Source organism: Pseudomonas sp. KH_040, from assembly GCF_057839305.1.
Genome location: NZ_CM174487.1, coordinates 5,943,707 through 5,998,391, shown reverse-complemented (window position 1 = coordinate 5,998,391; position 54,685 = coordinate 5,943,707). Strand labels below are relative to the sequence as shown.

Sequence of the window (54,685 nt, the reverse complement as noted above, 5' to 3'; positions counted from 1 at the left end):
CATCGAATCGAGACAATTTGTCGAGGTTCGAGGGGCGGGGAGGTCGGGGCCTTGCCTTGACTGGGGACAAGATCCTCTTTAGACTCTTGATCCCCTAAATTTGGCGGGAATTCGTTCCTGCCATTTTGCTTTTCTTGCAAGACAATAGCGTCGCAAGACAACAGTGGAGCTAGTAGATGGCAACTATCAACCAGCTGGTACGTCAGCCGCGTAAGCGTATCGTCGAGAAATCCGACGTACCTGCGCTGCAGAACTGCCCGCAACGTCGTGGCGTGTGCACCCGTGTGTACACCACTACGCCGAAAAAACCTAACTCGGCACTGCGTAAAGTATGCCGTGTGCGCCTGACCAACGGTTTCGAGGTTTCCTCGTACATCGGTGGTGAAGGTCACAACCTGCAAGAGCACAGCGTGGTACTGATCCGCGGCGGTCGTGTAAAAGACTTGCCAGGTGTTCGTTACCACACCGTTCGCGGCTCCTTGGATACTTCCGGCGTTAAAGGTCGTAACCAGGGTCGTTCGAAGTACGGTACCAAACGTCCGAAGTAATCGGCCGTTTTGCAGATTTTCATTTTATTGAGTCGATAAGAGTAAGGTCGGGCACGCATCCATTGGATCTGTCCCGAGCTAACCTGAAGACCGCTTGAGGGCTTATCATGCCAAGACGTCGCGTAGCAGCAAAGCGTGAGATTCTGGACGATCCGAAATACGGAAGCCAGATCCTCGCCAAATTCATGAACCACGTTATGGAAAGCGGCAAGAAAGCCGTTGCCGAGCGTATCGTTTATGGTGCCCTGGAAACCGTTGCGACCCGTAAGGCTGGCACCGATCCCCTGGAACTCTTCGAAAAAGCACTCGACGCCATCGCTCCGCTGGTCGAAGTGAAGTCGCGCCGCGTTGGTGGTGCTACTTACCAGGTTCCGGTCGAGGTTCGTCCTTCCCGTCGTAACGCTCTGGCAATGCGCTGGTTGGTAGACTTCGCCCGTAAGCGTGGCGAGAAGTCTATGGCTCTGCGTTTGGCTGGCGAACTGCTGGATGCTGCTGAAGGTAAAGGTGCTGCTGTTAAGAAGCGTGAAGACGTGCACCGTATGGCTGAAGCTAACAAAGCTTTCTCGCACTACCGCTTCTAATTTTAGCTTCACTAATTTTGCGAGGGCTTTATGGCTCGTACTACTCCGATTAGCCGCTACCGTAACATCGGTATCGTCGCTCACGTGGATGCTGGTAAAACCACCACCACTGAGCGCGTCCTTTTTTACACCGGCAAAAGTCACAAAATGGGCGAGGTGCATGACGGCGCCGCGACCACAGACTGGATGGTTCAGGAGCAGGAGCGTGGTATTACCATTACTTCTGCTGCTATTACCGCCTTCTGGAAAGGTTCCGAGAAGCAGTACAAAGACGAGCATCGCTTTAACGTAATCGATACCCCGGGCCACGTTGACTTCACTATTGAAGTTGAACGCTCCCTGCGTGTACTCGACGGCGCTGTCGTTGTGTTCTGCGGTACTTCGGGTGTTGAGCCTCAGTCGGAAACCGTATGGCGTCAAGCCAACAAGTACGGCGTTCCACGTCTTGTTTACGTAAACAAGATGGACCGTGCTGGCGCTAACTTCCTGCGCGTGATCGGTCAGATCAAGCAGCGTCTGGGTCACACTCCGGTGCCAATCCAGTTGGCTATCGGTTCCGAAGACAACTTCCAGGGTCAGATCGATCTGATCAACATGCAAGCTGTCTACTGGAACGACTCTGACAAAGGTATGGTCCCTGTTCGCAAGGACATTCCTGCTGAGCTGCAAGAGCTGGCTGAAGAGTGGCGCAACAACATGGTTGAGGCTGCTGCCGAAGCCAACGAAGAGCTGATGAACAAGTACCTGGAAGGCGAAGAGCTGTCGATCGTAGAGATCAAAGCTGCTTTGCGTCAGCGTACTATCGCCGGCGAAATCGTACTGGCTGTTTGCGGTTCTTCGTTCAAGAACAAGGGTGTTCCCCTGGTTCTCGACGCCGTTATCGACTTCCTGCCTGCGCCAACCGACATTCCTGCTATCAAGGGTACTGACCCGGATAACGAGGAAATCGAGCTGGAGCGTCATGCAGACGATGCGGAGCCGTTCTCGGCTCTGGCGTTCAAGATCGCTACCGACCCATTCGTGGGTACCTTGACCTTCGTCCGCGTTTACTCGGGCGTGTTGAACTCCGGCGACGGCGTGATCAACTCGGTTAAAGGCAAAAAAGAGCGCGTGGGTCGTATGGTGCAAATGCACGCAAACGCCCGTGAAGAGATCAAGGAAGTGCGCGCTGGTGACATCGCGGCCCTGATCGGCATGAAGGACGTCACCACTGGTGAAACCCTCTGCAACGCTGACAAGCCAATCATTCTGGTTCGCATGGACTTCCCGGAGCCGGTTATTTCGGTTGCCGTAGAGCCTAAGACCAAGGATGACCAGGAAAAAATGGGTATCGCTCTGGGCAAACTTGCTCAGGAAGACCCGTCTTTCCGCGTTAAAACTGATGAAGAGACTGGTCAAACGATCATCTCCGGCATGGGCGAGCTGCACCTGGACATCCTGGTTGACCGGATGCGCCGTGAGTTCAACGTCGAAGCCAACATCGGCAAGCCTCAGGTTTCGTATCGTGAGCGCATCACGAAGAACTGTGAAATCGAAGGCAAGTTCGTTCGTCAATCCGGTGGTCGCGGCCAGTTTGGTCACTGCTGGATTCGTTTTGCTCCTGCTGACGAAGGTCAGGAAGGTCTGCAATTCGTGAACGAAGTTGTAGGTGGTGTGGTTCCTAAGGAATACATCCCGGCTATCCAGAAAGGTATCGAAGAGCAGATGAAGAACGGCGTTGTTGCCGGCTATCCGCTGATCGGCCTGAAGGCTACCGTGTTCGATGGTTCTTACCACGACGTCGACTCCAACGAGATGGCGTTTAAAGTGGCTGCCTCCATGGCGACCAAGCAACTGGCCCAGAAGGGCGGTGGTGAGTTGCTTGAGCCGATCATGGCTGTAGAGGTTGTTACGCCTGAAGACTATATGGGTGATGTGATGGGCGACCTTAACCGTCGTCGCGGCATGATCCAGGGTATGGAAGACACAGTGTCCGGCAAGGTTATCCGTGCCGAGGTTCCACTGGGTGAGATGTTCGGTTATGCGACCGACGTTCGTTCCATGTCCCAGGGTCGCGCAAGCTACTCTATGGAATTCAAAAAATACGATACGGCTCCGTCGCACATCGTCGAATCCGTAACCAAAAAACAAGGCTGATTCAGCCCCTTTAGGCTAGGAGTTAATTGTCGTGGCTAAAGAAAAATTTGATCGTTCCCTACCGCACGTCAACGTTGGCACCATCGGTCACGTTGACCACGGTAAAACCACTCTGACTGCTGCTCTGACTCGCGTTTGCTCCGAAGTTTTCGGTTCCGCAATCGTTGACTTCGACAAGATCGACAGCGCACCGGAAGAGAAGGCTCGCGGTATCACCATCAACACCGCGCACGTTGAGTACAACTCGAAGATCCGTCACTACGCTCACGTTGACTGCCCAGGTCACGCTGACTATGTGAAGAACATGATCACCGGTGCTGCTCAAATGGACGGCGCTATTCTGGTTTGCTCGGCCGCTGATGGTCCGATGCCACAAACCCGTGAGCACATCCTGCTGTCCCGTCAGGTTGGCGTTCCGTACATCGTGGTTTTCCTGAACAAGGCTGACCTGGTAGACGACGCTGAGCTGCTGGAACTGGTTGAGATGGAAGTTCGCGACCTGCTGTCCACCTATGACTTCCCAGGCGACGATACTCCGATCATCATCGGTTCGGCTCGTATGGCTCTGGAAGGCAAAGACGACAACGAGATGGGCACCACTGCCGTCAAGAAACTGGTTGAAACTCTGGACAGCTACATCCCAGAACCAGTGCGTGTAACCGACAAGCCGTTCCTGATGCCAATCGAAGACGTATTCTCGATCTCGGGTCGCGGTACTGTTGTGACCGGTCGTATCGAGCGCGGTATCGTTCGCGTTCAAGATCCGCTGGAAATCGTTGGTCTGCGTGACACCACCGTTACTACTTGCACCGGTGTTGAAATGTTCCGCAAGCTGCTCGACGAAGGTCGTGCTGGCGAGAACTGCGGCGTTCTGCTGCGTGGCACCAAGCGTGACGACGTTGAGCGTGGTCAGGTTCTGGTTAAGCCAGGTTCGGTTAAGCCGCACACTACTTTCACCGCAGAAGTTTACGTTCTGAGCAAGGAAGAAGGCGGTCGTCATACTCCGTTCTTCAAAGGCTACCGTCCACAGTTCTACTTCCGTACTACTGACGTGACTGGTAACTGCGAGCTGCCAGAAGGCGTTGAAATGGTAATGCCAGGTGACAACATTCAGATGACTGTTACCCTGATCAAAACCATCGCAATGGAAGATGGTCTGCGTTTCGCTATCCGTGAAGGCGGTCGTACCGTCGGCGCTGGTGTCGTAGCCAAAATCATCGCGTAATTCTCTTTTATAGAGATTGCTTGATGATGTGAAAAAGCCCCCGCTCAGCGGGGGCTTTTTTATTGGGTTGACACCTATCTGGGGCGTCTATAGAATTGCGCCTCCTTTTAACGGGCGTATTGCGCTCGGTGGGAATAGCAGCCGGAGTCTGAAATCCAATGCAAAATCAGCAAATCCGTATCAGGTTGAAGGCTTTTGACCATCGCCTGATCGACCAATCAACCCAGGAAATCGTGGAAACCGCGAAACGTACTGGTGCTCAAGTGCGTGGTCCAATTCCACTGCCTACCCGTAAAGAGCGGTTTACCGTTCTGGTTTCTCCGCACGTCAACAAAGACGCGCGCGACCAGTACGAAATCCGCACTCATAAGCGCGTTCTGGACATCGTCCAGCCAACGGATAAAACCGTTGATGCACTTATGAAGCTTGATCTTGCGGCCGGTGTGGAAGTGCAGATCAGCCTCGGCTAAGACTCGGTCTTAGTCGTGTAACGCTCTGAAATGGGCGGCCATAGCGGGTGAAAGCCCCGTACACTCATGAGGTTTACAACATGACTATTGGTGTAGTCGGTCGTAAATGCGGTATGACCCGTATTTTCACCGAAGAAGGTGTCTCCATTCCGGTCACGGTCATTGAGATCGAACCGAATCGCGTCACCCAGTTCAAAACTGAAGAGACCGATGGCTATCGTGCAGTGCAAGTCACTGTCGGCGAGCGTCGTGCTTCGCGTGTAACAGCAGCTCAGGCTGGCCACTTCGCCAAGGCGAACGTTGCCGCTGGTCGCACCACCATGGAATTCCGTCTTGAAGAAGGCGAGTACCAGGCTGGCGATCTGATCAACGCTGAAATCTTCGCCGCTGGTCAACTGGTTGATGTAACCGGTCAGTCCAAGGGTAAAGGCTTCCAGGGTACGATCAAGCGTTGGAATTTCCGCGGGCAAGATAACACCCACGGTAACTCCGTATCCCACCGCGTCCCAGGCTCTATCGGCCAGTGCCAGACTCCTGGTCGTGTATTCAAGGGCAAAAAAATGTCCGGTCATATGGGCGCTGAGCGCGTGACCGTGCAGTCCCTGGAAGTAGTGCGCGTGGACGCTGAACGCAATCTGTTGTTGGTCAAGGGTGCTGTTCCTGGCGCTACTGGCGGCAACCTGGTTGTACGTCCAGCAGCCAAGGCTCGCGGTTAAGGGGAAGCTGACATGCAATTAAATGTAAATGACGCTCAAGCGATCGAAGTTTCCGAACTGACGTTTGGCGGCGAGTTCAATGAGACGCTGGTTCACCAAGCAGTCGTGGCCTACATGGCCGGCGGCCGTCAAGGTACCAAGCAGCAAAAGACCCGTTCCGACGTTCGTGGTGGCGGCAAGCGCCCATGGCGTCAGAAAGGTACTGGCCGTGCTCGTGCCGGTACTATCCGTAGCCCAATCTGGCGTGGCGGCGGTACCACTTTCGCAGCTCGTCCACAGGATCACTCCCAGAAGCTGAACAAGAAGATGTATCGCGCAGCAATGCGTTCCATCCTTGCTGAGCTGGTGCGTACTGATCGTCTGGTCGTGGTTCAGGATTTCGCTGTTGAAACTCCGAAAACCAAAGACCTGCTGGGCAAGCTGAACAACATGAGCCTGACCGACGTTTTGATCGTGTCGGACGCTGTTGATCAGAACCTGTACCTGGCTGCTCGTAACCTGCCGCACGTAGATGTACGTGACGTTCAAGGTTCCGATCCAGTTAGTCTGATCGCATACGACAAGGTGTTGATCACCGTGTCGGCCGTGAAGAAATTCGAGGAGCTGCTGGGATGAACCAGGAACGCGTATTTAAAGTTCTGCTTGGCCCGCACGTTTCCGAGAAGGCTACGGTTCTGGCAGACAAGAAAGGCCAGTTCGTTTTCAAGGTTGCTACTGATGCAACCAAGCTGGAAATCAAGAAGGCCGTCGAAAGCCTGTTCAGCGTGAAAGTAGAGCGCGTCACTACCCTGAACGTTCTGGGTAAGAGCAAGCGCACTGCTCGCGGTCTGGGCAAGCGTAATGACTGGAAGAAGGCAGTTATCTCCCTTCAGCCAGGCCAAGATCTCGATTTCAGCAGCAGTGCTGAGTAAGGAAGGGGTGCATCATGGCAATCGTTAAATGCAAACCGACTTCCCCTGGCCGCCGTTTTGTGGTCAAGGTGGTCAACCAGGAGCTGCATAAAGGCGCTCCTCACGCACCGCTGCTCGAGAAAAAATCGAAGACTGGTGGTCGTAACAACAATGGCCGTATTACCACGCGTCACATCGGTGGTGGTCATAAGCAGCATTATCGTATGGTCGATTTCCGTCGCAACGACAAAGATGGCATCGTCGCCACTGTCGAGCGTATCGAATACGATCCAAACCGTACTGCTCACATCGCACTGCTCTGCTACGCAGACGGCGAGCGCCGCTACATCATTGCCCCTAAAGGCGTGAGTGCTGGCGACCAGCTGATCGCAGGCGCTCTGGCTCCAATCAAGCCAGGCAACGCTCTGCAACTGCGCAACATTCCAGTGGGTTCTACTGTACACGGCATCGAACTGAAGCCAGGTAAAGGCGCACAGATCGCTCGTTCCGCTGGTGCTTCGGCTCAGCTGATCGCTCGTGAAGGTGTGTACGTTACCCTGCGTCTGCGTTCCGGTGAAATGCGTAAAGTCCTGGCTGAATGCCGTGCGACCCTGGGCGAAGTCTCGAACTCCGAGCATAGCCTGCGTTCGCTGGGTAAAGCTGGTGCCAAACGCTGGCGTGGCGTTCGCCCAACCGTTCGTGGTGTTGCCATGAACCCGGTTGACCACCCACATGGTGGTGGTGAAGGTCGTACCTCTGGTGGTCGTCATCCGGTATCGCCATGGGGCTTCCCGACTAAGGGCGCGAAGACTCGTGGTAATAAGCGTACCGACAAAATGATCGTCCGTCGTCGCAAGTAAATAGAGGGATACGACAGTGCCACGTTCTCTGAAAAAAGGTCCTTTTATTGATCTTCACCTACTGAAGAAGATCGAAGTGGCGGCGGAAAAGAACGATCGCAAACCAATTAAGACTTGGTCGCGTCGTTCGATGATCCTGCCACAGATGGTCGGTCTGACCATCGCCGTACATAACGGTCGTCAGCACGTCCCAGTTCTCGTGAACGAAGACATGGTCGGCCATAAACTGGGCGAGTTCGCCGGTACCCGCACTTATCGTGGGCACGTGGCTGACAAGAAAGCCAAGCGTTAAGGGGTTAGGAAATGGAAGTAGCCGCTAAGTTGTCGGGCGCTCGAATCTCCGCCCAGAAAGCCCGCTTGGTCGCCGACCAGATCCGCGGGAAGAAGGTGGGCGAAGCGCTCAACTTGTTGGCTTTCAGCAGTAAGAAAGCCGCCGAGATCATGAAGAAAGTGCTGGAGTCGGCCGTAGCCAACGCCGAGCATAACGAAGGCGCAGACGTTGATGACCTGAAGGTCAGCACCGTTTTCGTCAACGAAGGGCGTTCGCTGAAGCGCATCATGCCACGTGCCAAAGGCCGTGCTGATCGCATCGTCAAGCGGTCTTGCCATATCACTGTCAAGGTTGCTGACAAGTAACGGAGTCGAAGAGATGGGTCAGAAAGTACATCCCATTGGCATTCGCCTGGGAATCGTCAAGGAGCACACCTCCGTCTGGTACGCAGACGGTCGGACTTATGCGGACTATTTGTTCGCAGATCTGAAAGTGCGTGAGTATCTCCAAGACAAACTAAAAAGCGCGTCCGTAAGCCGTATCGATATCCATCGTCCGGCTCAAACTGCACGTATCACCATCCACACCGCTCGCCCAGGTATCGTTATCGGGAAGAAAGGTGAAGATGTTGAGAAACTGCGTCAGGACCTGACCAAGCAAATGGGTGTGCCTGTGCACATCAATATCGAAGAGATCCGCAAGCCGGAACTCGACGGTATGCTGGTTGCGCAGAGCGTAGCTCAGCAGCTGGAGCGTCGTGTAATGTTCCGTCGCGCTATGAAGCGCGCCGTTCAGAACGCCATGCGCATTGGTGCCAAAGGCATCAAAATCCAAGTGAGCGGTCGTCTCGGCGGTGCTGAAATCGCACGTACTGAATGGTATCGCGAAGGTCGTGTGCCATTGCACACCCTGCGTGCCGACATCGACTATGCCAACTACGAAGCTCACACCACTTATGGTGTGATCGGTGTAAAGGTTTGGATCTTCAAAGGCGAAGTAATTGGTGGTCGCCAAGAAGAGCTGAAACCACAAGCACCAGCGCCTCGTAAAAAAGCTGCTAAGTAAGGGGTACGCCAAATGTTGCAACCTAAGCGTACGAAGTTCCGCAAGCAGATGACAGGCCACAACCGTGGTCTGGCTCAGCGCGGTAGCAAAGTCAGCTTCGGCGAGTTCGCGCTGAAGTCTGTAGCTCGTGGTCGTCTCACCGCTCGTCAGATCGAGTCAGCGCGTCGTGCTCTGACCCGTCACGTTAAACGTGGCGGCAAGATCTGGATCCGTGTATTCCCGGACAAGCCTATTTCCAAGAAGCCACTCGAAGTTCGGATGGGTAAAGGTAAGGGTAGTGTGGAGTACTGGGTTGCCCAGATTCAGCCAGGCAAAGTCCTGTATGAAATCGAGGGTGTTTCTGAAGAGCTGGCGCGTGAGGCTTTTGCCCTGGCTGCTGCAAAGCTGCCGCTCGCCACCGCCTTTGTTAAACGGACGGTGATGTGATGAAAGCGAATGAACTTCGTGAAAAATCCGCACAGCAGCTGAACGAGCAACTGCTCGGCTTGCTGCGCGACCAGTTCAATCTGCGTATGCAGAAAGCAACTGGCCAGTTGGGGCAGTCTCATCTGCTCTCGCAAGTTAAGCGTGACATCGCTCGCGTGAAGACTGTGCTCAACCAGCAGGCAGGTAAGTAATCATGGCTGAAGCCGAAAAAACTGTCCGTACGCTGACTGGCCGTGTTGTCAGCGACAAGATGGACAAAACCATCACCGTACTGATCGAGCGTCGCGTTAAGCACCCGATCTACGGTAAATACGTTAAGCGTTCGACTAAGCTGCACGCGCACGACGAAACCAATCAGTGCCACATCGGCGACAAAGTCACTATTCGTGAAACTCGTCCTTTGGCCAAGACCAAGTCTTGGGCGCTGGTTGATGTTCTCGAACGCGCTGTGGAAGTCTAAGGACTAGGGGTCGGAGAAATTATATGATTCAGACTCAATCCATGCTCGATGTGGCCGATAACAGCGGCGCTCGCCGCGTTATGTGCATCAAGGTGCTGGGTGGCTCCCATCGTCGTTACGCTGGTATCGGTGACATCATCAAAGTTACCGTGAAGGAAGCAATTCCTCGCGGTAAAGTGAAAAAAGGCCAAGTGATGACTGCTGTTGTAGTCCGCACTCGTCACGGCGTACGTCGTGCTGATGGCTCCATTATCCGCTTTGATGGCAACGCTGCTGTTCTTCTGAACAACAAGCAAGAGCCGATCGGCACCCGTATCTTTGGGCCAGTGACCCGTGAACTTCGTACTGAGAAGTTCATGAAGATCGTCTCGCTCGCCCCAGAAGTGCTGTAAGGAGATCCGACATGCAAAAGATTCGTCGTGACGACGAGATCATCGTGATCGCCGGCAAAGACAAAGGTAAGCGCGGTAAGGTGCTTAAGGTTCTTGCTAATAACCGTCTGGTTATTGGTGGTCTGAACCTGGTTAAGCGTCATACCAAGCCTAACCCGATGTCGGGCGTGCAAGGCGGTATCGTCGAAAAAGAAGCTCCACTGGACGCTTCTAACGTCGCCATTTTCAACGGCGAAACCAACAAGGCTGACCGCGTTGGTTTCAAAGTAGAAGACGGCAAGAAAATTCGTGTCTTCAAGTCGACCCAAAAAGCGGTTGATGCTTGAACACTGCTAGGTAGAAGACCATGGCACGACTAAAAGAGATTTACTGGAAGGAAATCGCACCGAAGCTTAAGGAAGAACTTAAGCTTTCGAACGTGATGGAAGTTCCACGCGTTACAAAAATCACCCTGAACATGGGTCTGGGCGAAGCTGTTGGTGACAAGAAAGTCATCGAGCATGCTGTTGCTGACCTGGAAAAGATCACCGGCCAAAAAGTCGTTGTGACCTACGCTCGTAAATCCATCGCTGGCTTTAAAGTCCGTGAAGGATGGCCGATCGGCGTCAAGGTGACCCTGCGCCGTGAGCGTATGTATGAGTTCCTGGATCGTCTGCTGTCGATCTCCCTGCCTCGGGTTCGCGACTTCCGCGGCCTGAATGCCAAGTCCTTTGATGGTCGTGGTAACTACAGCATGGGCGTAAAAGAGCAGATCATTTTCCCGGAAATCGACTACGACAAGATCGATGCTCTCCGCGGTCTGGACATTACCCTGACCACCACTGCCAAGAACGATGATGAAGGCCGCGCTCTGCTGCGTGCTTTCAAATTCCCGTTCCGCAACTGATTGGAGTAGGAAAATGGCCAAGAAGAGCATGAAGAACCGTGAGCTGAAGCGTCAGCTCACTGTTGCCAAGTACGCCACCAAGCGTGCAGCGCTGAAAGCTATCATCGTCGATCTGAACGCAAGTCCAGAAGCGCGTTGGGAAGCTACCGTAGCTCTGCAGAAGCAACCACGTGACGCAAGCGCTGCGCGCATGCGTAACCGTTGCCGCCTGACTGGTCGTCCGCACGGCGTTTACCGCAAGTTCGGCCTCGGCCGTAACAAGCTGCGTGAAGCTGCAATGCGTGGTGACGTACCAGGTCTGGTTAAAGCCAGCTGGTAATTGTTGTCAAAGTCTCGATGTTCGGGTTCGCAAGAACCTGACCATCGGTGGCCTTGAATCTGAATCAAGCCCCTTTTGGGGCTTGATTCATTTCTGGGGTGTGTCTAGAATGACCGGCTCGCCTGAGCCCGTGTTTTTCATGCCCGGAAGTTCTCGGCGACAAGTAGTAGCCGCAAGGCTAATTTTTCTGTATTAGGAGCGTCTAGCCCATGAGTATGCAGGACCCGTTAGCGGACATGCTAACTCGAATCCGTAATGCCCAGATGGCTGAAAAGTCTGTCGTAAGCATGCCGTCTTCCACGCTGAAGGTGGCTGTAGCAAAAGTCCTGAAGGACGAAGGTTACATCGCGGATTTTCAGATCACCACCGACGCTAAGCCGTCGTTGTCCATCGAGCTGAAGTACTTCGAAGGCCGTCCGGTTATCGAAGAAGTGAAGCGCGTTAGTCGTCCAGGCCTGCGTCAGTACAAGTCCGTTGAAGATCTGCCGAAAGTTCGTGGCGGTCTTGGCGTGTCTATCGTCTCCACCAACAAAGGTGTGATGACGGATCGTGCTGCGCGCGCTGCCGGTGTCGGCGGCGAAGTTCTTTGCACTGTGTTCTAAGGGGGGATAAGCATGTCTCGCGTCGCTAAGAACCCCGTTAAGCTGCCAGCCGGTGTCGAAGTAAAATTCGCAGGCCAACAGCTTTCGGTGAAGGGTGCCAAGGGTACTCTTGAACTGAACATCCATTCGTCCGTTGAGATCGTTGAAGAAGCTGGTGAGCTGCGTTTCGCTGCTCGCAATGGCGATCAACAAACTCGCGCAATGGCCGGTACCACGCGTGCGTTGGTAAACAACATGGTCCAAGGCGTAAGCCAAGGCTTCGAGCGCAAGCTCCAGCTGGTCGGTGTTGGTTACAAGGCGCAAGCAAAAGGCACGGTTTTGAACCTGGCCCTTGGCTTCTCGCACCCAGTGGATTACGAACTGCCGGAAGGCATCACCGCTGAGACTCCTAGCCAGACCGATATCCTGATCAAGGGCATCGATAAGCAGCTGGTAGGTCAAGTGGCCGCTGAGATCCGCGACTTCCGTCCACCAGAGCCGTACAAAGGCAAAGGTGTGCGCTACGCGGACGAAGTCGTCCGTCGTAAAGAAGCCAAGAAGAAGTAGGGCATAGCAAATGACCGACAAAAAAGTTACTCGACTGCGTCGCGCTCGCAAAGCACGCCTGAAAATGCACGAACTCGAAGTCGTGCGTCTCTGCGTGTTCCGCTCGTCGCAGCACATCTACGCCCAGGTCATCTCGGCCGACGGCAACAAAGTCCTGGCAAGCGCCTCGACTTTGGATAAAGAACTGCGTGATGGCGCCACTGGCAACATCGACGCGGCCACAAAGGTTGGCCAGCTGGTCGCTACGCGTGCTAAGGCCGCTGGCGTCTCGCAAGTGGCTTTCGACCGCTCTGGCTTCAAGTACCACGGCCGCGTTAAAGCGCTGGCTGATGCTGCTCGTGAAGCTGGGCTGGAGTTCTAAGTTATGTCAAATAACGACCAAAAGCGCGACGAAGGCTACATTGAGAAGCTGGTTCAAGTTAACCGCGTAGCCAAAACCGTTAAAGGCGGCCGTATCTTCACTTTCACCGCGTTGACCGTGGTTGGTGATGGTAAAGGGCGTGTTGGCTTCGGCCGTGGCAAGTCGCGTGAAGTGCCTGCTGCGATCCAGAAGGCAATGGAAGCTGCTCGCCGCAACATGATCCAAGTTGATCTGAACGGCACCACTCTGCAGTACGCAATGAAGTCCGCTCACGGCGCTTCGAAGGTGTACATGCAGCCTGCTTCTGAAGGTACCGGTATCATCGCTGGCGGCGCTATGCGTGCTGTCCTCGAGGTTGCTGGTGTTCAGAACGTTCTGGCCAAGTGCTACGGCTCGACTAACCCGGTAAACGTGGTTCACGCCACTTTCAAAGGTTTGAAAGCTATGCAGTCTCCTGAATCCATTGCCGCCAAGCGTGGCAAAAGCGTCAAGGAGATCTTCTGATCATGGCTACCGTTAAAGTAACGCTGATCAAAAGCATGACCGGCCGCATCCCTAACCACAAACTGTGCGTTAAGGGTCTGGGTCTGCGTCGCATCGGTCACACTGTAGAAGTCCAGGATACTCCCGAGAATCGCGGGATGATCAACAAGGCTTACTACATGCTGCGTGTCGAGGGTTAATCGATGAAACTCAATGATCTGAGTCCAGCGCCGGGTTCCCGTCGCGAAAAGCATCGTCCGGGCCGTGGTATCGGTAGCGGTTTGGGTAAGACTGGTGGCCGTGGTCACAAAGGTCAGACCTCCCGCTCCGGTGGCACCATCGCTCCAGGCTTTGAAGGCGGTCAACAGCCGCTGCATCGTCGCCTGCCGAAGTTCGGTTTCGTTTCCCTGAAAGCCATGGATCGCGCAGAAGTGCGTTTGTCCGAGTTGGCTAAAGTGGAAGGCGACATCGTCACCGTGCAGTCCCTGAAAGATGCCAACGTGATCAACGTCAACGTACAGCGTGTGAAAATCATGCTGTCCGGTGAAGTGACTCGCGCTGTCACTATCGGCAAGGGAATCGGCGCCACCAAAGGTGCGCGTGCGGCTATCGAAGCAGCTGGCGGCAAGTTCGAGGAATAAATGGCTAAGCAAGGTGCTCTCTCTGCGCTCGGCAAAGGCGGTATGTCTGAACTCTGGGCTCGTCTGCGTTTTCTGTTCCTGGCGATTATCGTCTACCGAATAGGCGCACACATCCCGGTTCCAGGTATCAACCCGGACCGACTCGCAGACCTGTTTCGACAGAATGAGGGGACCATTCTTAGCTTGTTCAACATGTTCTCCGGCGGCGCGCTGGAACGGATGAGCATCTTTGCACTGGGGATCATGCCGTACATTTCGGCATCGATCATCATGCAACTGATGACCGCCGTCAGCCCGCAGCTGGAGCAGTTGAAGAAGGAAGGTGAAGCTGGCCGTCGCAAGATCAGCCAGTACACCCGCTACGGCACCGTCGTCCTCGCTCTCGTTCAGGCTATTGGCATGTCCATTGGTCTGGCGGGGCAGGGCGTTGCGTTCACTGGTGACTTTGGCTTCCATTTCGTCGCGGTATCCACTTTTGTGGCTGGTGCGATGTTCATGATGTGGCTGGGTGAGCAGATTACTGAGCGTGGTGTAGGTAACGGTATCTCGATGTTGATTTTTTCGGGTATCGTCGCCGGTCTTCCGAGAGCAATCGGGCAGTCTTTCGAGTCTGCGCGTCAGGGTGATATCAACATCTTCGCCTTGGTTGCCATCGGTTTGCTGGCAGTAGCGATTATCGGTTTTGTGGTGTTCATTGAGCGTGGTCAGCGTCGTATCGCTGTTCACTACGCCAAGCGTCAGCAGGGCCGCAAGGTTTTTGCTGCGCAGACAAGCCACTTGCCGCTGAAGGTGAACATGGCCGGTGTTATTCCGGCTATTTTCGCGAGCAGCATTTTGCTGTTCCCGGCTTCGCTGGGTGCCTGGTTTGGTCAGTCTGAAGGTATGGGCTGGTTGCAGGACATCTCGCAGTCGATCGCTCCTGGTCAGCCGTTGAATATTCTGCTGTTTAGTGCAGGGATTATTTTCTTCTGCTTCTTCTATACGGCGTTGATGTTCAATCCGAAAGACGTAGCGGAAAACCTGAAGAAGTCCGGTGCCTTTATTCCGGGCATCCGTCCAGGTGAGCAGTCTGCGCGCTACATTGATGGCGTTCTGACCCGCTTGACCATGTTCGGTGCTCTTTACATGACGGCCGTGTGCCTGTTGCCCCAGTTCCTGGTGGTTGCAGCAAACGTTCCGTTCTACCTTGGCGGGACCTCGTTGCTGATCGTGGTCGTGGTTGTGATGGACTTCATGTCCCAAGTACAATCGCACCTCGTTTCGCACCAGTACGAATCCCTGATGAAGAAAGCCAACCTGAAGGGTTACGGCAGCGGCATGTTGCGCTGAGTACCCATAAGGTTCGAGGAGTTGGTGATGAAAGTTCGTGCATCGGTGAAAAAGCTGTGCCGTAACTGCAAGATTATTCGCCGCGAAGGTGTTGTTCGAGTAATTTGCAGCGCGGAACCGCGTCACAAACAGCGCCAAGGCTGAGTGTGATCCGCTTGAAGCCCGGCAGCTAGTGCGCTGCCGGGTTGATTATTTGTTATTACAGCGATATTATCTCGCGCCCTATTTCTTGGCTTCCGGGGCGTAGGTAGCTGTCAATTGGAGTCCCACTGAATGGCCCGTATTGCAGGCGTTAACATTCCAGATAACAAGCACACTGTTATCTCGCTGACCTACATCTATGGTGTTGGTCGCACTACTGCGCAGAAAATTTGCGCAGAGACTGGGGTAAACCCAGCCGCAAAGATCAAAGATCTGAGCGACGAGCAGATTGAGCAATTGCGTGGCGAAGTGGCGAAGTTCACCACTGAAGGTGACCTGCGTCGCGAAATCAACATGAAAATCAAGCGTTTGATGGACCTCGGTTGCTACCGTGGTCTGCGTCATCGTCGTGGTCTTCCAGTACGCGGTCAGCGTACCAAGACTAACGCGCGTACCCGTAAAGGTCCGCGTAAGCCGATCCGCAAGTAATCGCCCACGCGAATCGACAGGAAATTAATCATGGCAAAACCTGCTGCTCGTCCTCGTAAAAAAGTTAAAAAGACAGTGGTTGATGGCATCGCCCACATCCATGCTTCTTTTAACAACACAATCGTGACCATCACCGACCGTCAAGGTAACGCGCTTTCTTGGGCTACCTCTGGTGGTTCGGGTTTCCGCGGTTCCCGCAAGTCCACCCCGTTTGCTGCTCAAGTAGCTGCTGAACGTGCTGGTCAAGCTGCGCTGGAATATGGCCTGAAAAACCTCGACGTCAACGTCAAAGGTCCAGGTCCAGGTCGTGAATCCGCAGTCCGCGCTTTGAACGGCTGTGGCTACAAGATCGCCAGCATCACCGACGTGACGCCAATCCCGCACAACGGGTGCCGTCCGCCGAAGAAGCGCCGCGTGTAATCCAGGAGATTGTAAAGAATGGCTCGTTACATTGGTCCAAAATGCAAACTCGCTCGTCGCGAAGGCACCGATCTCTTCCTGAAGAGCGGCGTGCGCGCGATCGAATCGAAGTGCAACATTGAAGCAGCACCTGGTATCCACGGCCAACGCCGCGGTCGCCAGTCCGACTACGGCACCCAACTGCGTGAAAAGCAGAAGGTCCGTCGTATCTACGGCGTTCTCGAGCGTCAGTTCAGCGGCTACTACAAAGAAGCTGCTGGCAAGAAAGGTGCAACCGGTGAAAACCTGCTGCAACTGCTCGAATGCCGTCTGGACAACGTTGTATACCGTATGGGCTTTGGTTCGACTCGTGCCGAATCCCGTCAACTGGTATCGCACAAGTCGATCAGCGTTAACGGTCAGACCGTAAACGTTCCGTCGTATCAGGTTCGTGCTGGTGACGTGGTTGCAGTTCGCGAGAAAGCAAAAAACCAACTTCGCATTGTCCAAGCTCTCGATCTGTGTGCCCAACGTGGCCGCGTAGAATGGGTAGAAGTAGACACTGAGAAGAAGTCGGGCGTTTTCAAGAACGTTCCTGCTCGCAGTGATCTGTCCGCCGACATCAACGAAAGCCTGATTGTCGAGCTCTACTCCAAGTAAGGGCTAGAAAATAGGTGCATCCATGCAGATTTCGGTAAATGAGTTCCTGACACCCCGCCATATTGATGTGCAGGTTGTCAGTCCAACCCGCGCCAAGATCACTCTCGAGCCTCTCGAGCGTGGTTTTGGCCACACCCTGGGCAACGCGCTGCGACGCATCCTGTTGTCCTCAATGCCCGGCTGCGCAGTAGTCGAGGCCGAGATTGACGGTGTGCTCCACGAGTACAGCGCCATCGAAGGTGTACAGGAAGACGTAATTGAAATCCTGTTGAACCTTAAAGGTCTGGCCATCAAGCTGCACGGTCGTGACGAAGTTACGCTGACCTTGTCGAAGAAGGGTTCGGGGGTGGTTACCGCTGCCGATATTCAGCTGGATCATGATGTCGAGATCGTTAATCCCGATCACGTAATCGCTAACCTGGCGTCTAACGGCGCCCTGAACATGAAGCTCACCGTAGCTCGTGGTCGTGGTTATGAACCAGCAGACTCGCGTCAGAGCGATGAAGACGAAAGCCGCAGCATCGGTCGCTTGCAGCTCGACTCTTCGTTCAGCCCGGTTCGCCGTATCGCATACGTGGTGGAAAACGCCCGTGTCGAACAGCGTACTAACCTGGACAAGCTGGTTATTGATCTGGAAACCAACGGTACTCTGGATCCTGAAGAGGCTATCCGCCGCGCTGCAACCATTCTGCAACAGCAGTTGGCTGCGTTCGTCGACCTCAAAGGTGACAGTGAGCCAGTGGTTGTCGAGCAGGAAGACGAGATCGATCCGATCCTGCTTCGCCCGGTTGACGATCTGGAACTGACTGTACGTTCGGCTAACTGCCTTAAGGCGGAAAACATCTACTACATCGGTGACCTGATTCAGCGCACCGAAGTGGAGCTGTTGAAGACTCCGAACCTGGGCAAGAAATCCTTGACTGAAATCAAGGACGTTCTGGCCTCCCGCGGTCTGTCCCTCGGCATGCGCCTCGACAACTGGCCGCCTGCAAGTCTTAAGAAGGACGACAAGGCGACTGCCTGATCGTCGTAATCACCGAACGTAGTGTTTGGTAAGGAATGAACCATGCGTCATCGTAAAAGTGGTCGTCACCTGAGCCGCACCAGCTCGCACCGCAAGGCCATGTTTCAAAACATGGCGGTGTCGCTGTTCGAGCACGAGCTGATCAAAACTACTCTGCCAAAAGCCAAAGAACTGCGCCGCGTTGCTGAGCCGCTGATCACTCTGGCCAAGACAGACAGCCTGGCTAACCGCCGTCTGGCTTTCGACCGTACTCGTTCGAAAGCTATCGTTGGTAAGCTCTTCAACGACCTGGGCAAGCGTTACGCTACCCGTGAGGGTGGCTACCTGCGCATCCTCAAGTGCGGTTTCCGCACTGGCGACAACGCGCCTATGGCGTACGTCGAGTTGGTTGATCGTGCTACTGCTGGCGAAGCTGTATCCGCCGAGTAAGACGTCAGTCTGAAACGAAGAACCGGGCCTAGCGCCCGGTTTTTTGTGTCCGCAGAAAAACGCGCCGTTCGTACAAGCTTCTGACATTGTTCTGTTGTCACTATGTGCCGGGATACATGATTAGTAATTATCTATCGATGCCTGCAAGTTAATGAATTTGTGGCTGTCACATGGATGATCAATACTTCCCAGCAAGCCGATTAGCCGGCAGTTTCAAGACTGACAGAGGAAGAAGACCGTATGAGCCAGATCAAAACGCTTACGACCGCCAGTGGCGCACCTGTCGCCGATAACCAGAATTCCCGCTCCGCCGGCCCGCGTGGCCCTTTGCTGCTCGACGATTTCCACCTGATCGAGAAGCTCGCGCACTTCAACCGTGAAAACATCCCTGAACGCCGCGTACATGCGAAGGGCTCGGGTGCTTATGGCACGTTCACCGTTACTCGTGATATCACTGAATACACCAGCGCCAAGCTGTTCGAATCCGTCGGCAAGCAAACTCCGACTTTCCTGCGCTTCTCCACAGTGGGCGGCGAACGTGGTTCGGCGGATACCGAGCGTGACCCACGCGGCTTCGCGCTGAAGTTCTACACCGAAGAAGGCAACTGGGACATCGTTGGCAACAACACGCCAGTGTTCTTCATTCGCGATCCACTGAAATTTCCTGACTTTATCCATACGCAAAAACGTCTGCCGCAAAGCAATCTCAAAAGCGCGCAGATGATGTGGGACTTCTGGTCGCATTCGCCTGAAGCGCTGCACCAGGTCACCATTCTGTTCTCCGATCGAGGCATCCCGGACGGCTACCGTCACATGCACGGCTTCGGCAGCCACACCTACAGCCTGATCAGCGCTGAAGGCGAGCGTCACTGGGTAAAATGGCACTACAAGACCAAGCAAGGCATCAAGAACCTGGCGCCGGCCGATGCGGCGCGCTTGGCAGGCAATGATCCAGATTACGCGCAGCGTGATTTGTTTGAAGCCATCGAGCGCGGTGACTTCCCGAAATGGCGTGTGTGCATCCAGATCATGACCGAAGCTCAAGCAGCGGCGCATTACGAGAACCCATTCGACGTGACCAAAACCTGGTCGCAGAAAGAGTTCCCGCTGATCGAAGTCGGTGAGCTGGAACTGAATCGCAACCCGCAGAACTACTTCGCTGAAGTCGAGCAAGCGGCGTTTGGCCCAAGCAACATGGTGCCGGGTGTTGGTCTGTCGCCAGATCGCATGCTGCAAGGTCGTGTATTCGCTTACGCCGACGCGCACCGCTACCGTGTCGGTACCAACCACCAGCAACTGCCGGTGAATGCTCCACGCAGCCCGGTTAACACTTACCAGCGTGACGGCTCGATGGCATTCGGCAGTAACGGTGGTGCAGCACCTAACTACGAGCCGAACAGCTACACCGAAGCACCGAAACAAGCTCCGCGTTACGCAGAACCTGCGCTGGCCTTGAGCGGTGCCGCTGATCGCTACGATCACCGCGAAGACACTGATTACTACAGCCACGCCGGTGCGCTGTTCCGTCTGATGAGCGATGAGCAGAAAGCATTGCTGGTCAGCAACATCGCTGGCGCGATGTCGGGTGTTTCCAGTGACGTCGTTGATCGTCAGTTGCAGCATTTCTACAAAGCCGATCCGGCGTATGGAGAAGCAATCGCAACGCTGCTCAACGTACAGCTTAACGAAGTCTAAACGAGAAGCAGAACCGCCCTCATTTGGGCGGTTTTTGCGTTATTTAGGCTGCTTTTCTAAGAATATCTTCGCTTTTATTGCGCTAATCGGGTGACCTTCCGGTCAGCTTGGTTCAAACTACAGACTTTCAAGTAGGGAGATGTAGGGCGATGCAAGGCCACCCAGACGTTATCGATTACCTCAACACGTTGCTGACCGGCGAACTGGCCGCGCGTGACCAATATTTCGTTCATTCGCGGATGTATGAGGACTGGGGGTTCACCAAGCTCTACGAGCGAATCAATCACGAGATGGAAGAAGAAGCAGGTCACGCTGATGCGTTGATGCGCCGGATTCTGATGCTCGAAGGTACGCCGCGCATGCGTCCGGATGACTTGGACGTTGGCACCACGGTGCCGGAGATGCTCGAAGCCGATCTGCGTCTTGAGTACAAGGTCCGCGCTGCCCTGTGTAAAGGCATCGAGTTGTGCGAGCAGCACAAAGACTATGTCAGCCGCGAGATCCTGCGGGTTCAGCTCAATGACACGGAAGAAGATCACACCTACTGGCTGGAAAAGCAGTTGGGCCTGATCAAGCTGATCGGCCTTGAGAACTACCTGCAATCTCACACTTCCTGATTGCAATCGATACAAAAAAGCCCCTGTCACTGATGAAGTGACAGGGGCTTTTTCATGTCTGGCGTTTACGCCCGATCGCGGATCAGCAGCGGTTTGAGGTAATGACCAGTATGAGATTGCTTCATCTCGGCCACTTCTTCCGGTGTACCGGTGGCAATGATCTGCCCACCTTTGGAACCACCCTCAGGTCCGAGATCGACCAGCCAGTCGGCCGTCTTGATCACGTCGAGGTTGTGTTCGATCACCACCACCGTGTTGCCGTGGTCGCGCAGGCGATGCAGGACGTCGAGCAACTGCTGAATATCTGCGAAGTGCAAACCGGTAGTCGGCTCATCGAGGATATACAGGGTCTTGCCAGTGTCGCGCTTGGACAGCTCGCGAGACAGCTTGACCCGCTGTGCCTCGCCGCCGGATAACGTGGTCGCCGACTGTCCGAGCTTGATGTACGACAGACCGACATCCATCAACGTTTGCAGCTTGCGCGCCAGTGCCGGCACCGCGTCGAAGAACTCCCGGGCTTCCTCGATGGTCATTTCGAGGGTTTCGTGGATGCTCTTGCCCTTGTATTTGATTTCAAGGGTTTCGCGGTTGTAACGCTTGCTCTTGCACACGTCGCACGGTACGTAGATGTCCGGCAGAAAGTGCATTTCCACCTTGATCAGGCCATCGCCCTGGCACGCTTCGCAACGACCGCCCTTGACGTTGAACGAGAAACGTCCCGGGCCGTAACCACGGGAGCGCGACTCGGGCACGCCGGCGAACAGTTCACGGATCGGCGTGAACAGCCCTGTGTACGTTGCTGGGTTGGAGCGCGGCGTTCGGCCAATCGGGCTCTGGTCGATATCGACGACTTTGTCGAGATGCTCCAGGCCTTTGATACTGTCGTGCGCAGCCGCTTCCAGCGTGGTCGCACCATTGAGCGCCGTGGCGCTCAGCGGGAACAGCGTGTTGTTGATCAGCGTCGATTTGCCCGAGCCGGACACGCCGGTGACGCACGTCAGCAAGCCAATCGGGATGTCGAGGTCGACATTACGCAGGTTGTTGCCGCGCGCGCCTTTCAGCGACAGATTGAGCTTCTTGTTACGTGGCGTACGTTTGGCCGGCACTTCAATCTTCACCCGGCCCGACAGGTATTTACCGGTCAGGGAATCCGGATGCGCCATGACTTCAGCCGGCGTACCTTCGGCAACGATCTGCCCACCGTGTACGCCAGCGCCGGGGCCGATATCGACGACATAGTCAGCCAAGCGAATCGCATCTTCGTCGTGCTCGACCACGATTACCGTGTTACCGATGTCGCGCAGGTGCTTGAGAGTGCCGAGCAGTCGATCATTGTCACGCTGGTGCAAGCCAATGGACGGTTCGTCGAGGATGTACAAAACACCCACCAGGCCTGCGCCGATCTGGCTGGCCAGACGAATACGTTGTGCTTCACCACCGGAAAGGGTGTCAGCGCTGCGATCCAGCGACAGATAATCGAGACCGACGTTGACGAGGAACTGCAGACGCTCACGGATTTCCTTGAGAATCTTGTCCGCGATCTCGCCACGGCGGCCGGTCATCTTCAGTTGGCCGAAGTATTCGCAAGCATCGCCGATCGGCAGATTGGTCACTGCCGGCAATGTCTTCTCGCCAACCCACACGTGGCGCGCTTCGCGACGCAGGCGCGTGCCACGGCAGTCCGGGCACGACTGAGTGCTGAGGAACTTGGCCAACTCTTCACGCACGCTCGCCGACTCGGTCTCGCGGTAGCGACGCTCGAGGTTGGGCACGATGCCTTCGAACGGGTGCGAACGTTTGACGATATCGCCGCGGTCGTTGAGGTATTTGAAGTCGACGTTCTGCGAGCCGCTGCCGTGCAGGATGGATTTCTGCTGATCGGCCGGCAGATCGTTGAACGGCACTTCCAGGCTGAAGCCGTAGTGCGAGGCCAGTGAGCCGAGCATCTGGAAGTAATAGACGTTACGCCGGTCCCAGCCGCGAATCGCACCTTCGGCCAGCGTCAGCTCACCGTTGACCAATCGCTTGATGTCGAAGAACTGCTTTACCCCCAGACCATCGCACGTCGGGCAGGCGCCGGCCGGGTTGTTGAAGGAGAACAGTTTGGGTTCGAGTTCGCTGATTGCATGCCCGCAGATCGGGCAAGCGAAGCGGGCGGAGAAGATCATTTCTTCGCCCGGCTCATCGTCCATCGGCGCGACCAGGGCGATACCGTCAGCCAGCTTCAGCGCGGTTTCGAAGGACTCCGCCAAACGCTGTTGCAGGTCGGCGCGTACTTTGAAGCGGTCGACGATCACATCGATCGAGTGCTTCTTCTGTTTATCCAGTTTCGGCAGCTCGTCGAGTTCGCAGATCCGGCCGTTGACCCTGGCGCGGACGAAACCTTGGGCGCGCAGCTCTTCGAAGACCGACAGGTGTTCACCTTTACGCTCGCGGATCACCGGCGCCAGCAGCATCAGTTTGCTGCCTTCCGGTTGCGCCAGCACCAGGTCGACCATCTGGCTGACGGTCTGCGCTTCCAGCGGAATATCGTGATCCGGGCAGCGCGGCGTACCCACGCGTGCATAAAGCAAACGCAGGTAGTCGTAGATTTCAGTGATGGTGCCGACCGTGGAGCGCGGGTTGTGCGAGGTCGACTTCTGTTCGATGGAGATCGCCGGCGACAGGCCTTCGATGGTGTCGACGTCGGGTTTTTCCATCATCGACAGGAACTGGCGGGCGTAGGCCGACAGCGATTCGACATAGCGGCGCTGACCTTCGGCGTACAGTGTGTCGAAGGCCAGGGACGACTTGCCGGATCCGGACAGGCCGGTGATGACGATCAGCTTGTCCCGTGGCAGGGTCAGGTCGATGTTCTTCAGGTTGTGGGTACGGGCCCCACGTATCAGGATCTTGTCCAAAGTGGCCTCGCTCGGCGGGCGTCGAAAACGTAGGAGTATACGGCCAAATACTGGATGGATGCACACTATCAAACGAAGGGTTTTTTACCCTGGATGAAGAGAGTTTCATCTATACGCGTCAAAGCGTCGCGATATACCCCGTCTACCGATGGGACTGGTAGAATCGCCGCCGGTTCACACGAGGTTTTTCCATGCACGATCCCCACAGCGAACGCATGAGTGGCAGCGAGACCCGCGCGGCGAGCGGTCTGGCCCTGGTGTTCGCCTTCCGTATGCTGGGCATGTTCATGGTGTTGCCGGTACTGGCGACCTACGGCATGGACCTGGCAGGCGCGACCCCGGCCCTGATCGGCTTGGCTATCGGCGCTTACGGCCTGACCCAGGCGATTTTCCAGATTCCGTTCGGGATCATTTCCGACCGCATTGGCCGTCGTCCGGTGATTTACCTCGGGCTGATCGTCTTCGCGCTTGGCAGCGTGCTGGCCTCTCAGGCCGATTCGATCTGGGGCGTAATCGCCGGGCGGATCCTGCAAGGTGCCGGGGCGATTTCCGCTGCGGTCATGGCGCTGCTTTCCGACCTGACCCGCGAACAGCACCGCACCAAGGCGATGGCGATGATCGGCATGACCATCGGTTTGTCGTTTGCCGTGGCCATGGTCGTCGGGCCTTTGCTGACCCGCGCTTTCGGTCTGTCCGGACTGTTCCTCGCCACCGGTGCCATGGCATTGGTCGGTATCGCCATCATCATGTTCATGGTGCCGCGTTCCACCGGGCCGTTGCAGCATCGTGAATCCGGCGTGGCGCGTCAGGCCTTGATGCCAACGCTCAAGCATCCAGACTTGCTGCGCCTCGATTTAGGTATCTTTGTGTTGCATGCGATGCTGATGTCGAGCTTCGTCGCATTGCCCCTGGCGCTGGTCGAAAAAGCCGGTTTGCCCAAGGAGCAGCACTGGTGGGTCTACCTCACCGCGCTGCTGATTTCGTTCTTCGCCATGATCCCGTTCATCATCTATGGCGAGAAGAAACGCAAAATGAAACGAGTTTTGCTCGGCGCCGTCCTGACGCTGATGCTGACTGAGCTATTCTTCTGGCAGTTCGGCGACAGCCTGCGGGCTCTGGTGATTGGTACGGTGGTGTTCTTCACCGCGTTCAATCTGCTGGAGGCTTCATTGCCGTCGCTGATCAGCAAGGTTTCACCGGCGGGCGGAAAGGGCACGGCCATGGGCGTGTATTCCACCAGCCAGTTCCTTGGTTCGGCACTCGGCGGGATACTCGGCGGCTGGCTGTTTCAGCATGGCGGTCTGTCGGTTGTGTTCCTTGGATGTGCCGGGCTGGCTGCACTTTGGTTGGCCTTTGCTGTTACCATGCGTGAACCTCCCTACGTGACGAGCCTGCGCTTGCCGTTGTCGCCCGAGGCGATCCGCGAAGCGGGTCTGGTCGAGCGCCTCAAGGCCCTCGTAGGGGTAACCGATGCAGTGATAGTTGCTGACGAAGCGGCTGTTTACATCAAACTGGACAAAGAATTAGTGGATCGCGACACCCTCGAACGCCTGGTGAACAACCCGGCCGGGGCTGCTTGCGAAGCCTAGGAGAACGTTATGGCCCGTGGGGTTAACAAAGTCATATTGGTCGGCACTTGCGGCCAGGATCCCGAAGTTCGCTACCTGCCTAACGGTAACGCCGTGACCAACCTGAGTCTGGCCACCAGCGAACAATGGACCGACAAGCAAACCGGTCAGAAGGTCGAGAAGACCGAATGGCACCGTGTTTCGATGTTCGGCAAGGTTGCTGAAATCGCTGGCGAATACCTGCGTAAAGGTTCGCAGGTCTACATCGAAGGCAAGCTGCAGACCCGCGAGTGGGAAAAAGACGGTATCAAGCGTTACACCACCGAAATCGTGGTCGACATGCAAGGCACCATGCAACTGCTCGGCGGCCGTCCACAACAGGGCGACCAACAAGGCGGTGGCAACAACTACCAGCAGTCGGCTCCGGCTCCACGTCAGCAGGCACCGCGTCCGCAGCAGTCGGCTCCACAGCAGCGTTCGGCCCCGGCTCCACAGCAGGCCGCACCGCAACCGGCTCCGGATTTCGACAGCTTTGATGACGATATCCCGTTCTGATTTGTCGCTGCACCCGTTCTAAGTAAAAAGGCCCGTCGCTGAAGCGACGGGCCTTTTTTGTGGGGCTTTTTTTCGTCTGCGGTTATCCCAAATCCCACAGGGATATCAGTGGTTCAGTCGAGGATCAGGTGCGGCAGAAAGCGGCTGGAATCTTTGGTGATCAGGCTGTTGTCTTCCCGTACACCAATCCCCGCAGCCTGATCGCCAATCACCCAGGAACCGATCAGCGTGTAGCTGTCGCCGAATTTCGGCAGCGGTGCAAATTCCTGCAGGATAAATGGCGCATCCGTGTAGGGCCCATCCTCTTTGACGATCAGACCGTCTGCCGTTTGCAGCTCAATGTTGGCGCCTTCGCGGGAGAAGTACGGCTTGCGTACCCATCCCTTGGGCACGGCGCTGGCCGGATTCGGATCGAGATGCGCCGCCAGCAGATTCGGATGGCCCTGGTGCAGCTCCCACAGTAGCGGCAACGCGCCCTTGTTCGACAGGATCGCCTTCCACGCCGGTTCGAAAAACTGCGTATCGCACTCGGCAATCGCCGCGCCGAACGGCTCGTGGAAGATGAATTCCCAGGCGTGCAGCTTGAACAGGTGCGGGATCCAGCGATCTTCCAGGTCGACGAAACGCCCTTCAGCGGTCAAACCGATGTCTTCGATATCGATGTGCCTTGATTCGATGCCGACCTTTTCGGCGATCAAGCGCAGGTAATCCGTGGTGCCCTTGTCCTCGACCGAGTCTCTCATCGAAGCGAAGTAGAACGGCCGCTTCAGTTGCAGCTCGGCGAAGGCCTTATGCAACTGGGTGTCGATGCTGTTGAACTGGTCGGCATGGCGCGGCAGCGTGCCGCGCTCGATGCATTGTTCCAGCCAGCCCCACTGAAAAGCCGCCGCTTCGTAGAGGCTGGTCGGCGTGTCGTAGTTGAGTTCCAGCAATTTCGCCGGGCCGTCGCCGCTGTAGGAAAAGTCCATGCGCCCGTACAGATGCGGATGACCTTCCCGCCAGGACGTGCGGATCATGTCGTAGTACGGCGTCGGGATGCTCAGGCGATCCAGCAACTCTTCGCTGTTGACCACGCGGTCGACCAGGTCCATGCACATCTCGTGCAGTTCGGTGGTCGGGTCCTCAAGATCGTTTTCGATTTGCGCGAGCGTGAACTGGTAGTACGCGCTTTCGTCCCAGTACGGCTCGTCGTCGATGGTGTGGAACATGAAGCCGAGGCTTTCGGCAGTCTGTTTCCAGTCAGGCCGCTCGGCGCAGAGGATCTTCTTCATCGTCAGCTGCTCGAACGACCAGAACTGCTGCCCCAACCACCCCAGCCGCTGCGGGCACTGGACTGGCTGCCGAAGCCGCCGCGTGACGTCGATGAGGCCACATTGACCGGTTTGCTTTTGCTGCTTTCGTAATCCGTTTGGCTGCGCGTCGTGGTTTCGGCTCTGCGGTACTGCGTCGAGGTGTTGTACGGCTGGCGCGTTTCGCGATCGCGGTAAACCGTGCGCTCGGCGTTGTTGCTCATCGCGTTGCCGATCAGCCAACCGGTCAGCCAGCCATTTCCGCCTCCGCCGCCACCACCGCTGGAGACATGCGAAGTGCTTTGCACATGCTGCGCTGTCGTGTCACCGGCAGGCATTTGAGCATCGGCGATGGCGTCGAGGTTCTGCGCCGGCTCACCGCTCGCAGGCACTTTGAAGCCGCCGAGTTTCGGCGCGAAGCGGCCGTCAGAATTCTTTTGGCACCAGTCAGCGGCAAAGTCCGCGTCGCACTTGGCTTTGTCGTCGTACGCCGGGGCAATGCGCCGGTGTTCGGTCAGGGCGGCGACGTAGGCGTTGGAGCAGACATCGGCGGCCACTTCGGCGTCGACGCACTGTTCCACATTCTGGAAACTGCGTGGTTGATCCGCGGCTGTCGCCTGGCCGGAAATGGCCATGGCCACCGAGGCGGCGAGGGACAACTGAACGTATTTGCTGCGTTTCATCTAAGGCTTCCTGCCGATCAGTTGGACGGTGTCATGCACGCGGCGTTGAGCATGCCGACGCTGATCGCGACCGCAGCAACATAGATACCCGAAGCCACTTCACCGTTGGCGATGCGCTGGGAGGTGCCTTTGAGCACTAGACCCGTGGCGAGGAATGCCAGCAGTTGCACCACGGCGGCAATCACTGCCCACAGTACGAAGTCGAGGACGTTGACCGAAAACGCAATCACGTTACTGGCCGGAATCGCGAAGCCGATGATCGCGCCGGACAGGGCGATGGCAGCGGCAACGTTGCCGGAGCGAATCAGCTCGAATTCCTTGTGCGGGGTGATGCGCGTGTAGACGAATTGAAACAGCATGAACAGCAGTACGGCGCCGATGAGATAGACGACGAAACCGACCAGTGCGGTTTTGTTCAGGGAAACGGCCAGCACTTCCAGCATGAAAAACTTCCTTTTTTAAATGGTGCTCAGATCTGTCGTGTACAGCGAAATGCCCAGCGAGGTGCTCAGGCTGACGGTGCCTTCTTCGTCCTGTTCGACGGAGAACAGCAGCAATTCGCGGCGATCGGTCAGGCCGGTCTCGCGCGCATAAAGCATTGAGTGATGTTCGATGGTGTAGCTCTCGTCCGGATTGACCACCTGTTCGGTCATCGGCACAAGTTCGGTCTGGCCTTGTTCGGTGCCCCACTCACGGCTGTATTCGACACCGTCGTGGTTGTAACCGGGCAAGCCGATCTGGCTGTCGGGGCCGGCCAGGCGCTGCAGTTCGGCGTCACTGTTGACGGTCACGTAACTGAGGTAGTTGAACAGGGTGACGGATTCGATCTGATCGTCACCGGTGACGTGGATCTGCAGCCAGAAATCCTCGTCGTTCATGTAATAGCGGTGCAGTTTATTGGACTGGCCGAGGTCGACCCAGCCGTGGCTCCAGATCGCCTGATCGAAGGGCACTCGCACTGTGGTCGAGCCATCGAGCAACAGCGCCAGCGTCGTATCGAACCTGACAGCCTTGCCTTGGGCCATGCCGAGTGGGCCACTGGCAACGGTCGGTGTTGGCGCAGCGGTCTGCCAGTTGCTGGTGCCCAGCAAGTCTTTAAACCATCCCATGGGTACGTTCCTTGAAGCGGGTGGAAGTGTTCGTCGGCGAAAAAGCGTCGCTAGTGTACCGGGCTCAGCGGCGAACGACACGCCGCAAACCATGTGGGAGCGAGCTTGCTCGCGAAGAGGGCGTATCAGTCAACAACGATGTCGACTGATACGCCGCTTTCGCGAGCAAGCTCGCTCCCACGGTTTTTTTGCGCAGTGCTTACTGAGCGGACTTTTGCTTCAGACGCTCAAGAATCGCATTGGCGCTGCCTTCGTTCGGCGTGATGCCGGCGTCGCGCAGTTTGCGTTCCAGATCGTTGCCGGTCGAAGCGTCGGCCAGTTCGTCGGCAGCGCTCAGTTCAGCCGCGCGTTGCTGCTGCTTGGCCTGCAGACGGTTCAACGTACCGACGGCGGTTTCCAGTTTGCCATTGGCGCCGCCGCTGGCGATGGAGGCGCTGACCTGGGCTTTCTGCACGCTTTCGCGGGCCTTGGCCATGTCCACTTGTTGGCGCAGGCTCTTGATGCGCGACTCGGCTTTGCTGATGTCTTTGCGCATGTTTTCGGCGTAAGTGCCGAACTCGTCGCTCTGCTTTTTCTCGACATCCAGCTCGTTGGTCAGGGTCGAAATCGCTTCGGCCACTTCCATTGCCAGGTCTTCACGGCCGGCGTTCAGCGCCGAGACGGCTTTGGCTTCCAGATCCCTGATCTTGGCGTCGTACTCGCTTACGCGGTCGGCGGCCAGTTTGTGTTTGGCCATGATGGTGACCAATTCGCGACGGGCGTTCGACAGTGCGCTGTCGGCGTCACGGATTTCCTGATCGAGGATGCGCAGGGCCTGTTGGTCGGCAATCGCTTCGCCGACTTCATTGGCGCCGCCGCGCAGTGCGGTGAACAACTTGCTCCAGATGGACTGAGTCATTGGATATTCCCTGTTGATTACTTGAAGAAGTGTTCGAAGGCTTCGCTCGCGCGCTGCACGTTGTCGACCAGAGTTTTCACCTCGGTGACGACGTTGGTCAGGCTCGAGTCGGCGCTGAGGGCGCCAAACATGTTGTAAACGGTCTGCCCGTTCGGCATCGACTCGATACCGATCGACGACAGCGGGAACATTTCCCGGCTGCGCAACACGGCATCGTTGAAGGCGTGCACGTCGCTGATCGAATCGATGTCCACCAGCACGGTGTCGACGATGATCTGCTGGCCGGCCAGAGCGATGTGAATCGGCAGACCGCCGAATTCGTTCATTTCCAGCTTGATGCTGGGTTCGGAGCTCTGGATCAGCGACAGCGTGATCTCTTGCGAAGCCACCTCGTCCAGTGCCTTGAGGGCGTTGAAGAGGCTATCGATGGTCCAGTTGTTGCCTGCGCTCATGTAATTCTCCGACATGAAAGAGCCAGCCAGAATCGGTTGGCGTAGCTGTTGCTCCATTTGCTTGAGCAAGCTTCGGTTTTCGGGAAGCACCCAAGTTTCGTGTTTCACATAACCGGCAGCGGCCAGGCCTGCGCGCATCTGCTTCATATAGAAGCTCGACGGTTTTTTCGCCGACGGTTTCGCGCGCTCTCCCTTGGGACTCTCTGACTTCGCGGTGGGGGAACGGCTTTTCATGGCAGTGGCTCGGTTATGGACATCTCACGCGTGAGCCACACTACAACCAATTCAAAGTGCCATCAATGGCTCACGCGTGAGATTTTTATGACAGACGAAAAAAGGCCCGCTGCAGCGCGGGCCCGGATTTCTTGCAGGATATTACTCAGCGCGTGGCGGCGAGGAATTCGTCAGTGGATACCACGCTGGCGTAGGCAAAACCCAGCGCTGACATGAACGCGGCGTGGACGTGGGCGGCCGGCACCGTCAGGCCATTGAACTCCAGGTCGCGGCTGGCGCAGGCGTCGTGAATCACCGAGACGGCGTAACCCAGATCCGCCGCCGCACGGGTGATGCCGTCAACGCACATGTGGCTCATGCTGCCGACCACCACCAGTTCCTTGATGCCTTGTTGGTCGAGGATCGCTTGCAGTTCGGTTTCGCGGAACGAGTTGACGAAGTGCTTTAGCACCACCGGTTCATCGGCACGGTTGAGTACCTTTGGATGCAGCTTGGCGCCCTCGGAGCCCGGGGTGAAAAACGGCGCGTCCGCTGAGGTGAATTCGTGGCGAATGTGTACCACCGAATCGCCGGCCTCGCGGAACGCGGCTATCAGCAGGGCGGCGTTGTCGGCGGCGGCATCAGCACCGGCCAGCGGCCACTTGCCTTGGGGGAAGTAGTCGTTCTGGATATCGACTACGATGAGCGCTTGCTTGGCCATGGGGGTGTCCTCGATGTATTGGCTGGAAGTGGCTTCAGTATTGGCCCTGGTCAGCGCTTCGAGGATTGGCCGCACCGACAATAGACAGGGGAAAACTGACAATGGGCGCAGAAAGGGCCGCCGTCGCTGAATTGGGCGTGCTGATCTATCCCGGCGCGCAGATGGCGGCGGTGCATGGATTGACCGATCTGTTTACGGTGGCCAACCGGATTGCCGCCGAACATCAGGCTGCGCAACTGCCGGTACTGCGCGTGAGTCATTGGCAGGTCGAAGGTGATCAGTCGCCAACGCGGATTTACGCCAGCCATCCAGGGCACGACAGCGCTTTGCTGGCGGTGCTGATTCCGCCATCGATCGGCGGTTTTTCGGCGGCGCAAATGCCGGTCGGTCTGACGCAATGGTTGCGTGATCAGCATGCCCGCGGTGCGACGCTTGGCGGAGTTTGCGTAGGCTCGCTGCTGCTCGCCGAAAGCGGCTTGCTCGACGGCCGTAGCGCCACCACTCACTGGACCTCTGCCAAGGCTTTCGCCGAGTGTTACCCGAAAATCAAGCTCAAGGCTGATACGCCGATTGTCGATGACGGCGACCTGATCACCACGGCCGGATTGATGGCTTGGTCGGAACTCGGATTACGCCTGGTCGACAGGTTGCTCGGACCGAGCATCGCCACCAGCACCGCGCGCTTTCTGGTGGTGGAACACAGTGACAGCGCCAGTGAATGCGGCAGCAATTTCGCGCCGATTCTCGGTCATGGCGATGCGGCGATTCTCAAGGTTCAACATTGGCTGCAAAGCACCGGTGCGACGGATGTTTCCCTGGCGGCGATGGCGGAGCGGGCGGGGTTGGAAGAGCGCACATTTCTACGGCGGTTCCGCGCTGCGAGCGGGTTGAAACCGACCGAGTACTGCCAGCATTTGCGGGTGGGCAAGGCACGGGAAATGCTCGAGTTCAGCAATGGCACGATCGATCACATTGCCTGGACAGTTGGGTATCAGGATCCGGGGGCGTTTCGCGCGATATTCAAGAAGATTACCGGACTGGCGCCAAGTGATTACCGGGCGCGGTTTGGTGTGACCCCAAACCCTAAACCGGCGAACACCTAATGTGGGAGCGAGCCTGCTCGCGAAAGCGGTGGGGGCTGTAATTTTGATGTCGACTGACACGACGCCTTCGCGAGCAGGCTAGCTCCCACATTGAACTCCACAGGACTATAGATCGTGCAAATTGCCGGGGTTTTGCGCGCGGTCGTGCAGATTGAAACAGGCGTGGTGCCAGCACGATTCTGGCAAGTTTCTGATTGGCCTAGAATTTTCGGAGATCGGTCATTGGCCTGATCTCTGCACCTCTCACCGCTACAGTCATCGAACCGATGGAAGGGGGACGCATGACCTCGACACCCCGCAGGAAAATCGTCGTCGCCCACTCGGTGCGTCCCGACGCGCCACAACATGAAGTACAGACCAACAAAGCGCTGGCCCGCTGGCTGGCGCAGATTCTCGGGTGCAAGTTCGGCGGCAGCTATGACGCTGAAAAACACCAGGGTCGTGATCTGTATTTACTGCCGACGCAAACCATTGTCGGCCCGGCCAGCGCTCACGCACTCGGTATCAAGGGACCGGAGGATCTGTGGGGCGGGTTCGTCGAGCACGACTTCATCTGCACCAAAGCCATCAGCCACGGCCTGCGCAGTCATCTGGCGCACGCGCCGCAAGGCTGGTCGCCATTGTTTTCCGAGCGCGTGCGTAACGTGGTCCTTGATGGCCTCAGCGTTTTTGCGCTGGAAGACGCGCGGCCCGCTGCCGAGCACTTACTGTACAACGGCCCGATCCGCTTGAAGCCGGTTCACGCCTGCGCCGGTCGTGGCCAGGAAGTGATCAAGAGCCTTGATGCCTTCGACGACATTCTTGCCCGCCCTGACATTGAAAAACAGTTCAGTGAGGGTGTGGTGCTGGAACAGGACTTGAGCGACGTGGTCACCCACAGCGTCGGCCAGTCATTCATCGGCGATAAGGTGCTGAGTTACTGCGGTGATCAATACTTGACCAAGGATGCCCACGGCGAAGAGGTCTACGGCGGCTCGAATCTGCTGGTGGTGCAGGGTGATTATGACGAACTGCTGAAGTTGAACCTGTCCGACGATGTGCGTCTGGCCATTGAGCAGGCGCAGGTTTTCGACGCTGCCGCCGATGAGGCTTACCCACGCTTCTACGCCTCGCGACGCAATTACGACATTGCCCAGGGCCTGGACAGCAACGGTAAATCCCGCAGCGGCGTGCTCGAACAATCCTGGCGCATGGGCGGCGCCAGCAGTGCTGAAGTCGCGGCGTTGCAAAGCTTCGTCAACGATCCGGGGATGCGTGCGATTCGCGTGTCATCGGTGGAAACCTATATCGATCAGCCGCTGCCGGCGGACGCCATCGAGGTCTATCGCGGCCCGGCTGAGAACAGCGAATTTCTCCTCAAATACGTAACGGTCAAATCCTATGACGGCTAGAAGCGAAAGCATTCAAATCGACATTGATGATGAACAGATGAGCGGGACCTTTCTCAGTCCCAAATCGAAAGTGCCGGGGGTGTTGTTTGTACATGGTTGGGGCGGTAGTCAGGAGCGCGACCTTGAGCGCGCCAAAGGCATTGCCGGTCTAGGTTGTGTGTGCCTGACCTTCGACTTGCGCGGGCATACCGGCGGCACCGGGATTCCGCTGACCCGCGTTACCCGCGAAGATAACCTGCGTGATTTGCTCGCGGCCTATGACCGCTTGCTCGCGCATCCAGCACTCGATACCTCGGCGATCGCCGTGGTCGGCACCAGTTATGGCGGTTACCTGGCGGCGATCCTCACCTCGCTGCGCCCGGTGCGCTGGCTGGCGTTGCGCGTTCCGGCGCTGTATCGCGACGAGCAATGGCATACGCCCAAGCGTGAGCTGGACAAGGCCGATTTGCGTGATTACCGCAGCACGCTGGTGCGCGCGGACACCAATCGGGCGCTGCATGCGTGTTCGCAATTCACCGGGGATGTGTTGCTGGTGGAGTCGGAAACCGATGACTACGTGCCCCACGCGGCGATCATGAGTTACCGCGCGGCGTGCCAGCAGACGCATTCGTTGACGCACCGGATTATCGACGGCGCCGATCATGCGTTGAGCGAGCCGGTGTCGCAGCAGGCTTACACCTCGATTCTGGTGGACTGGATTACCGAGATGGTTGTGGGCGAGCGGTTGAGCATTATTCAATCAGCATGATTTTTTAGTGTTCTTTCGAACGCTATCGCGAGCAGGCTCACTCCTACATTTTGGAATGCGTTCACTTGTAGGAGTGAGCCTGCTCACGATAGCGATTTCGAATTCAAAAACTAACTCAAGAGGGGCTTTTCTCGATCCGAAGCGCCTTGGCCTTGGCCTCAACCACCAGATACATCACCACCGTGATCAACAACGGCAACAGAAAATAAATCGCCCGATACGCCAGCAATCCCGCCACCAGACTGCCGCGTGAAGCCTCGTGTTGCAGCAACGCCACAAACACCGCCTCCAGCACCCCAAGGCCCGCCGGAATATGCGTAATGACCCCGGCAATCGCGCTGATCAATAACACGCCCAGCACCAACGGATAATCCAGTTTGCTCGGCAGCAAGGTGAAGATCACCGCCGCCATCAGCGACCAGTTCAACGCGCCCAGCAGTAGTTGCAAGACCGCCATGCGCAATGACGGCAGGTTGATTTCCACGCCGCGGATCGACCACTCGCGGCGTTTGGAAAACTGACAAGCGGCCAGATAGCCGACGCTGATCAACAGCAGCAGAACGCCGATGCCTTGCAGCGCACTGCTGCTGATTTTCCAGCCCGGTGGCATTGTCACCAATCCACTGCTGAACACCACGCCGGCAATGGTCATGTAGCCAAACCAATTGGTCGCCAGGCTCAAACCGAGGATCTTGGCGATGTTGCTTTTGCTCACGCCAAGACGCGAATACAGCCGATAACGCATGGCGATGCCGCCCACCCACGCGCTCAGATTCAAGTTGAACGCATAGCTGATGATCCCCACCGGCAGAATCTGTTTCCAGGTCAGGTCCTGACGAATGTAAGTGCGGCCGATCAGGTCAAAACTGGCGTAGGTGAGAAAGCTCAGCAAAGTCACGCCAGCGGCGATGATCAACGTGCGCACCTTGAAGTCGGCCAGGGTTTGCAGGACTTCGGCCCATTCGATGCGCGTGGCGAACATCGTCAGCAAGACAATCAGCGCGAGGAAAAACATCAGGGTCAACGGGCGCTTCCAGCGACTCCATTTCGAATGGGTGGCTGGCGCCGCATGGCCGCTCGGGTGCGCTTCGGAGTGGCTCATGGCGTGTTCCCTCGAAATGGCTTGAGCCGTGGTTTATGTGCTGGCAACCATCCGGCCATCGCCGGGAAATGCCGCAGAAAGTGGAACACCAGAAACCCTACGGTCATGTGCCAGATGCGTCCGCGCGGGGACTTGCTGGCGTCCATGGCTTTGCAGTGGTTCTGGCTGAGGTCGTCGAGGCGTTCGAACAAATGCTGATTGAAAGCGCGGTCGCGGATCAGCACATTGGCTTCCAGATTCAGCGACAGGCTCAGCGGGTCGAGATTGCTCGAGCCGACCGTGCTCCATTCTTCGTCGACCAGCGCCACTTTGCCGTGCAGCGGGCGCTGGCAATATTCGTGGATTTGCACGCCGGCCTTGAGCAAGTAGTCGTAGGTCATGCGCGCCGCCAGTTTGGCCACCAGCATGTCCGGTTGACCCTGCAGAATCAGGCGCACCTCGACCCCGCGACGTGCCGCGTTGCGGATTTCCCGCAGCAAACGGTAACCGGGGAAGAAGTAGGCGTTGGCGATCACCACGCGGCGCTTGGCCCGGCGCAGTACCTGCAAATACACATCTTCGATATCGGAGTGGTGCTGGTCGTTGTCGCGGAATACCAGGCGCACCTGACCGTCGTGGTCATCGAAAGCCATCTCCGCGCGACGTTGACGCCGACGTTGCCACCAGAACCGCGCACGGCCCGGCCGACCACTTTGCAGCAGGGCGAAATGATGGATGTCGGCGACCGCCGGGCCCTGAATTTCCACCGAATAATCCTGCTTGGCTTCGGGGCCGAAATCGGCCAGGTGATCGCCGGAAAAGTTGATCCCGCCAATAAACGCGATCAGGCCGTCGACCACCACAATCTTGCGGTGCAAACGCCGGAACCAGTTGGTGCGAATGCCCAGGCGTTTCGGTGCCGGATCGAAGATTTGCAGATGCACGCCGGCCTCGCTCAGCGCGGTCAGATAACCGGTGCTCAACTCGCCGCAACCAAAGCCGTCGAGGCTGACCGTGGTGCGCACGCCACGCCGGGCAGCGTCGATCAGAATCTCCTGTAACTCGGCACCGACCTTGTCTTCGAAAACGATAAAGGTCTCGAGGAGGATTTCACTCTTCGCCGCGCGCATCGCTTCGAACACACGGGGGAAATACTCCTCGCCGTTTTCCAGTAATTGCACATGGTTGTTGCCCTGCCAGCTGTACTCGACATCAACATGGCCGGGCTCACGGATCGGCGGGTTGATGGCGATCGGTTCCACGGCGGATTTCTCCAGCGGCGCGCTGCTCATAGTTCGATCTCCACCGATAACGGGACATGGTCGGAAAGGTGCGACCAGGGACGGTTGGCCAGGACCTTCGGTTGGCTGGCCTTGAGGTTGCGTACGTAAATACGATCGAGCCGCAGCGCCGGCAAACGTGCCGGAAAACTGCGCGCCGGTTTGCCCTGGTGCTCGGCGAATACTTCGCGCAAGCCGCAGGGTTTGAGTTGTGCATCGGCGCGCTGGCGCCAGTCGTTGAAGTCGCCGGCAACGATCACTGGCGCGTCGTTGGGCAACTCCGCCAGGCGTTGCATGAGCAAATCCAGTTGCGCGTTGCGATGACTTTCGCGCAGGCCCAGATGCACGCAGATCGCATGCACTTCGGTGCCATCACCGGGCAGGCGCAACACGCAATGCAGCAGGCCACGGTTTTCGTGGCCGCTGATCGACACGTCGAGATTGTCGTGGCGGATGATCTGGAATTTCGACAGCAGCGCATTGCCGTGATCGCCCTCCGGGTACACCGCATTGCGCCCGTAGGCGAACTGCGGCCACAGGCTGTCGGCGAGAAACTCGTACTGCGGCATTGTCGGCCAGTTGCTGTAGCGCTTGGGATGATGCTCGTGGGTGCCATGGACTTCCTGCAGAAACACCACATCGGCCGCGACGCTGCGCACCGCTTCGCGCAGTTCCGGCAGGATGAAGCGCCGATTCAGTGCGGTAAAACCCTTGTGGGTATTGACCGTCAGTACGGTGAACGTCCGCACGGACGGCGCAACCACCGAGCCCTCATCGGTGAAGCCAACCGGCTCTGGAATACTCATGCCAACACTCCTTCGCCAGCGGGTTCGCCGGGGGTGGTGGCGAGGTCCTTGTCCAGCTCGAAACGATGCAACAGATCGCGCGCGTCATACGGTGCGCGGACTTTGATGTCGTTGTCGAAATAGCAGAACACTTCACGGGATTTGCGCGCGCGCGGCTTCAAGCGTGGCGCGATCAGGTGCGCGTCTTTTGGTTGCTCACCGTGGTGCCAGGCGTCGATGCGTTCGGCCCAGCGCTTGAGGGCTGGTGCGGTGTAGCCGCTGGCGTAGAGTTCTTCGGCGCCGTGCAGGCGCAGGTAGACAAAGTCGCTGGTCAGGTCTTCGCGGTACGGCCATTTGTTCGCGGTGTCAGCGATCACCAGCGCGGTGTTGTGGCGCTTCAACAAGCGTACGAACTCGGGGTCGATGAAGCTCTCGTTGCGGATTTCCACAGCGTGGCGCAGTGGTTTTTTACGCCAGGCTTTCATGCTGGCGTGGCCGTGCAGGTGAGCGTCGTGTTGATGGGCGAGGGTGGCGGCAGCTTCGGTGTCGTGGGGCAATAGTGCGAGGAAATGTTCAAAGCGCTCAGGCTCGAATTTGAAGTTCGGCGGAAACTGCCAAAGGATCGGTCCGAGTTTTTCCTTGAGTTCCAGCACCCCGGAGGCGAAGAAATTGGCCAACGGTTTTTCGATCTCGCGCAAGCGGCGGATGTGGGTGATGAAACGCGGCGCCTTGACGCTGAAGACGAAGTCGTCGGGCGTTTCGGCGTACCACTGCGCATAGCGCTCCGGCCGTTGCAGGGCGTAGAACGATCCATTGATTTCGATGCTGTTGAGCGCCCGCGAAGCGAACTGCAATTCGCGTTTCTGCGCCAGTCCCTTGGGGTAGAAGTCCCCGCGCCACGGTTCGTAGCGCCAGCCGGAAATACCGATGTGAATCGTTGCCATGCCACCCTCCCGTCGAAAGTCCTCGTGTTGCCGGTATCTTTTGATGACTGCGCGCGGTTCGGGAAAGTTTCGATGGCATTACGGACGGTCACACGTCTTTAAGGCAAAGATCAAAAGCGCTCCCCCTCACCCCAACCCTCTCCCCCAGAGGGGGCGAGGGGGAAGGGAGCAGATCTTCAGGGTTTTCAGGGTTTGAGTTCGAAAAACAAGGGGGAAGGGAGCTGGTTTTTATGGTTTTCAGGGTCTGAGTGCAGTGGTCAACTAATTCCGGACACCTCGATAGGTGGTTTTGACGCCATCGCTCGCTCATAAACGGTCGGTGGCAGATATCCCAGTTTCGAGTGCAGCCGTTCGTTGTTGTAAAACCCAACGATGTATTCGGTGATGTCGCGGATCGCTTCAGCGTGGTTCGCGTAGTCACGTCGCCATACCCGCTCCATTTTCAAACTCAAAAAGAAGCGCTCCATCACTGCGTTGTCCCAGCAATTACCTTTACGGCTCATGCTCTGCTGCATGTCGTTTCTTGCCAGTAATTCTCTGTAAGCTGCACTCGCATATTGGCTACCCCGATCTGAGTGGGCAATCAAGCCTGGTGGCGGTTGACGTTGCGCGATAGCCAGTTGCATCGCAGTGCACACCAGCTCTGCCGGCATGTTCGGAGCCATCGACCAGCCCACTATCTTGCGTGAAAACAAGTCCAATACCACGGCCAGATACAACCAGCCACTGCGGGTGCGGATATAGGTGATGTCGGCTACCCAAGCCTTGTTTGGCGCCACTTGGTCAAAATTTCTGCTCAGTACATTCTCTGCAATCGGCAGGTCATGATTACTATCGGTTGTGTGTACAAACTTGCGCTTCCAGGCTGAACGCAGTCCGTTAGCCCGCATCAATCGACGGATTTTATACAGCCCGACAAGCATGCCTTTACCGCGCAAAGCGTCGCGCAAAGGGCGGCTGCCGTAGCAGCCTCCACTCTCGGCGAAAGACGCCTTGAGTTGCACAAGAACAGGACAACTCTGCCGAACAGGCGCATCAGCACGCTTCTGAGACTCATAGAAGCCTGAACGACTGATGCTCAGCAACCGACAGACATGTGCCACTGAGTAAGCCTTCTGTTGCAGCTGCCGAACCAGTCGATACCTTACTTCAGCTCGCGGGCAAAGAAGGCGGTAGCCTTTTTTAAGATGTCGTTGTCCACCTTGAGCTGACGATTTTCCTGTTCCAATTGCCGGATGCGCTGTTGCTCTGCCGTTAATGGCTTGCCGATTCCGGCCTGCCCCAGTTGCTCTGCCTCGTATTGCTGAACCCAGCGTCGAACGGCTGTCTCACCAATGTTCAGATCCTGGCAAACCTGTACAACGGTGAGTCCCTGATCCTTGATCATCTTCACGACTTGCAGCTTGAAGCTGTCGTCGAATGCCCTGCGTTTTTTAGTCATGAATAACTCCTCGATAGATGTATTTTCCACCTATCGGGGTGTCCGGGGAAATTAGACCACTGCAGAGTTCGACTCCGGACTTTCAGATCGGTGCAGCCGGATCAGGCAACTCGGTCAGTTCCCTCTCCCTCTGGGAGAGGGCTAGGGTGAGGGGGCTCTTGAACTTGCCACACAAAACTTGATCAGTTCCTTACAGGTTCAGCCAAGGGAGATCGGAGTTTTGGGCAAGTTCAGGATCGCTATTCTGCTGGGAGCACTGTTGTTTCTCGGCGCCAGTGAAATCGACGCCGCCGCATTGCCGGGCGTCCCGGCCGCCACCGAAGAAGTGGCCAAACCTGAACCGATTGTGCAGGGCGGGCTGCTCGGTGCGATCAGTTCGAGCATCGATGATGTACAAGACAAACTCGATCTCAACGAACACCTGGTCGATGCCTGGCGCCTGCGCGCTGATCGCGCCGCCGATGAAGTGGACAAACTGGTCAACCAGCCGTCGAATCGCTCGGGCTGGAGCGTCGCCGGGGATTTCCTCTCTTTGTCCGGCACTTGGCTCGGCAGTTTCGCGCTGCTCACCGTGCTCGGCAGCCTGTTGACCAAACGCCTGCGCGAGGGTCGCTGGTTGCGCACCCGTCAGCGTAGTCAGGATCTGATTGGTTACTTGCTGCCTTACACCATTCCAGCGCTGATCTGCCTGCCGCTGACCCTCTACGTCAGCCATTTTCTGCAAGCCTCGGTGGGACGCGCGCTGGCGCTGTGTCTGGCCTACGCCACCAGCAGCGGCATCTTTTCCACCTCGATGTTGTTGTGTGTGGTGGTGATGTTCAACGTCGGCCACAAACGCCCGGCGGCGCGGATCATCCGTAATTACTGCCCGCGACCGCTGTTCCTGATCGGCTTTCTCGCCGCCCTCAGCGATGCGCTGACCAGCCCGCAGATCGCCCGCCAACTGGGCGGCAATATCACCAGCAGCGTCGCGGTATTTACCGGCCTGATCGCCTCGGTGATTTTCGGTCTGCTGGTGATTCGCCTGCGTCGCCCGGTGGCGCATCTGATCCGCAATCGTTCGCTGAGCCAGCGCTTGAAACAACCCTCGTTGCAGGAGTCGCTGCGGATCTTTTCCGGGCTGTGGTACTGGCCGATCGTGCTGATGGTGCTGGTCTCGGCGGTCAATCTGATCGGTATCGGCGAGGACAATCAGAAAGCCCTGCGCTGCGCGCTGTTCACCACGGTTTTGTTAATCGGCACGGTATTCCTCAGCACGATCCTGCAGCACTTGTTCAAGTCACGAAAGGCCGAAGCGATCCAGCGCAGCAGCGCCTACAAGGAACGTTTTCTCAGTCTGCTTCACGCGTTGCTGCGGATCGTCATCGCCATTGCCTTCATCGATATTCTCGGACGGATCTGGGGCGTGTCGTTGCTCGATTTTGCCCAGAGCAGCACGGTCGGAAGAGCAATCAGCAACGCGTTAAGCAGCATTGGTTTGATCTTCCTGGTGACGTGGTTGTTGTGGGTGGTACTCGACACGGCGATCCAGGAAGCGCTGAAGCCGCCGCTCAGCAAACGCGCGGCGCGCCAGCCGAGTACGCGGGTAAAAACCATTTTGCCGCTGCTGCGCAACGCGATCAAAATCATCCTCGTGGTGATCTGTGCGATCACCACCATGGCCAATCTGGGGATCAACGTCGCGCCATTGCTGGCCGGTGCCGGGGTGGTCGGTCTGGCCATCGGTTTCGGCTCGCAGCAACTGGTGCAGGACGTGATCACCGGGCTGTTCATCATCATCGAAGACACCCTGTCGATTGGCGATTGGGTGGTGCTCGATTCCGGGCACGCCGGTACAGTCGAAGGGCTGACCATTCGCACGCTGCGCCTGCGTGACGGTAAAGGTTTTGTGCACTCGGTGCCGTTCGGCCAGATCAAGGCAGTGACCAACCAATCGCGGCAGTTTGCGTTTGCGTTTTTCTCGGTGCAGTTCACCTATGACACGGATGTGGATAAAGCCATCGAGCTGATTCGAGAAACCGGTGATTCGATCCGCGAAGACCCGTTCCTCAAGTACAACCTGCAAGGGCCGCTGGATGTGTTTGGCGTGGACAGGATGGATTTGAACGGCGTGGTGCTGACGGCGCAGTTCCGCACGGTGTCCGGTGGGCAGTATGCGGTGAGCCGGGCATTCAACCAGCGTTTGAAGAAGCTTGTGGATAACACCGCGACCGTGCATTTCGCGCAGACTTATCCACAGCAGGTTTTGCTGCCAAAGCGGCAACAGGAGGGGACTGTGGTGGCGAGCGAGGTGCCGCAGGAGTCGCGGACTTAACCGGTGGATTTTTTGGTGTTGATACTGACCTCATCGCTGGCAAGCCAGCTCCCACAGGGTTTTGGGTGATGCTGGAATAGAAGGCATACCACAAATCACTGTGGGAGCTGGCTTGCCAGCGATGAGGCCAGAACAGTCACCCTCAATGCCGGATCAGCTTGCTGCGCACCTGCTCCATATCAATCTGATCCAGCTCCAGCCAGAATTGTTGCTTGCCGGCAATCTCCGCCGCTACTGGCAAACCATCCCGATACACCAGCCGATTACTCACCAGCGCCGGCACTTTCACCCCCGGCAATAACGTCCCGGCCAGATTCAGCGGATCAACCCCACACACCGCTACCAGACTGCCGTCATGCGGCCGCCGCCGGACTTCGCGCAATAACGGAATCGCCTCAGGCAAGGCAAACTGTTCCCCCGCCAAACCACTGACAAACCGCCCGCCACGAATCTCGCCCCGCGCTTCCAGCCGATGAAACGTACGCAGCAATTCTCGCCAACTCGGCAACCAGTCCGCCTCGCGCTCCAGCAAGCGCCAGAACACCACGCCATAGCGCCGCAACAAGGTCATCGCGACGTGCTCCAGCGTCTCGCTGTTATCCACAGCCGCGCCACGCCGCAACAACGCCCAGCGCCCGGCATCGTCCATCCCACCGATAAACGCCCCGCGCCCACGCCTACTGCTGCGCTGCTGGCGCTTGCTTGCCGGGGTGATCAACGCGCGCAGGCCGGCGAAGCTGTCGGCGTTCACCAGGCCGGCGCCGACCAGCTCCTGCAAGGCGATCTCCAGCTCGGTGCGCAGCAGGTGCGCTTCATGAATCAGCTCATCGAAAAACAGCGCACCGTGCTGACTCAAAGCTTCAAATACCTTCTGGGTTTTCGGCGAGAGTTCGCTCACTGGGGTCTGTTCGGCCAACGCGCTCCACAAACCGACCTGACTGCGTGGCAGCAACACGATCGGCGTGCTGCGCAATGCCGTGCCACTGACTTTTTGCCGGGCACTGAGGCGCATCCACACCAGTTTGCCGTTGCGGCACAGGTCATCCAGCCAGCTCGGTGAATAGTCCCTGAGACGGGCCGGGAGAAGGTCGCTGTCCCACGCCGAAGCCGCCGCCGCGTAACCTTCGAACTGGCCGACAATCGCAGGCAATACGGCGCTTCCCTGACCGCGAATCGCGGGCGAAAGATGCTGCCAGTCGAACAGAAAGCGCATGAAATCCTGCAACGCCACCGGCTCGATTTCCCGGCGCAGGCGTTTGACCGTGTAGCGATGAATGCGCGCGAGCAGATGCCGTTCGCACCATTCTTCAACGTTGACCTTGGGCGTGAACTGACCGCGCAGCACATAACCTTCGCGTTCCAGTTGCGCGAGGGTTTGATGGACTTGAGCGGTCGGCAGCGCGAGCGGTTCGGCAATCGCGGGTAACGGCAGCGGTCCGAAGGCACCGAGGCGTGCGCGGATCACCTCGACCAGTGCTGCATCGAACGTCCAGATTTCAGCGAATCCCGGCAACGCCTCCAGCTCGGGTTGCAGAATCGCCTGTGGATAAAGCGTTTGCAGGCAGGTCAGGCGCTCGCGCGCGAGCCATAAACAATGCTCGGAGTCGATCTGCAAACGGCAGGCGCGCCCGCTGCGGGCCAGGGTTTCCAGCCATGCGCGCCAGCCTTCGTTCGCTTGCACTTCCTCATCGCTGATGCACGCCAGGCTCATCAGCGCCTCATGCATTTCGTCCACAGCGTTCGGCGTCGGCCAGGCTTCTTCACGCACGGCGGCAATCGCGTCCGCATCCAGTGCACCGAGATCATCGGTCGATTGCGGATCGCTCCAGCGCCGGTTGATCACCGCCTGAGTACGGCGTTCTTCCAGCGGTGCGTCGTCGAGAAAGGTGTACGGCCGCGCACTGAGAATTTCAGCGGCGAGCGGCGAGGGCGCCGGCAGGTCGCGGCTGATCAAACTCACCTCGCCACGCTCCATGCGCCGCAGCAGATTGAGCCAGCCTTCGCTGTCCATCGCCTCATGCAGGCAATCGTCCAGTGTCTGCTCGATCAACGGATGCTCGGGAATTTCGCGTTCACCGGCGAGGTTTTCCAGGCAGGCAATCTGATCGGGAAACACGCTGGCAATCAGGTCTTCGCTTTTCATCCGCTGCAACTGCGGCGCAACTTTGCGCCCGCCGGTGAAACGCGGCAGCGCCAGCGCCACCCCGGCGTTCCAGCGCCAACGCACGCCGAACAGCGGCGCATCAAGCACCGCTTGAATGAGGATGTGCTCGGCGCTGTTGCTGTGCAGGTAACGCCAGATATCGTCGAGTTCAAAGCTGTGGCTGGTGGACAGCGACAGCACGATGGCGTCCTCGCTGGCGGCAGCCTGCAATTCGAAGTTGAAGGTGCGACAGAAACGCTTGCGCAGGGCCAGGCCCCAGGCGCGGTTGATGCGGCTGCCGAACGGTGAATGGATGATCAGTTGGGTGCCGCCGGACTCGTCGAAAAACCGCTCCATCAGCAGCGTGTCCTGCGAAGGCAGGGCGCCGAGGGTTTGCCGGGCGCGAGCGAGGTATTCGACCAGTTGTTCGGCGCTGGCGCGGTTGAGGCCGAGGGTCTGCGTCAGCCAGTCGAGCGCCGGTTGCAGATCGCCGGGGCTGGCACCGAGTAGCTCGTCGAGTTGTGCTTGCAGACGTGCGACAGCGGATGACAATTCATCGCTGCGCCCCGGCGCTTCGCCGAGCCAGAATGGAATGGTCGGCGGCTGGCCGTGGGCATCTTCGACACGCACCTTGCCGGTTTCCACGCGCAGGATCCGGTAGGAGGTATTGCCAAGCTGGAACACATCGCCGGCGATGCTTTCCACGGCGAAGTCTTCGTTGACGCTGCCGATGTTCAGGCCTTGCGGTTCGAGCATGACGCTGTAGTCGGCGTTATCGGGAATGGTGCCGCCGCTGGTCACGGCGGTCAGTTGTGAACCGCGACGGCCACGCAAGGTGCGACTGACGGCGTCGCGGTGCAGGTACGCGCTGCGAATGCCTTGGCGACCGTTGTAGCCTTCGGCGAGCATGCTCAGCAGGGCCTGATAATGTTTTTCGTCGAGGTCGCGATAAGGCGAGGCTTGGCGGAACATCGCCAGTAAGGCGTCCTCCGGCCATTCCTGACAACTGACTTCGGCAATGATCTGCTGCGCCAGCACATCCAGCGGCGCTTCGGGGATGTGCAGGGTATCGAGCTCGCCACGGCGCACGCAGTCGAGCAGGGCGGCGCATTCGATCAGGTCGTCGCGGGTGGTGGCGAACAATCGGCCCTTGGGTGTGCCGCCCACCTGGTGCCCGGAACGGCCAACCCTTTGCAGAAACCCGGCGATGGAGCGCGGCGAAGCAATCTGGCAGACCAGATCGACTTCACCGATATCGATGCCCAGTTCCAGCGAGGCGGTAGCGATCAATACCTGCAGTTCGCCGCGCTTGAGGCGTTGTTCGGCGTCGAGGCGAAACTCCTTGGCCAGACTGCCGTGATGCGCGGCCACCGCGTGCTTGCCGAGGCGTTCGCTGAGGTGCCGGCTCAGGCGCTCGGCGAGGCGCCGGGTGTTGACGAAAATCAGCGTGGTGCGGTGCTCGCGAGCGAGTTCAGCGAGGCGGTCGTAGACCAATTCCCAGACATCGTTGGCCATGACTGCCGATAGCGGCACTGGCGGCACTTCGATGCCCAGATCCCGTGGCCGGGCGTGGCCTATGTCGATGATTTCGCAGGGGCGCTCATGGCCGACAAGAAATTGCGCCACGGCTTCGACCGGTTTCTGCGTAGCGGACAGACCGATGCGGGTCAGCGGTTCGGCGCACAACGCCTGCAGGCGTTCAAGACTGAGGGCCAGATGACTGCCGCGTTTGCCAGCGGCCATCGCGTGGATTTCATCGATGATCACTGTCCGTGTGGTGCCGAGCATTTTCCGTCCGGATTCGGATCCGAGCAGCACGTAGAGTGATTCCGGCGTGGTCACCAGAATGTGCGGCGCCGATTTGCGCATGGCCGCACGTTCTTTCTGCGGGGTGTCACCGGTGCGCACGGCGGTGGTGATTTGCAGCTCGGGCAGACTCATCTGCCGCAGTTGTCCGGTGATCCCTGCCAGCGGGTTTTGCAGGTTGATGCGAATGTCGTTGGACAGCGCCTTCAGTGGCGAGACGTAGACCACCAGCGTTTCGTCGGGTAGACCGTCGGGATTGTCCAGGTCTCGGTGGACGAGGTCGTCGAGCACGGCGAGAAACGCGGTGAGGGTTTTGCCGGAGCCAGTGGGCGCGGCGATCAGCGTCGAACGGCGCTGGCGGATCAACGGCCATGCGCGCGCCTGGGCGGCGGTGACCGTCGGGAACGTGTTGCTGAACCAGGCGCTGACGGCGGGGTGAAAGCCTGCCAGGGCCGCGTCCGTGGGGATGGGCAGATTCATGGCTTAAGTTATGCGGGCGCGGGTGGGAAGATGCAAGTACCGCTGGGATCTTCAGCGTCTGGTAGGGCCTCTTCGCTGGCAAGCCAGCTCCCACACGGATTGATGTCGTTCACAGAATTTGTAATCAGCGCTGGACCCTGTGGGAGCTGGCTTGCCAGCGATGGTGCCAGTTGCCACGACACAAATCCCGGCGATCTACACTTTACGGATGACGGTTGCGCACTAAACCCGCAAAATGCAACGATTCCGGTAATTATCGACGACGGTTCCACGAGATCCGTCGCTAAAGCCATCGTTCCAATCAGACTGGGCCTGCTGACTCTATGCGAATGCGCCTTATGTTACTGGGCGGCGGAAATGCCCTTGGGCAGGCGCTGATTCGCCTCGGTGCAGAGGAAGACATCGGTTTCCTCGCCCCCCGCCCGCCCGAAAACGGCTGGGATGCCGCGAGCCTGACCCAACTGCTCGACGACACCCGTCCCGATGCGTTGATCAACCTCGCCTACTATTTCGACTGGTTCCAGGCCGAGGCCGTCAGCGAAAGCCGCATGGCCGGGCAGGAACGTGCGATCGAGCGTCTGGCCGAACTGTGCCAGCACCACAACATCGTCCTCGTCCAGCCTTCCAGTTATCGGGTGTTCGATGGTTCGCGTGCCACGGCGTACAGCGAAAAAGACGAACCGGTGCCGCTGGGTCTGCGCGGTCAGGCATTGTGGCGCATCGAACAAAGCGTTCGCGCCACGTGCCCGCAACATGTACTGCTGCGCTTCGGCTGGCTGCTTGATGACAGCCCGGACGGCACCCTCGGGCGTTTCCTCGCTCGTGCCGAGCAGCCAGAAGAATTGCTCCTGGCCGATGACCGCCGTGGCAATCCGACCCCGGTCGACGATGCCGCGCGCGTGATCATTTCGGTGCTCAAGCAACTCGATTGCGCCGCGCCGCTGTGGGGCACTTACCATTACGCAGGCCACGAGGCGACCACGCCGCTGGCGCTGGGCCAGGCGATTCTGACCGAAGCGCGCAGCCTGCACGCTCTGGCCATCGAAGCGCCGACCGCCCAGGCTCACGCCGCGCGGCCGGACGCTAGCGAAGAGCCGCAACACGCCGTGCTGGCCTGCAAAAAAATTCTGCACACTTTCGGGATCAAGCCGCGCGCCTGGCGTGCCGCACTCCCGGGCTTACTGGATAGGTTCTACCGTCATGGCTGAAGGGACTGTTTTAATCACCGGCGGAGCCGGTTTCATTGGCTCGCACCTGACCGATGCCTTGCTTGCTCAAGGCCATTCGGTGCGCATCCTCGACGATTTGTCGACGGGCAAGCGCAGCAACCTGCCGCTGGACAATCCAAAGGTCGAGCTGATTGTCGGTGATGTCGCCGATGCGGCGCTGGTGGCCAAGGCCATGCAGGGCTGCAGCGCGGTCGCTCACCTGGCGGCGGTGGCGTCGGTGCAGGCGTCGGTGGATGACCCGGTGAAGACACACCAGAGCAATTTCATTGGCACGCTGAATGTCTGCGAAGCCATGCGTCTGGCCGGGGTCAAACGTGTGCTGTACGCCTCCAGTGCAGCGGTGTACGGCAACAATGGCGAGGGCGCGTCGATCGATGAAGACACGCCCAAGGCTCCATTGACGCCTTATGCCTCGGACAAACTGGCGGGCGAGCATTATTTCGATTTCTATCGCCGCCAGCATGGCCTGGAACCGGTGATCTTCCGTTTCTTCAATATCTTCGGCCCGCGTCAGGATCCGTCCTCGCCGTATTCCGGGGTGATCAGCATTTTCAGCGAACGTGCGCAGAAAGGTTTGCCGATTACCGTGTTCGGTGATGGTGAGCAGACGCGCGATTTTCTTTATGTCGAAGACCTGGTCGATCTGCTGGTGCAGGCAATCGAAAAGCCTGAGGTCGAAGTCGGTGCGGTGAACGTCGGCTGGAATCAGTCGATGAGTCTCAAGCAGATGCTTCAGGCGCTTGAATCGGTAGTCGGTGAGCTGCCGCCGATCAGCTATGGCCCGGCGCGTTCCGGTGATATCCGGCATTCGCGGGCGAACAACGCTCGTCTGCTGGAACGCTTCAAGCTGCCACAGCAGACGCCGATGAGTGTGGGTTTGGCGCGGTTGCTTGGTCGCTCCTGAAAAGAGCCCCTCACCCTAGCCCTCTCCCAGAGGGAGAGGGGACTGACCGTAGCGTTTGTGAGAAATGCGCCGACGTGAGATACCGGGTTGAGCTCAGATTTTGAAGAGCACACAAATCGGCTCCCTTTCCCCCTCTCCCTGAGGGAGAGGGCTGGGGTGAGGGGGATGATCCAACTCACGCTACACTTTACGGCAGACATGAAAAAGGCGCCCTTTGACAGGCGCCTTTTTCACGGCCGGAATATGTCGCTACTCCTGTGGCAAGGGGATGTTATCCCCCGATCAACTGCGTACGGTCGCCGTCAGTTCTATGCCTGCTCACCACCAAGCCTCATCCACCACCACGTGAACGTTCGATAACTCGACTTAGAACTTATAGCCCAAACCAACCATGTAGATGAACGGATCGACATCGACGTTTACCCGTGCGCGCGTGCCTGGGGCAACGGCGTTGTTCTCGACGGTGGCGCGGGTGTCGATGTCGATGTAACGCACTTGGGCGTTGAGCATGATGTTGTCGGTCAGCATGTAGTCGGCACCGACCTGCCAGGCCAGACCCCAGGAGTTTTTCGCCTTGAAGTTGCTGAAACCGTTGGCACTCGCTTCGCTGCCGACGTGTTCGTCATAGATCCAGGTGTAGTTGATACCGCCACCGACATACGGCTGGAACGGCGACTTCGAGTCCAGCGGGTAGTACACAACGCTGAGGGTTGGCGGCAGGTGTTTCAGGGTGCCGAGCTTGCCATTGGCCGCTGGCAGGGCAGTGCCCTTGAGCTTGACGTCATGCTCGAACGGCGTCGCCGCGAGCAATTCGAGGCCGACGTGGTCGGTGAGCATGTAGGCGAAGTTCAGACCCAGTTGTGTGTCGCTGCTCATGGTCGCCTTGCCGCCCAGATTGGTGCCGCTCAACGGACCCTGATCGACTTTGACGCTGGAGCTGTCGGCCTTCGGGTTGACGGTGATCGCACCGGCGCGGATGAGGATGTCACCAGCTTCGTGGGCGTGGGCGAGCGGGGCTGCGAGCGCAAGGGCAAACAGCGAGGCGCTGAGCAAGGACTTGTTCATGGGGGCTCCAAAAGGACGTTAAAAGTTTCTGATGTCCTATGGTACGAAGCCAACTGATACGGTCTTTTGACTCAGCTCAATGAAACAGTGAAGGGGCAGATTTCTGTGGAGCCTTGAGGGCCCCATCGCTGGCAAGCCAGCTCCCACAGGTTCCGTTGGTGTTCACAAAATATGTGAACGACTCGATCCCCGTGGGAGCTGGCTTGCCAGCGATGGGGCCCTTACAAACAGCATAAAATTATCGGGATTCACTCCGGCAGCTCATACACATAAATCTTGTCGGCATCCATCTGATACCCGGCATCCGCCAGTTCGCTGCTCGACGCCTTGACCTGCAACGGTCCCTCGACCCAATACGGCTGATACAGCTCATCGAGCTTCACGCCCAACTCGCTTTTCACATGCACAATCTGGTTCGACGGCGGTGGCGGCACGTGGATGCAGGCGCCGAAATACGGCACCAGCAAAAAGTCTGTGGTGCGCCCCTCTTCATTGACTTCCAGCGGCACGATGTAGCCCGGCAAACGAATGTTCTGCCCGTCGAGCGACTTCACCACCGGCGCGTCCGGCATGTCCTGTTTCGCTGCTGGCGCGGACTCGGCAGACAACGCATCGCCCATCTTCGACAGGTCATGCAACGGCGTCATGTTCGGTACTTCCGGCGCGGCGTCCGGCGGAATCATTTCCGACCACGTCAGGTCTTTCGGCGCTGCTGCCCACACGGGCAGGGCGATCAGCAACAGCAGCGCGAGTGCAGCGCGGGGCATGGTGAACATCCTCATAAACGGATCGACAGGCCATCGGCCAGAGATTGGCGATAAGCGCGCCAGGCCGGCACGCTGCCCATTAGCAGCGCGGCCGCCAGAATGCCACCGAGCAGCGTCCATTCATACTCGCTCGGCCACGCCAGCGGCAGGTACAAACCGTAATTGGCCTGTACATAACCCTGCGCAGCGGCGATACCGATGTACAACAACGCAACGCCGGCAATCACCCCGGTCAGCGCCAGGGCAAACGCCTCTAGCACCAGCAGACTCGCGATATGCCACGGCCGCGCCCCGACCGAACGCAGAATCGCCATCTCGCGGCGACGCTCGTTGAGGCTGGTGAGAATCGCTGTGAGCATGCCGATCAACCCGGTCAACACCACAAACAACGAGACCACGAACAGCGCTTTTTCAGCGGTACTCATCAGGCTCCACAACTCTTGCAACGCCACGCCCGGCAGAATCGCCAGCATCGGTTCGCCACGGAATTCATTGATCTCGCGTTGCAGCGCAAACGTGGAAATCTTGCTGTTGAGACCGAGCATAAACGCGGTGATCGCTTGCGGCGTCAAGTCCATGTTGCGTGCCTGATCGGCGCTGATTCGGCCGTTACCTCGCGCCGGTACGCCGTTATGCCAGTCGATGTGAATCGCCTCCATGCCGCCGAGGCTGATGTGCAACGTGCGATCGACCGGGGTGCCGGTGCGCTTGAGAATGCCGACCACGGTGAACGGTTTGTCGTCGTGCTTGACCAGACTGATCGCGGCCACGCCGTGGGCCAGCACCAGTTTGTCACCGAGCTTGTAATGCAGCGCATCTGCGACCTCGGCACCCAGCACCACTTCAAACGGATCCGTTGCAAACGCGCGGCCGTCGGCCAGTGCCAGGTGTTGCTGGCGACCGTACTGGTAATGCTCGAAATAGGCTTCGGTGGTGCCCATCACGCGATAACCGCGATGGGAGTCGCCGAGGGACATCGGAATCGCCCACTTCACTTTCGGGTTACTGGCGAAGTGTTCGAAGCTGTCCCAGCGGATGTTGTTGGTGGCGTTGCCGATACGGAACACCGAGTACAGCAGCAGATTTACCGAGCCGGAGCGTGCGCCGACGATCAGGTCGGTGCCACTGATGGTGCTGGCAAAACTGGCTTTGGCTTCGGTGCGCACTCGTTCAACGGCAAGCAGCAAACAGACCGACAGAGCGATCGCAAATGCGGTGAGCAGAGCAGTAAAGCGGCGGTTGGCCAGGCTGGCCATGGCCAGACGAAACAGATACATCTCAGACCTCGGCAGACGTGGCGGCGCGATTGAGTTCGGCCAGGGACAGGTGACGGTCGAACAGTGGCGCCAGGCTCTGGTCATGGCTGACGAACAGCAGACTGGAACCGGCCTCGCGGCATTCGGCGAACAGCAGGCGGATGAAGTTTTCCCGGGCGTCGTAATCCAGCGCCGAGGTCGGTTCGTCGGCGATCACCAATTCAGGCTGGCCGATCAATGCGCGTGCGGCAGCGACCCGTTGTTGCTGGCCGATCGACAGCGAGTCGGCGCGGCGGCTGAGGATGCTTTCATCTTTCAATCCCAAGTGGGCGAGCAGGGTAGCGGCGGCTTGATCGACGCTGCCGTGGCGCTGTTTCGCTCGTTGCGCACGCAGTTTCGAGAAGTGGCACGGCAGCTCAACGTTCTCGCGCACCGAGAGAAACGGTAGCAAGTTGAACTGCTGGAAAATGTAGCCGGTGTGATCGACACGGAAGGTATCGCGAGCGCCGGCGGAGAGTTCGGTGAGTTCCTGGCCGAGCAGACGAATGCTGCCGCGACCGGGTTTCTGCACGCCACCGAGCAGGCCGAGCAGGGTGGTCTTGCCGCTGCCGCTGGGGCCTTTGAGGAACAGGGTTTCACCAGCTTCCAGACGAAACGCCGGGATGTCCAGCAGCGGCGGGTGACCGGGCCAGTTGAAGCCCAGGTCGGACAGTTCGATGAGTGCTTGGGTCATGGCACCAGTTTCATTAGGTGAACACATTTCCCCCTGTAGGAGCTGCCGAAGGCTGCGATCTTTTGATCTTGGTTTTTTACAATCAAAAGATCGCAGCCTCGTTTCACTCGACAGCTCCTACAGGGGATTTACGGTGTGATCAGAATTTCAGCGCGGCAGCCTTGGCCGTCACTTCGGTACCTTGCTGGCCGCTGGCGCTGATCAGTTGTACCTGAATTTTCTGCGTCGCCGGGAAGGTCTTGAAGACGTTCGCCAGATCGAGGGTCTTCAGCGCGCCCGGTGTGGCGCAGTTGAACTGATAGTGCGCGTGGATTTCGCTGTGGTCGTGGTGATGCTCGTGACCGTCCTTGTCCGCTTCATCGTCGTCATGATCATCGGCATCCGGCTTGTCGCCGAACAACGGGCTTTCCAGTTCCTGACTGACCACTTTGCAACCGGCAGCGGCGGGCAGGCTGAACAGGGCCAGCGGTTTTTCCAGTTGCGCGCGGGCGGCAGCGACTTTGGCCTTGTCGGCATCGCTGGTGGCGACGTGTTCGAAACCGACGAGGTTCATCGCCGGGCTTTCCAGCTCAAGCTCCAGGGTTTGACCATCGAGCGCCGCGTTCAATCGACCGACGCCGTGTTCATGCGCGCCGAGGCTGCCGTGTTCATGGTCGTGATCGTGGTCATGCTCATCGGCAGCATGGGCGATGGCCAGCGGCAACAGGGCAAACGGCAAAGCGAGCAGCAGACGACGCATGGCGGTCTCCGGGAAGTAAAGTGAAGAGTTTGTTATGTAATCTTATAACGAAAGTGCGCAGAGTTTGCCCGTGCGCTTGGCGTTGCACAAGTCCCGTGGGAGCATGCAGGTCAGAAAAGTGCAGGAGCGAACTCAATGTTGCGGATACGCGGAACCGTCGGCGAAGTGCCGGTCGACTTGACGGTGGAATTGGATGACGGCGATTGGGCGAAGCTCGGTTCAGCGCTGAATGGGCAGGCGCCGGTCGCTCAATCTGAGGCGGTCGCATCAGCCCCGGCGGCGAAACCGCTGAATCAGGACGATGCCTTGTGGCAGGTCGCCAAGGACCTGTTGCGCAAGGCCGGGCAACTGAGCGGGCCGGATCTGCTCGATCAGCTGGAAGGGCTGACCGGCAGCGCGGCAGCGGGCAAGCGCTTGCTGGTGCGTTTGCGCCATAGCTCGGACGTGAAAGTGGTGAGCGGCGGGGATACACCGCTCTACAGCTGGATCGAGTGAGTTGCAAAAGATCGCAGCCTGCGGCAGCTCCTACAAGGGTGTACACGATCCCAATGTAGGAGCTGCCGCAGGCTGCGATCTTTTGATCTTAATAAAGCGCAGCAAACATCTTGCGGCGGTACACCGTCACCAGCGGATGATCATTGCCCAGCAACTCGAACACCTGCAGCAAGGTTTTGTGCGGCAGACCTTCGCCATAGTTGCGGTTGCGGATGAACAGCTTCAGTAGTGCATCCAGCGCCGCTTCGTACTGCTGACGCGCCAGTTGCTGAATCGCCAGTTGATACACCGCTTCATCGTCCTGCGGATCTTTCGCCAGGCGCGCTTTCAGGTCGGCGGCATCCGGCAGATCACGCGCCAGGCCAAGGAATTTGATCTGCGCCTTGGCGCCGGCCAGTGCGGCTTTGTGCTCATCACTCTTGACCGCATCCAGCACGGTTTGCGCTTCGTCCAGCTCGCCGCGTTCAGTCAGGCAGCGCGCGTAGAGGATTAGCGCCTTGGCGTTAGTGTTGTCTTCGGTGAGCATCACCACCAGCGCCGCTTCGGCGTCGGCGTAACGACCGTCATCGAACAATGCCTGAGCCTGCTCGAACGGATCGGCCGCGGCCGGTGGCGGCATTTGCACGTGCGGCTCAAGCAAGGCACGCACGGCGGATTCCGGTTGCGCACCGGCAAAACCGTCGACCGGTTGACCGTCCTTGAACAGCACCACGGTTGGCAGGCTGCGAATACCGAAGCGGGCGACGATGTCCTGCTCGATATCGCAGTTGACCTTGGCCAGCAGCAACTCGCCCTGATAGCTCTCGGCAATGCTTTGCAGCATCGGCATCAGCGCCTTGCACGGCGCACACCATTCGGCCCAGAAATCCACCAGCACCGGTTTGTTGAAGGAAGCCTCGATCACCGACTGGTCGAAATCGGCCGTCGTGGCG

At 57.9% G+C, this 54,685-nt stretch carries 63 protein-coding genes (1 of these 63 only partly in view); 43 read left to right on the top strand and 20 right to left on the bottom strand.

The window, feature by feature from the left end; translation table 11 throughout:
• Positions 1–176: 176 nt before the first annotated feature.
• The 34 genes from rpsL to bfr all read left to right on the top strand — a co-directional run bounded on the left by rpsL (position 177) and on the right by bfr (position 20,661).
• On the top strand, positions 177–548 hold the full coding sequence (gene rpsL, locus AC3IUF_RS26785; RefSeq protein ID WP_003186084.1) for a 30S ribosomal protein S12: 372 nt from the start codon (positions 177–179) through the stop codon (positions 546–548).
• Between the two features lie 107 nt (positions 549–655).
• Positions 656–1,129, top strand: coding sequence for a 30S ribosomal protein S7 (gene rpsG / locus AC3IUF_RS26780; protein WP_007916467.1), 474 nt, complete (start codon positions 656–658; stop codon positions 1,127–1,129).
• Between the two features lie 30 nt (positions 1,130–1,159).
• Positions 1,160–3,265, top strand: a complete 2,106-nt coding sequence (gene fusA, locus AC3IUF_RS26775) for an elongation factor G (RefSeq protein WP_007950179.1) — start codon at positions 1,160–1,162, stop codon at positions 3,263–3,265.
• A 31-nt stretch (positions 3,266–3,296) separates the two neighbouring features.
• Positions 3,297–4,490 carry an elongation factor Tu gene (gene tuf / locus AC3IUF_RS26770; protein WP_007918472.1) on the top strand — a complete coding sequence of 398 codons (1,194 nt, stop codon included), beginning with the start codon at positions 3,297–3,299 and terminating at the stop codon, positions 4,488–4,490.
• Between the two features lie 158 nt (positions 4,491–4,648).
• The gene (rpsJ, locus tag AC3IUF_RS26765; protein WP_003186070.1) at positions 4,649–4,960 is read left to right on the top strand and encodes a 30S ribosomal protein S10; all 312 of its coding nucleotides are present in this window, start codon (positions 4,649–4,651) and stop codon (positions 4,958–4,960) included.
• Between the two features lie 80 nt (positions 4,961–5,040).
• Positions 5,041–5,676 carry a 50S ribosomal protein L3 gene (rplC, locus tag AC3IUF_RS26760; protein WP_003228738.1) on the top strand — a complete coding sequence of 212 codons (636 nt, stop codon included), beginning with the start codon at positions 5,041–5,043 and terminating at the stop codon, positions 5,674–5,676.
• Between the two features lie 12 nt (positions 5,677–5,688).
• On the top strand, positions 5,689–6,291 hold the full coding sequence (rplD, locus tag AC3IUF_RS26755) for a 50S ribosomal protein L4 (RefSeq protein ID WP_007918468.1): 603 nt from the start codon (positions 5,689–5,691) through the stop codon (positions 6,289–6,291).
• The gene (gene rplW / locus AC3IUF_RS26750; protein ID WP_002555488.1) at positions 6,288–6,587 is read left to right on the top strand and encodes a 50S ribosomal protein L23; all 300 of its coding nucleotides are present in this window, start codon (positions 6,288–6,290) and stop codon (positions 6,585–6,587) included. The genes rplD and rplW overlap by 4 nt, the downstream gene beginning before the upstream one ends.
• A 14-nt stretch (positions 6,588–6,601) precedes the next feature.
• On the top strand, positions 6,602–7,426 hold the full coding sequence (gene rplB, locus AC3IUF_RS26745; RefSeq protein WP_003228734.1) for a 50S ribosomal protein L2: 825 nt from the start codon (positions 6,602–6,604) through the stop codon (positions 7,424–7,426).
• A gap of 16 nt (positions 7,427–7,442) precedes the next feature.
• Positions 7,443–7,718: a 30S ribosomal protein S19 gene (gene rpsS / locus AC3IUF_RS26740; protein ID WP_003228731.1), complete on the top strand. Its 276-nt coding sequence runs from the start codon at positions 7,443–7,445 to the stop codon at positions 7,716–7,718.
• Between the two features lie 11 nt (positions 7,719–7,729).
• Entirely contained in the window at positions 7,730–8,062 is a 333-nt protein-coding gene (rplV, locus tag AC3IUF_RS26735; protein ID WP_003103908.1) for a 50S ribosomal protein L22, read from the top strand.
• A 13-nt stretch (positions 8,063–8,075) separates the two neighbouring features.
• Positions 8,076–8,762: a 30S ribosomal protein S3 gene (rpsC, locus tag AC3IUF_RS26730; RefSeq protein ID WP_003176422.1), complete on the top strand. Its 687-nt coding sequence runs from the start codon at positions 8,076–8,078 to the stop codon at positions 8,760–8,762.
• 12 nt (positions 8,763–8,774) lie between these two features.
• Entirely contained in the window at positions 8,775–9,188 is a 414-nt protein-coding gene (gene rplP / locus AC3IUF_RS26725; RefSeq protein WP_007896757.1) for a 50S ribosomal protein L16, read from the top strand.
• The gene (gene rpmC, locus AC3IUF_RS26720; RefSeq protein ID WP_002555481.1) at positions 9,188–9,379 is read left to right on the top strand and encodes a 50S ribosomal protein L29; all 192 of its coding nucleotides are present in this window, start codon (positions 9,188–9,190) and stop codon (positions 9,377–9,379) included. Before rplP ends, rpmC begins: the two co-directional genes overlap by 1 nt.
• Positions 9,380–9,381: 2 nt before the next feature.
• The gene (rpsQ, locus tag AC3IUF_RS26715) at positions 9,382–9,648 is read left to right on the top strand and encodes a 30S ribosomal protein S17 (RefSeq protein ID WP_003176419.1); all 267 of its coding nucleotides are present in this window, start codon (positions 9,382–9,384) and stop codon (positions 9,646–9,648) included.
• Positions 9,649–9,671: 23 nt separating this feature from the next.
• Positions 9,672–10,040, top strand: a complete 369-nt coding sequence (gene rplN, locus AC3IUF_RS26710; protein WP_002555479.1) for a 50S ribosomal protein L14 — start codon at positions 9,672–9,674, stop codon at positions 10,038–10,040.
• Positions 10,041–10,051: 11 nt separating this feature from the next.
• The gene (gene rplX / locus AC3IUF_RS26705) at positions 10,052–10,366 is read left to right on the top strand and encodes a 50S ribosomal protein L24 (protein ID WP_003176416.1); all 315 of its coding nucleotides are present in this window, start codon (positions 10,052–10,054) and stop codon (positions 10,364–10,366) included.
• A gap of 20 nt (positions 10,367–10,386) precedes the next feature.
• Entirely contained in the window at positions 10,387–10,926 is a 540-nt protein-coding gene (gene rplE / locus AC3IUF_RS26700) for a 50S ribosomal protein L5 (protein ID WP_003176415.1), read from the top strand.
• A 13-nt stretch (positions 10,927–10,939) separates the two neighbouring features.
• Positions 10,940–11,245 (top strand): 30S ribosomal protein S14, encoded by a 306-nt coding sequence (gene rpsN, locus AC3IUF_RS26695; protein WP_007918460.1) that lies wholly within the window; start codon positions 10,940–10,942, stop codon positions 11,243–11,245.
• A gap of 209 nt (positions 11,246–11,454) precedes the next feature.
• Positions 11,455–11,847, top strand: a complete 393-nt coding sequence (gene rpsH / locus AC3IUF_RS26690) for a 30S ribosomal protein S8 (protein WP_007918458.1) — start codon at positions 11,455–11,457, stop codon at positions 11,845–11,847.
• A 12-nt stretch (positions 11,848–11,859) separates the two neighbouring features.
• The gene (gene rplF / locus AC3IUF_RS26685; RefSeq protein WP_003176412.1) at positions 11,860–12,393 is read left to right on the top strand and encodes a 50S ribosomal protein L6; all 534 of its coding nucleotides are present in this window, start codon (positions 11,860–11,862) and stop codon (positions 12,391–12,393) included.
• 10 nt (positions 12,394–12,403) lie between these two features.
• Entirely contained in the window at positions 12,404–12,754 is a 351-nt protein-coding gene (gene rplR, locus AC3IUF_RS26680; protein ID WP_003186037.1) for a 50S ribosomal protein L18, read from the top strand.
• Between the two features lie 3 nt (positions 12,755–12,757).
• Positions 12,758–13,258: a 30S ribosomal protein S5 gene (gene rpsE, locus AC3IUF_RS26675; protein WP_003186035.1), complete on the top strand. Its 501-nt coding sequence runs from the start codon at positions 12,758–12,760 to the stop codon at positions 13,256–13,258.
• Positions 13,259–13,260: 2 nt separating this feature from the next.
• Positions 13,261–13,437, top strand: a complete 177-nt coding sequence (gene rpmD / locus AC3IUF_RS26670; protein WP_003176408.1) for a 50S ribosomal protein L30 — start codon at positions 13,261–13,263, stop codon at positions 13,435–13,437.
• Positions 13,438–13,440: 3 nt separating this feature from the next.
• Complete coding sequence (rplO, locus tag AC3IUF_RS26665) at positions 13,441–13,878, top strand: 50S ribosomal protein L15 (protein ID WP_003228720.1); 438 nt, start codon at positions 13,441–13,443, stop codon at positions 13,876–13,878.
• Entirely contained in the window at positions 13,879–15,207 is a 1,329-nt protein-coding gene (gene secY / locus AC3IUF_RS26660; protein WP_003228718.1) for a preprotein translocase subunit SecY, read from the top strand. It begins immediately after the preceding gene.
• Between the two features lie 27 nt (positions 15,208–15,234).
• On the top strand, positions 15,235–15,351 hold the full coding sequence (rpmJ, locus tag AC3IUF_RS26655; protein ID WP_002555468.1) for a 50S ribosomal protein L36: 117 nt from the start codon (positions 15,235–15,237) through the stop codon (positions 15,349–15,351).
• 129 nt (positions 15,352–15,480) lie between these two features.
• The gene (gene rpsM / locus AC3IUF_RS26650) at positions 15,481–15,837 is read left to right on the top strand and encodes a 30S ribosomal protein S13 (protein ID WP_009045849.1); all 357 of its coding nucleotides are present in this window, start codon (positions 15,481–15,483) and stop codon (positions 15,835–15,837) included.
• Between the two features lie 30 nt (positions 15,838–15,867).
• A complete protein-coding gene (rpsK, locus tag AC3IUF_RS26645; RefSeq protein ID WP_002555466.1) occupies positions 15,868–16,257 on the top strand; it encodes a 30S ribosomal protein S11 in 390 nt (129 codons plus the stop codon).
• Between the two features lie 18 nt (positions 16,258–16,275).
• The gene (gene rpsD, locus AC3IUF_RS26640) at positions 16,276–16,896 is read left to right on the top strand and encodes a 30S ribosomal protein S4 (RefSeq protein WP_003176404.1); all 621 of its coding nucleotides are present in this window, start codon (positions 16,276–16,278) and stop codon (positions 16,894–16,896) included.
• 22 nt (positions 16,897–16,918) lie between these two features.
• Entirely contained in the window at positions 16,919–17,920 is a 1,002-nt protein-coding gene (locus AC3IUF_RS26635; protein ID WP_003186012.1) for a DNA-directed RNA polymerase subunit alpha, read from the top strand.
• A 42-nt stretch (positions 17,921–17,962) separates the two neighbouring features.
• Positions 17,963–18,349 carry a 50S ribosomal protein L17 gene (rplQ, locus tag AC3IUF_RS26630; protein WP_007918448.1) on the top strand — a complete coding sequence of 129 codons (387 nt, stop codon included), beginning with the start codon at positions 17,963–17,965 and terminating at the stop codon, positions 18,347–18,349.
• Between the two features lie 240 nt (positions 18,350–18,589).
• Positions 18,590–20,044: a catalase gene (locus tag AC3IUF_RS26625; RefSeq protein WP_489279740.1), complete on the top strand. Its 1,455-nt coding sequence runs from the start codon at positions 18,590–18,592 to the stop codon at positions 20,042–20,044.
• Positions 20,045–20,193: 149 nt separating this feature from the next.
• The gene (gene bfr / locus AC3IUF_RS26620) at positions 20,194–20,661 is read left to right on the top strand and encodes a bacterioferritin (protein ID WP_007918444.1); all 468 of its coding nucleotides are present in this window, start codon (positions 20,194–20,196) and stop codon (positions 20,659–20,661) included.
• Between the two features lie 65 nt (positions 20,662–20,726).
• Here the strand turns inward: bfr and uvrA are convergent, their stop codons facing one another.
• Positions 20,727–23,561, bottom strand: a complete 2,835-nt coding sequence (gene uvrA / locus AC3IUF_RS26615) for an excinuclease ABC subunit UvrA (protein WP_007918441.1) — start codon at positions 23,559–23,561, stop codon at positions 20,727–20,729.
• 191 nt (positions 23,562–23,752) lie between these two features.
• Here uvrA and AC3IUF_RS26610 point away from each other — a divergent pair, with 191 nt between their 5' ends.
• Both AC3IUF_RS26610 and AC3IUF_RS26605 read left to right on the top strand, forming a co-directional pair.
• On the top strand, positions 23,753–25,150 hold the full coding sequence (locus AC3IUF_RS26610; RefSeq protein WP_007950096.1) for an MFS transporter: 1,398 nt from the start codon (positions 23,753–23,755) through the stop codon (positions 25,148–25,150).
• Between the two features lie 9 nt (positions 25,151–25,159).
• Positions 25,160–25,684 carry a single-stranded DNA-binding protein gene (locus AC3IUF_RS26605; protein WP_008081898.1) on the top strand — a complete coding sequence of 175 codons (525 nt, stop codon included), beginning with the start codon at positions 25,160–25,162 and terminating at the stop codon, positions 25,682–25,684.
• Between the two features lie 113 nt (positions 25,685–25,797).
• On the opposite strand, the gene AC3IUF_RS26600 is transcribed toward AC3IUF_RS26605, so the two are convergent.
• The 7 genes from AC3IUF_RS26600 to AC3IUF_RS26570 all read right to left on the bottom strand — a co-directional run bounded on the left by AC3IUF_RS26600 (position 25,798) and on the right by AC3IUF_RS26570 (position 31,049).
• A complete protein-coding gene (locus AC3IUF_RS26600; RefSeq protein WP_007917223.1) occupies positions 25,798–26,955 on the bottom strand; it encodes a glutathionylspermidine synthase family protein in 1,158 nt (385 codons plus the stop codon).
• A gap of 2 nt (positions 26,956–26,957) precedes the next feature.
• Complete coding sequence (locus AC3IUF_RS26595) at positions 26,958–27,656, bottom strand: DUF1190 domain-containing protein (RefSeq protein ID WP_489279739.1); 699 nt, start codon at positions 27,654–27,656, stop codon at positions 26,958–26,960.
• A gap of 17 nt (positions 27,657–27,673) precedes the next feature.
• Complete coding sequence (locus AC3IUF_RS26590; RefSeq protein WP_007917221.1) at positions 27,674–28,099, bottom strand: DUF350 domain-containing protein; 426 nt, start codon at positions 28,097–28,099, stop codon at positions 27,674–27,676.
• A gap of 15 nt (positions 28,100–28,114) precedes the next feature.
• The gene (locus AC3IUF_RS26585; RefSeq protein ID WP_007917219.1) at positions 28,115–28,765 is read right to left on the bottom strand and encodes a DUF2491 family protein; all 651 of its coding nucleotides are present in this window, start codon (positions 28,763–28,765) and stop codon (positions 28,115–28,117) included.
• A gap of 199 nt (positions 28,766–28,964) precedes the next feature.
• Positions 28,965–29,663 carry a PspA/IM30 family protein gene (locus AC3IUF_RS26580; protein ID WP_123375840.1) on the bottom strand — a complete coding sequence of 233 codons (699 nt, stop codon included), beginning with the start codon at positions 29,661–29,663 and terminating at the stop codon, positions 28,965–28,967.
• Positions 29,664–29,680: 17 nt separating this feature from the next.
• Positions 29,681–30,349 carry a YjfI family protein gene (locus tag AC3IUF_RS26575; RefSeq protein WP_007917215.1) on the bottom strand — a complete coding sequence of 223 codons (669 nt, stop codon included), beginning with the start codon at positions 30,347–30,349 and terminating at the stop codon, positions 29,681–29,683.
• Positions 30,350–30,494: 145 nt separating this feature from the next.
• Complete coding sequence (locus AC3IUF_RS26570) at positions 30,495–31,049, bottom strand: cysteine hydrolase family protein (RefSeq protein ID WP_489279736.1); 555 nt, start codon at positions 31,047–31,049, stop codon at positions 30,495–30,497.
• Between the two features lie 101 nt (positions 31,050–31,150).
• Between AC3IUF_RS26570 and AC3IUF_RS26565 the strand changes: the two genes are divergently transcribed.
• The 3 genes from AC3IUF_RS26565 to AC3IUF_RS26555 all read left to right on the top strand — a co-directional run bounded on the left by AC3IUF_RS26565 (position 31,151) and on the right by AC3IUF_RS26555 (position 34,291).
• Complete coding sequence (locus AC3IUF_RS26565; RefSeq protein ID WP_414895105.1) at positions 31,151–32,152, top strand: GlxA family transcriptional regulator; 1,002 nt, start codon at positions 31,151–31,153, stop codon at positions 32,150–32,152.
• A gap of 281 nt (positions 32,153–32,433) precedes the next feature.
• The gene (locus AC3IUF_RS26560; protein ID WP_489279735.1) at positions 32,434–33,543 is read left to right on the top strand and encodes a DUF3182 family protein; all 1,110 of its coding nucleotides are present in this window, start codon (positions 32,434–32,436) and stop codon (positions 33,541–33,543) included.
• Positions 33,533–34,291 carry an alpha/beta hydrolase family protein gene (locus tag AC3IUF_RS26555; RefSeq protein ID WP_007917206.1) on the top strand — a complete coding sequence of 253 codons (759 nt, stop codon included), beginning with the start codon at positions 33,533–33,535 and terminating at the stop codon, positions 34,289–34,291. The genes AC3IUF_RS26560 and AC3IUF_RS26555 overlap by 11 nt, the downstream gene beginning before the upstream one ends.
• A 115-nt stretch (positions 34,292–34,406) precedes the next feature.
• Here the strand turns inward: AC3IUF_RS26555 and AC3IUF_RS26550 are convergent, their stop codons facing one another.
• The 5 genes from AC3IUF_RS26550 to AC3IUF_RS26530 form a co-directional block, all read right to left on the bottom strand.
• On the bottom strand, positions 34,407–35,393 hold the full coding sequence (locus tag AC3IUF_RS26550; protein WP_489279733.1) for a lysylphosphatidylglycerol synthase domain-containing protein: 987 nt from the start codon (positions 35,391–35,393) through the stop codon (positions 34,407–34,409).
• Complete coding sequence (gene clsB, locus AC3IUF_RS26545) at positions 35,390–36,664, bottom strand: cardiolipin synthase ClsB (RefSeq protein ID WP_489279731.1); 1,275 nt, start codon at positions 36,662–36,664, stop codon at positions 35,390–35,392. The genes AC3IUF_RS26550 and clsB overlap by 4 nt, the downstream gene beginning before the upstream one ends.
• A complete protein-coding gene (locus tag AC3IUF_RS26540) occupies positions 36,661–37,458 on the bottom strand; it encodes an endonuclease/exonuclease/phosphatase family protein (RefSeq protein ID WP_007917196.1) in 798 nt (265 codons plus the stop codon). Before AC3IUF_RS26540 ends, clsB begins: the two co-directional genes overlap by 4 nt.
• Complete coding sequence (locus tag AC3IUF_RS26535) at positions 37,455–38,381, bottom strand: DUF72 domain-containing protein (RefSeq protein WP_095113990.1); 927 nt, start codon at positions 38,379–38,381, stop codon at positions 37,455–37,457. Before AC3IUF_RS26535 ends, AC3IUF_RS26540 begins: the two co-directional genes overlap by 4 nt.
• A 257-nt stretch (positions 38,382–38,638) precedes the next feature.
• A protein-coding gene (locus AC3IUF_RS26530; protein ID WP_463543596.1) for an IS3 family transposase occupies positions 38,639–39,822 on the bottom strand; the annotation gives its coding sequence in 2 pieces (ribosomal slippage) (positions 38,639–39,558 and positions 39,558–39,822; 1,185 coding nt in all).
• Positions 39,823–40,042: 220 nt separating this feature from the next.
• On the opposite strand from AC3IUF_RS26530, the gene AC3IUF_RS26525 reads away from it, so the two are divergent.
• The gene (locus tag AC3IUF_RS26525) at positions 40,043–42,136 is read left to right on the top strand and encodes a mechanosensitive ion channel family protein (protein ID WP_489279730.1); all 2,094 of its coding nucleotides are present in this window, start codon (positions 40,043–40,045) and stop codon (positions 42,134–42,136) included.
• Positions 42,137–42,278: 142 nt separating this feature from the next.
• Here AC3IUF_RS26525 and AC3IUF_RS26520 read toward each other — a convergent pair whose 3' ends face one another.
• Positions 42,279–46,565 carry a DEAD/DEAH box helicase gene (locus tag AC3IUF_RS26520; RefSeq protein WP_489279729.1) on the bottom strand — a complete coding sequence of 1,429 codons (4,287 nt, stop codon included), beginning with the start codon at positions 46,563–46,565 and terminating at the stop codon, positions 42,279–42,281.
• 323 nt (positions 46,566–46,888) lie between these two features.
• On the opposite strand from AC3IUF_RS26520, the gene AC3IUF_RS26515 reads away from it, so the two are divergent.
• Together AC3IUF_RS26515 and AC3IUF_RS26510 are read left to right on the top strand one after the other, a co-directional pair.
• Complete coding sequence (locus tag AC3IUF_RS26515) at positions 46,889–47,773, top strand: sugar nucleotide-binding protein (protein WP_095113992.1); 885 nt, start codon at positions 46,889–46,891, stop codon at positions 47,771–47,773.
• Positions 47,766–48,698: an NAD-dependent epimerase/dehydratase family protein gene (locus AC3IUF_RS26510; protein WP_489279728.1), complete on the top strand. Its 933-nt coding sequence runs from the start codon at positions 47,766–47,768 to the stop codon at positions 48,696–48,698. The genes AC3IUF_RS26515 and AC3IUF_RS26510 overlap by 8 nt, the downstream gene beginning before the upstream one ends.
• 366 nt (positions 48,699–49,064) lie before the next feature.
• Here AC3IUF_RS26510 and AC3IUF_RS26505 read toward each other — a convergent pair whose 3' ends face one another.
• From AC3IUF_RS26505 to AC3IUF_RS26485, 5 genes are all read right to left on the bottom strand, one after another.
• Positions 49,065–49,763, bottom strand: a complete 699-nt coding sequence (locus tag AC3IUF_RS26505; RefSeq protein WP_007910962.1) for an OmpW/AlkL family protein — start codon at positions 49,761–49,763, stop codon at positions 49,065–49,067.
• Between the two features lie 248 nt (positions 49,764–50,011).
• Complete coding sequence (locus AC3IUF_RS26500) at positions 50,012–50,530, bottom strand: DUF3299 domain-containing protein (protein WP_038362169.1); 519 nt, start codon at positions 50,528–50,530, stop codon at positions 50,012–50,014.
• Between the two features lie 11 nt (positions 50,531–50,541).
• Positions 50,542–51,807 carry an ABC transporter permease gene (locus tag AC3IUF_RS26495; RefSeq protein ID WP_095122172.1) on the bottom strand — a complete coding sequence of 422 codons (1,266 nt, stop codon included), beginning with the start codon at positions 51,805–51,807 and terminating at the stop codon, positions 50,542–50,544.
• A 1-nt stretch (position 51,808) separates the two neighbouring features.
• Positions 51,809–52,519, bottom strand: a complete 711-nt coding sequence (locus AC3IUF_RS26490) for an ABC transporter ATP-binding protein (protein WP_016984101.1) — start codon at positions 52,517–52,519, stop codon at positions 51,809–51,811.
• Between the two features lie 139 nt (positions 52,520–52,658).
• Positions 52,659–53,258: a DUF2796 domain-containing protein gene (locus AC3IUF_RS26485; protein ID WP_007910957.1), complete on the bottom strand. Its 600-nt coding sequence runs from the start codon at positions 53,256–53,258 to the stop codon at positions 52,659–52,661.
• 135 nt (positions 53,259–53,393) lie between these two features.
• On the opposite strand from AC3IUF_RS26485, the gene AC3IUF_RS26480 reads away from it, so the two are divergent.
• The gene (locus tag AC3IUF_RS26480) at positions 53,394–53,753 is read left to right on the top strand and encodes a hypothetical protein (protein WP_095113996.1); all 360 of its coding nucleotides are present in this window, start codon (positions 53,394–53,396) and stop codon (positions 53,751–53,753) included.
• Between the two features lie 88 nt (positions 53,754–53,841).
• Here AC3IUF_RS26480 and trxA read toward each other — a convergent pair whose 3' ends face one another.
• Positions 53,842–54,685, bottom strand: the 3' portion of a protein-coding gene (gene trxA, locus AC3IUF_RS26475; protein ID WP_463543746.1) for a thioredoxin. The gene runs 29 nt beyond the window's last position; only the last 844 of its 873 coding nucleotides appear in the window; its start codon lies beyond the right edge, outside the window; it ends in the stop codon at positions 53,842–53,844.

Bases quoted from the DNA above. Each gene is read 5' to 3' on its own strand.
- AC3IUF_RS26490 (WP_016984101.1), bottom strand. From the start codon at position 52,519: ATGACCCAAGCACTCATCGAACTGTCCGACCTGGGCTTCAACTGGCCC.
- AC3IUF_RS26600 (WP_007917223.1), bottom strand. From the start codon at position 26,955: ATGAAGAAGATCCTCTGCGCCGAGCGGCCTGACTGGAAACAGACTGCC.
- AC3IUF_RS26540 (WP_007917196.1), bottom strand. From the start codon at position 37,458: ATGAGTATTCCAGAGCCGGTTGGCTTCACCGATGAGGGCTCGGTGGTT.
- rpsJ (WP_003186070.1), top strand. From the start codon at position 4,649: ATGCAAAATCAGCAAATCCGTATCAGGTTGAAGGCTTTTGACCATCGC.
- AC3IUF_RS26515 (WP_095113992.1), top strand. From the start codon at position 46,889: ATGCGAATGCGCCTTATGTTACTGGGCGGCGGAAATGCCCTTGGGCAG.
- AC3IUF_RS26550 (WP_489279733.1), bottom strand. From the start codon at position 35,393: ATGAGCCACTCCGAAGCGCACCCGAGCGGCCATGCGGCGCCAGCCACC.
- rpsL (WP_003186084.1), top strand. From the start codon at position 177: ATGGCAACTATCAACCAGCTGGTACGTCAGCCGCGTAAGCGTATCGTC.
- rplO (WP_003228720.1), top strand. From the start codon at position 13,441: ATGAAACTCAATGATCTGAGTCCAGCGCCGGGTTCCCGTCGCGAAAAG.
- rpsC (WP_003176422.1), top strand. From the start codon at position 8,076: ATGGGTCAGAAAGTACATCCCATTGGCATTCGCCTGGGAATCGTCAAG.
- AC3IUF_RS26590 (WP_007917221.1), bottom strand. From the start codon at position 28,099: ATGCTGGAAGTGCTGGCCGTTTCCCTGAACAAAACCGCACTGGTCGGT.
- AC3IUF_RS26535 (WP_095113990.1), bottom strand. From the start codon at position 38,381: ATGGCAACGATTCACATCGGTATTTCCGGCTGGCGCTACGAACCGTGG.
- rplW (WP_002555488.1), top strand. From the start codon at position 6,288: ATGAACCAGGAACGCGTATTTAAAGTTCTGCTTGGCCCGCACGTTTCC.
- AC3IUF_RS26610 (WP_007950096.1), top strand. From the start codon at position 23,753: ATGCACGATCCCCACAGCGAACGCATGAGTGGCAGCGAGACCCGCGCG.
- AC3IUF_RS26625 (WP_489279740.1), top strand. From the start codon at position 18,590: ATGAGCCAGATCAAAACGCTTACGACCGCCAGTGGCGCACCTGTCGCC.
- AC3IUF_RS26580 (WP_123375840.1), bottom strand. From the start codon at position 29,663: ATGACTCAGTCCATCTGGAGCAAGTTGTTCACCGCACTGCGCGGCGGC.
- rpsE (WP_003186035.1), top strand. From the start codon at position 12,758: ATGTCAAATAACGACCAAAAGCGCGACGAAGGCTACATTGAGAAGCTG.
- AC3IUF_RS26510 (WP_489279728.1), top strand. From the start codon at position 47,766: ATGGCTGAAGGGACTGTTTTAATCACCGGCGGAGCCGGTTTCATTGGC.
- AC3IUF_RS26485 (WP_007910957.1), bottom strand. From the start codon at position 53,258: ATGCGTCGTCTGCTGCTCGCTTTGCCGTTTGCCCTGTTGCCGCTGGCC.
- AC3IUF_RS26500 (WP_038362169.1), bottom strand. From the start codon at position 50,530: ATGCCCCGCGCTGCACTCGCGCTGCTGTTGCTGATCGCCCTGCCCGTG.
- rplC (WP_003228738.1), top strand. From the start codon at position 5,041: ATGACTATTGGTGTAGTCGGTCGTAAATGCGGTATGACCCGTATTTTC.
- AC3IUF_RS26635 (WP_003186012.1), top strand. From the start codon at position 16,919: ATGCAGATTTCGGTAAATGAGTTCCTGACACCCCGCCATATTGATGTG.
- AC3IUF_RS26560 (WP_489279735.1), top strand. From the start codon at position 32,434: ATGACCTCGACACCCCGCAGGAAAATCGTCGTCGCCCACTCGGTGCGT.
- rpsD (WP_003176404.1), top strand. From the start codon at position 16,276: ATGGCTCGTTACATTGGTCCAAAATGCAAACTCGCTCGTCGCGAAGGC.
- AC3IUF_RS26595 (WP_489279739.1), bottom strand. From the start codon at position 27,656: ATGAAACGCAGCAAATACGTTCAGTTGTCCCTCGCCGCCTCGGTGGCC.
- secY (WP_003228718.1), top strand. From the start codon at position 13,879: ATGGCTAAGCAAGGTGCTCTCTCTGCGCTCGGCAAAGGCGGTATGTCT.
- rpsQ (WP_003176419.1), top strand. From the start codon at position 9,382: ATGGCTGAAGCCGAAAAAACTGTCCGTACGCTGACTGGCCGTGTTGTC.
- rplX (WP_003176416.1), top strand. From the start codon at position 10,052: ATGCAAAAGATTCGTCGTGACGACGAGATCATCGTGATCGCCGGCAAA.
- rplN (WP_002555479.1), top strand. From the start codon at position 9,672: ATGATTCAGACTCAATCCATGCTCGATGTGGCCGATAACAGCGGCGCT.
- AC3IUF_RS26480 (WP_095113996.1), top strand. From the start codon at position 53,394: ATGTTGCGGATACGCGGAACCGTCGGCGAAGTGCCGGTCGACTTGACG.
- rplV (WP_003103908.1), top strand. From the start codon at position 7,730: ATGGAAGTAGCCGCTAAGTTGTCGGGCGCTCGAATCTCCGCCCAGAAA.
- rpsH (WP_007918458.1), top strand. From the start codon at position 11,455: ATGAGTATGCAGGACCCGTTAGCGGACATGCTAACTCGAATCCGTAAT.
- AC3IUF_RS26505 (WP_007910962.1), bottom strand. From the start codon at position 49,763: ATGAACAAGTCCTTGCTCAGCGCCTCGCTGTTTGCCCTTGCGCTCGCA.
- rplB (WP_003228734.1), top strand. From the start codon at position 6,602: ATGGCAATCGTTAAATGCAAACCGACTTCCCCTGGCCGCCGTTTTGTG.
- AC3IUF_RS26585 (WP_007917219.1), bottom strand. From the start codon at position 28,765: ATGGGATGGTTTAAAGACTTGCTGGGCACCAGCAACTGGCAGACCGCT.
- AC3IUF_RS26555 (WP_007917206.1), top strand. From the start codon at position 33,533: ATGACGGCTAGAAGCGAAAGCATTCAAATCGACATTGATGATGAACAG.
- fusA (WP_007950179.1), top strand. From the start codon at position 1,160: ATGGCTCGTACTACTCCGATTAGCCGCTACCGTAACATCGGTATCGTC.
- bfr (WP_007918444.1), top strand. From the start codon at position 20,194: ATGCAAGGCCACCCAGACGTTATCGATTACCTCAACACGTTGCTGACC.
- rplR (WP_003186037.1), top strand. From the start codon at position 12,404: ATGACCGACAAAAAAGTTACTCGACTGCGTCGCGCTCGCAAAGCACGC.
- rplE (WP_003176415.1), top strand. From the start codon at position 10,387: ATGGCACGACTAAAAGAGATTTACTGGAAGGAAATCGCACCGAAGCTT.
- AC3IUF_RS26495 (WP_095122172.1), bottom strand. From the start codon at position 51,807: ATGTATCTGTTTCGTCTGGCCATGGCCAGCCTGGCCAACCGCCGCTTT.
- rpsN (WP_007918460.1), top strand. From the start codon at position 10,940: ATGGCCAAGAAGAGCATGAAGAACCGTGAGCTGAAGCGTCAGCTCACT.
- AC3IUF_RS26565 (WP_414895105.1), top strand. From the start codon at position 31,151: ATGGGCGCAGAAAGGGCCGCCGTCGCTGAATTGGGCGTGCTGATCTAT.
- AC3IUF_RS26605 (WP_008081898.1), top strand. From the start codon at position 25,160: ATGGCCCGTGGGGTTAACAAAGTCATATTGGTCGGCACTTGCGGCCAG.
- AC3IUF_RS26570 (WP_489279736.1), bottom strand. From the start codon at position 31,049: ATGGCCAAGCAAGCGCTCATCGTAGTCGATATCCAGAACGACTACTTC.
- rplQ (WP_007918448.1), top strand. From the start codon at position 17,963: ATGCGTCATCGTAAAAGTGGTCGTCACCTGAGCCGCACCAGCTCGCAC.
- AC3IUF_RS26575 (WP_007917215.1), bottom strand. From the start codon at position 30,349: ATGAAAAGCCGTTCCCCCACCGCGAAGTCAGAGAGTCCCAAGGGAGAG.
- AC3IUF_RS26520 (WP_489279729.1), bottom strand. From the start codon at position 46,565: ATGAATCTGCCCATCCCCACGGACGCGGCCCTGGCAGGCTTTCACCCC.
- rpmD (WP_003176408.1), top strand. From the start codon at position 13,261: ATGGCTACCGTTAAAGTAACGCTGATCAAAAGCATGACCGGCCGCATC.
- rpmC (WP_002555481.1), top strand. From the start codon at position 9,188: ATGAAAGCGAATGAACTTCGTGAAAAATCCGCACAGCAGCTGAACGAG.
- rplF (WP_003176412.1), top strand. From the start codon at position 11,860: ATGTCTCGCGTCGCTAAGAACCCCGTTAAGCTGCCAGCCGGTGTCGAA.
- clsB (WP_489279731.1), bottom strand. From the start codon at position 36,664: ATGAGCAGCGCGCCGCTGGAGAAATCCGCCGTGGAACCGATCGCCATC.
- rpmJ (WP_002555468.1), top strand. From the start codon at position 15,235: ATGAAAGTTCGTGCATCGGTGAAAAAGCTGTGCCGTAACTGCAAGATT.
- rpsG (WP_007916467.1), top strand. From the start codon at position 656: ATGCCAAGACGTCGCGTAGCAGCAAAGCGTGAGATTCTGGACGATCCG.
- rplP (WP_007896757.1), top strand. From the start codon at position 8,775: ATGTTGCAACCTAAGCGTACGAAGTTCCGCAAGCAGATGACAGGCCAC.
- rplD (WP_007918468.1), top strand. From the start codon at position 5,689: ATGCAATTAAATGTAAATGACGCTCAAGCGATCGAAGTTTCCGAACTG.
- rpsM (WP_009045849.1), top strand. From the start codon at position 15,481: ATGGCCCGTATTGCAGGCGTTAACATTCCAGATAACAAGCACACTGTT.
- rpsK (WP_002555466.1), top strand. From the start codon at position 15,868: ATGGCAAAACCTGCTGCTCGTCCTCGTAAAAAAGTTAAAAAGACAGTG.